We start from the raw sequence: 56,372 nt of genomic DNA on the forward strand, positions 1-56,372 counted from the left end.
CTGGAAGAACGGCACCAACGAACTGTGCTGGCGTGATGCCAACTGGACCCCGGCTACCGCCGTGGCCGGTTGCGATGGCGCTATCGCTCCCAAGGCTGCTCCGGCTCCGGCTCCTGCCGCTGCCCCGGCTGCTGCTCCGGCTGCTCCGGCTGCCGCTGCTCCGAAGCCCGCTGCTCCGGCCGTGGCCGCCAGCAAGGTGACCTACGCTGCTGACGCTTTCTTTGACTTCGACAAGGCTGTCCTGAAGCCCGAAGGCAAGGCCAAGCTGGACGATCTGGTCGGCAAGGTCAAGGACATCAACCTGGAAGTCATCATCGCTGTCGGTCACACCGACTCGGTGGGTTCTGACGCCTACAACCAAAAGCTGTCGGTCAAGCGCGCTGAGTCTGTGAAGGCTTACCTGGTGTCCAAGGGCATCGAAAAGAACCGCGTGTACACCGAAGGCAAGGGCAAGAAGCAACCCGTTGCTGACAACAAGACTGCCGAAGGCCGCGCCAAGAACCGTCGCGTGGAAATCGAAGTCGTTGGCACCCGCGCCAACAAGTAATCCCCTTAGGATTACGTCAAGAAGCCCCGGCAACGGGGCTTTTTTTATGCCTGTTTCGTTCACAATCCAGGGATGACCCAAGCCCTGACCCCTGTTCCCGTGCTCAACGCAGACCCGGCCGAGCTGGCCAAGTTCTCTGACCTGGCCCACCGCTGGTGGGACCCCGAGAGCGAGTTCCGTCCCTTGCACCAAATCAACCCGCTGCGCCTGGCCTGGATCAACGCCCAGGCGCCGTTGGCGGGGCAGCGCGTGTTGGACATCGGCTGCGGCGGGGGCATCTTGTCGGATTCCATGGCCCGGGCGGGCGCCGATGTGCTGGGCATCGACCTGGCCACCAAGGCGCTGAAGGTGGCTCAGTTGCATGCGCTGGAGGCCCAGACGCCCCGTGTGCAGTACCGCGAAGTCAGTGCCGAGGCGCTGGCCCAAGAGCAGCCGGGCCAGTTCGATGTGGTGACCTGCATGGAGATGCTGGAGCACGTGCCCGACCCGGCGTCGGTGGTGCGGGCCTGCGCCACCCTGGTCAAGCCCGGTGGCCATGTCTTCTTTTCGACCATCAACCGCAACGCCAAGGCCTTTTTGTTCGCCATCGTCGGGGCGGAGTACATCCTCAACATGCTGCCGCGCGGCACGCATGAGTTCGCCAAGCTGATCCGACCGGCCGAGCTGGCCTCGTTCTGCCGTGACGCGGGCTTGGACTGGCAGCAGACCCGGGGCCTGGGCTACAACCCGCTGACCCGCCGCTACGCCTTGAACGCCGACACCAGCGTGAACTACATGGTGTCGACCCGCCGCAGCGTGGCCTGAGGGATTGACGATGCAGTTCAACCATGTTCGCGCGGTGCTGTTCGACCTCGACGGCACCCTGGTCGACAGCGCGCCTGATCTGGGCGCCGCCGCCGACAAGATGCGCCTCGACCGCGGCCTGCCCTCGCTGCCCTACGAGCGCTACCGCCCCATGGCGGGTGCCGGGGCCCGCGGCATGCTGGGCGAGGCCTTTGGCATCACCCCCGAGCACCAGGACTTTGCCGCCCTGCGCGAAGAGTTCTTCCAAAACTACGAAGCCCGTTTGACCGCCTTGACCACCGTGTTTGACGGTGTGCCCGAGTTGATTGCCGCCCTGGTGGCCCGGCAACTGCCTTGGGGCGTGGTCACCAACAAGTCGGCTCGCTTCACGCTGCCGCTGACGCAGGCCATGCCTTTGTTCCAAACCGCGGCGGCCGTGGTCTCGGGTGACACGACTCCGTTCGCCAAGCCGCACCCCGAGCCCCTGTTTGAGGCCGCTCGTCGGCTGGGCGTGGCACCAGAGCACTGCCTTTACGTCGGTGATGACGAGCGCGACATCGTCGCTGGCTTGGCCGCCGGCATGGGTACGGTGGCCGCTTGCTACGGCTACCTGGGGCAGAGGACGGACACCCAGGCGTGGGGCGCGCACGCGGAAATTAAATCTCCGCTGCAGCTCTTGCAATGCCTGGCCGAGGCCTAAAATAGAGGGTCTGGGGCTGCATTGGTTTCGACGTGGGTTCGGACGCGCAGCAGGGCATGTCGAGGTTCAGTCACCTCGTTAAACAGCTGAAAAAAAACTAACTGCAAACGACGAACGTTTCGCACTCGCCGCTTAAACACCGGTGAGCCTCACAACAGTTGGCCAATGGGCTGGGCAAGGGTGTCGCAAGACGTCCAGGCTGTGGGGTAATTTTCATTGGCTGGTTCTGTGCCGGGTACCTTGGCATGGGACGAGAAAATAGGGTGCTGGCGTCTTGTTCAGCGTGCGACTGCGCGGTTCAGGGTGTGAGATTCAAAACAGACCGCTAAACATGTAGAACTGTTCGAAGAAGGCTTGCGGACGGGGGTTCAAATCCCCCCAGCTCCACCATAAACGCCAACGCCCGCCAAGGTTTTTCACTCTGGCGGGCGTTTTCTTTTGGCCCTGTTGTTGGCGTATTCTGGCGATGGGTTCGCACGGATTTCGCACCGGATTCGCACGTGGTCAGGCGACGGCCTTTAACTGCGGTTTGGGCTTCTGCTGGTCCTCTCGGATGAACTTGCCGCAGGTGCGGAACACCGTCTCCACGTCCTCATGCCCAAGCCACACGGTAGCGAACCCACCGGTCCCAGCCCCCGTGTCCCATCGACAAAGCCAGGAGCCCACCCCATGAGTGACCTCGTCACCTACCCCTCGCCCACCGAACTGCATTTTTCGCGTTTCATCGCGGCGCCCCTGACCTGGGTATGGCGTGCCCATGTCGAACAAGGCCAGTTGGAGCGGTGGTGGGGGCCGGCTGGCTTCTCCGTCACCACGCTGGAAATGGACGTTCGCCCTGGTGGCCGTTGGCAATTCATCCTGCACGGCCCCCGCGTGGGCGCCGACCCCGAAGCGCCCTTTGGCGGCCCGCCCACCGACTACCCCAACCTCATCCAGTACGAAGACGTGGTGCCCCAGGAAAGGCTGGTGTGGTCACATGGCGACTTTGACGAGGTGATGTTCCATGTCACCACCACCTTCCAGGCCGAAGGTGACGGCACCCGCTTGGAGACCACCCTGCGCCTGCCCAGCGAGGCGGAGCGCGACGCCAAAGCCTCCTACGCGGTGCCCGGCCACGCGTCCTCGATGGAGAAGCTGGAGGCCCACCTGCGCCAACCGCACCACGAGTTGTCGTTCACCCGGGTGCTCCAGGCCCCCGTGGGCCAGGTGTGGTCGGCGTGGACCGTGCGCGAGCAGCTGATGCCGTGGTTTTGTCCCCAACCGTGGCAAGTCACCGAGTGCGAGATCGACCTGCGCCCTGGCGGCGCGTTCCGCACCTTGATGCAAGGCCCCGATGGCGAGCGCCATGACCTCCTGAACTGCTACTTGGTGGTGGAGCCCGAACGCCGCCTGGTCTGGACCAACGCCTTGCAGCCCGGCTATGCCCCAGCCACCCAGCCCTGGTGCACCTGCGTGGTGGAGTTGCAGGCCGTGGGCGCGACCGCAACCCGCTTGACCGCCCGCGTGATGCACGCCGACAGTGCCGCGTGCGAAGACCACGCCAAGATGGGTTTCCCCCACGGTTGGCATGTGGCGTTGGATCAGATGCTGGCCCGGATCGCCGCGTAAAGACGCGCGTTGGCGCAAAGGGGGCGGGCGGCGTCGGTCCCGCCCGTCCGGGGCATGTCGTCAGGGCTTGGGCGCAGCCCCTTTTCGCTGCAGCAGCGACAGCACCCACACGTAAAACACCGGTGCGAAAACTACCCCCAGCAGGGTCGCGCTGAGCATGCCGCCCACCACCCCGGTGCCCAGCGAGCGTTGGCTGGCGGCGCCGGCGCCATGGGCCAGCGCCAAGGGCAGGACGCCCAGGATGAAGGCCAGCGAGGTCATGACGATGGGCCGAAAGCGCAGCCGCGCGGCGATGCGGGCCGCCTCCACCAGGGAGTGCCCCTGCTCGCGCAAGGATTTGGCGAACTCAACGATCAGGATGGCGTTCTTGGCGGCCAGGCCAATGATGGTGATCAGGCCCACCTTGAAGTAAACATCGTTGGCCAAGCCCAGCGCCGACACCGCCAGCACCGACCCCAAGGCCCCCAGCGGCACGATCAGCATCACCGAGGCGGGCAGGGTCCAGCTCTCGTACAGCGCCACCAGCAGCAAGAAGACCACCACGATGGCCATGGCGAACAGGAAGGGGGCCTGTTGGCCCGCAAAGCGCTCTTGGTAGGACAGACCGGTCCATTCATGGCCGATGCCCTGGGGCAGCGTGGCCAGAATGCGCTCGATCTCCGCCATCGCCTCGCCCGTGCTGTGGCCCGGGGCGGCGTCACCCATGATGCGGTAGGCCGGGTAGCCGTTGTAGCGCGAGATCTGCACCGGGCCCATCTCCCAGGTCGCGCGCACGAAGGCACTCAAGGGCACCGGAGTGCCATGGCGGCCCGGCACATGCAGGCTCATCAGGCTCTCGGGCGTCATGCGTTCCTGGGCATCGGCCTGCACCACCACGCGCTGCAAGCGCCCGGCATTGGCAAAGTCGTTCACCAAGGCCGAGCCAAAGGCCGTGGACAAGGCGGTGGCCACGCTCTCAAACCCAACCCCCAGCGACTCGGCCTGGCTGCGGTCCACGTCCAGCCGCAGTTGCGGCGCGTCCTGCAGCCCCTCCATCATGGCGTAGGCCAGCACGGGCGAGGCATTGGCTTGGGCCAGCAGCTGGTCGCGGGCCTGGGTCAGCGCGTCACGGCCCAGTCCACCGCGGTCCTGCAGCCGCAGCGCAAAGCCGCCGGCATTGCCCAGCCCCTCGATGGGCGGAGGCATCACCGCCATGGCGGAGCCATCCGGCAACTGCGCGAAGCGCTCGTTGAAGGCGGCGATCTCGCGCTCGACCGTTTGGCCCGGCGGCCGCAGTGACCAGTCCTTGAGGCTCGGAAACCCCAGCGCTGCGTTCTGCCCCATGCCCGAGAAGCTGAAACCCAGGACGCTGAAGGCGGAGTCCATGCCGTCGCGCGCCATCAGGTACTGATCCACCTCCTTCACCAGGGCCTCTGTTCTGGGGTGGGTGGCCCCGGGGGGCAGCTGCATGTCGACCATCCAGTAGCCCTGGTCCTCCGGGGGCACGAATGATTCCGGCACCCGCACATACAACCAGCCCAGCAACACGACGGCCAGCAGGTACACGCCCATGGCCCGCCCGGTGCGTTGCAGCAGGCGGAGGTTGAGCGCATCGAAGCGACCGGTCAGGCGGCTGAAGGCGCGGTTGAAGCCGCCAAAGAACCCGCTTTGGTGGGCCGGGTGTGCGGCCGTGGCGGGCTTGAGCAAGGTGGCACACAAAGCCGGTGTGAGGGTCAGTGCCAGGAAGCCTGAGAACAGAATCGACACCGCCAGGGACAGCGAGAACTGGCGGTAGATCACCCCCACCGATCCGCTCATGAAGGCCAGGGGCAGGAACACCGCCACCAGCACCAGGGTGATGCCCACGATGGCCCCGCTGACCTGGGTCATGGCCTTGCGGGTGGCGTCGCGTGGCGACAGGCCTTCCTCGGCCATGAGGCGCTCGACGTTTTCCACCACCACGATGGCGTCGTCCACCAGGATGCCGATGGCCAGCACCAGGCCGAACATGGTCATCATGTTCACTGAGAAACCCAGGGCCCACATCACGGCAAACGTCCCCATCAGGCAGACCGGCACCACGATGGTGGGGATCAGGGTGTAGCGCACGTTCTGCAAGAACAGGAACATCACCAAGAACACCAGGACCACGGCTTCGAGCAGGGTGTGGATGACCTTCTCGATGGCCACCTTGACGAACAGCGAGGTGTCGTAGGCGATCGAGTACGTCATGTCCGGCGGCAGGCTGGCGGACAGTTCCTGCAGCCGTGCCTTGACCGCATCGGCGGTCTGAATGGCGTTGGCTCCGGGGGCCAATTGGACGGCCCCGGCCACGGCCTTCTTGCCGTTTTGTCGGCTTTCGGCGCTGTAGTCCTGGCGGCCGATTTCCAGCCGGGCCACGTCGGACAGCCGGACGGTGGACCCGTCCCGGTTGGCTCGCAGCACAATGCGGCCGAACTCCTCGGGGGATTCCAGCATGCCCTTGACCGACAGCGTGGCGCTCAACTCCTGCTCGGCGGTGCCGGGGCGGCTGCCAAAGCTGCCCGCCGGCACCTGCACGTTTTGCGCCACGATGGCGGCGTTCACATCGGCGACGGTCAGGCCGTAACCCAGCAGCTTCTGTGGCGACACCCAGACCCGCATGGCCGCCTCGGAGCCGAACAGCTGCAGCTTGCCCACCCCCGGAACGCGGCGGATCTCGTTGTTCAGGGTGCGGGCGGCGTAGTCGGCCAGCGCGACCACGTCCTTGTCCTGGTCATCGCCCTTGAAGTTCAAGGCGTAGATGATCAGGAAGTTGGCATTCGCCTGTTCGACTGGCAGGCCTTGGCGCATCACCGCAGCGGGCAGGCGGGCTTCGGCTTTCTTCAAGCGGTTTTGCACGTCCACCTGGGCCAGCGCCGGGTCGGTGCCGGGCTTGAAGGTGGCGGTGATCTCGGTCGAGCTGTTTGAGCTGGACGAGTCGAAGTACAGCAGGCCGCGGGCGCCGTTGAGCTCCTCCTCGAGGATGCTGGTCACCGAGTTGACCATGGTGCTGGCCGAGGCGCCGGGGTAGGTGGCCGTCACCATGATTTGGGGCGGCGCCACCACCGGGAACTGCGAGACCGGCAAGGCGGGGATCGCCAGCAGGCCGGCCAGCGTGATGAAAATGGCGACGACCCAAGCCAGGTTGGGTCGGCCAATGAAAAATGAAGACATCGTCGGGTGCTTGGGTGCTTGGGTGCTTGGGTGCGTGGGGGAGGGCGCTGCCGGTCAGCGCTTGTCCGTGGCGGACGCGGAAGGGGGCGGGGCGGTCGGCGCCGTCGGCGCGGCGGCGCCGTTGGATCCAACAGGAGATCCCGCGGGGGATGGGCCCGTGCTGACCCTGTCCCCCGGCTGCACCGGCTTGCCCCCGACGATCACCTGTTCACCGGCGCTCAGGCCGTGGGTGATGTGCCAGTTCGCACCGTGCATGGCGCCGGTCTGCACGACCCGCGCTTCCACTTGCCCCTCGGGGCTGACCACCTGGACCTGCGATTGGCCGTCGGCGGTGGTTTTGACCGCCCGTTGCGGCAGCAGGACCGCCTGCGTGTCCTGGCCCCGGGCCATCCGCACCCGCACATACATGCCGGGCATCAGCAGGCCCTCGGCGTTGGGGACCTCCCCGCGCAGCGCGATCTGGCTGGTGCTGGGGTCGACCGTGATGTCCGAGAACAGCAGGCGCCCTTCATGCAGGCGGCTGGAGCCCTCCAGCCGGATCTGCAGGCGTGGCGAGGCTGGCTGGCCCTTGGGCCGGCTGGCCTGGGCTTCGCGCAGGCGAACCACCTCGACCGCGGGCTGCACAAAATCCACATAGATCGGGTTCCATTGCTGGATGCTGGCCAGCGCGGTTGCTTCGCCCTGGCCCACCAAGGCCCCCTGGGTGACCAGGGCGCGGCCGATTCGCCCGGCGATGGGCGCCTTCACTTCGCAGTGCGCCAGGTTGATCTGGGCCGCCTCGACATCGGCCTTGGCGCTCAAGCGGTTGGCTTGTTGTGTCTTGACCGCCGTGGCCGCCGCATCGAACTCCTGCTGGCTGATGGCGTGGGCCTGGATCAACGGCTGGTAGCGGCGCAGCACCGCCTCGGCCTCAGCCAGGGCGGCCTCGGCCTTGGCCAACTCGGCCTCGGCGCGGTTCAGCGCGACCCGGAACGGGGCGGGGTCGATGCTGAACAGCCGCTGCCCGGCCTGCACGTCCGAGCCCTCCGGAAAATGGCGCGCCAGCACGATCCCGGCCACCCGGGCGCGCACCTCCGCCACCCGGGTGGGGGCCAAGCGGCCGGCCAGCTCCTGGGTGGTCGGCAGGGTCTGCAGTTCGACCGGCACCACCTCCACGCGGGGCCGCGGGGGCGCTGAGGGGGCGCTAGTTTCTTGGGGTTGGCAGGCCACCAGCAGGCTGCTCAAGGCGGTCCAGGTGATGACGGCGGTGCTTCGCATTGGAAAATGACGCATGGCGCTCGCCCGGGGCCGGGCGCTCGATCTTGGGAGGGTTTGGTTTGATGTAGATTCAATTGAATCAATTGTGATTCATTGTAATTGAATCGAATTCAGGGCTCGCCGGGGCCGCCGAATTTAGAATGGGCGCTCCCAGCGTGCATTCCTTTTTCGCCAGGGTGTTGCAACCCGTGCACCCAAGCCGTCCCCACCGATGACCAGCCCCCCTTTGAATGCTGAAGACGAGCGAGTTCTGGCCGCCTTGGCCCTCGCCATGGTCGACAAGCCGCGTGCCACCTTGCAGGAACTCGCCCAGGCCATTGGGGTCAGCAAGGCCACGCTGTACCGGTTCAGCCGAACGCGCGAAGAGCTGGTCGACCGCCTGATGGCCCACGGCGCTCAGCTCATGAACCGGGCCTTGGCGGAGGCGGAGCTCGACAAGGCCCCCGCCGCGGAAGGCTTGCGCCGCTTCATCGAGGGCCAGTTGCGCCACAGCGAGCTGGCGGCGTTCATGATCTATTACTGGAAGCCCGACACCTTGCAGAATGCCCGCGCTGCGGCGACCTGGACCGTGTACTTCGAGGTGCTCGATGCGTTCTTCCTCAGGGGCCAACGCGAGGGTGTTTTCCGCATCGAGATCGCTGCCGCCGTGCTCAGCGAGAGCCTGATCTCCTTGCTGACGGGCCTGATGGATGCCGAGCGCCGGGGCCGCATTGCGCGCGCCAGCCTGCCGGGCATGATCGAGGCCTTGTTCCTGGCCGGGGCCCAGAGCCCATCGGGTCGCTGACAGCCCGGTGGCGGCAGCTGCCACCGCCACCTGCACCTGCACCTGCACCTGCACCTGCACCTGCACCTGCACCTGCACCTGCGCGGGTTGCCAGCACCTCGCGCACCCCACGCGTCCCACCCACCCCTGCCCTTGGGCCAGACCTGCGGCCCAGGGCCCGTCCGTGCCGCCTTCCATCCCTGACCCTTGGGCTGCCAGCACCGGCCAGGGGCCAGCCCTTGGCGGGCCGCCCGAGCCTCGGCCGGCCTTGATGTGTACCCAATTGATCCATCTAGGGATAAATACTAGGTAACTGGTGCAATCGAGTATCGGAGTTGGTTTTCTGAGTACCAATTCGGCATTCAAAGATCGGTATCGTTCAAGCCCTCAGCGCGGTCACCGGGGATTGACACCAGGTGCCTCCGCCCTGCGATGCCGACCTTCGGAATCCATACCAACTACCCAGGAGACCTTTCGATGTCCTCTTTCCTTCGTGCCAAACCTGCCCGCCTGGCTTGGGCTGCCGCCTTGGCGCTGACGGTGTGCGGTGGGGCTGCCCAGGCCCAGACCGAGCTGGTGATCGCCACCGTGAACAACGGTCACATGATCGAGATGCAAAAGCTCAGCAAGCACTTTGAGCAGGCCCACCCCGACATCAAGCTCAAGTGGGTGACGCTGGAAGAGGGCGTGCTGCGCCAGCGCGTGACCACCGACATCGCCACCAAAGGCGGTCAGTTCGACGTGATGACCATTGGCCTGTACGAGGCCCCCATCTGGGGCAAGAAGGGTTGGCTGCAAGAGCTCAAGACCGACGCCGCCTACGACGTGGACGACCTGCTGCCCGCAGTGCGCAGCGGTCTGTCGGTGGACGGCAAGCTGTTTGCCGCGCCGTTCTACGCCGAAAGCTCCATGCTCATGTACCGCAAGGACCTGGCCGACAAGGTGGGCGTGCAGGTGCCCGAGCGCCCGACCTGGCCGCAGATCAAGGACCTGGCCGCCAAGGTGCACGACCCCAAGAATGGCGTCTACGGCATCTGCCTGCGCGGCAAGCCGGGCTGGGGCGACAACATGGCCTTCATCACCACCCTGGTCAACACCTTTGGGGGCCAGTGGTTCGACATGCAATGGAAGCCGCAGCTGGAATCCAAGCCCTGGAAGGACGCCATCCATTTCTACGTCGACCTGCTCAAGAACTATGGCCCGCCCGGCTCGTCCGCCAACAGCTTCAATGAGATCCTGGCGCTGACCAACGCGGGCAAGTGCGGCATGTGGATCGACGCCACCATCGCTGCCTCGTTCGTGAGCGACCCCAAGCAGTCCAAGGTGGCCGAGCACATGGCCTTTGCCCAGGCCCCGACCATGAACACGCCCAAGGGCGCCAACTGGTTGTGGTCGTGGAATCTGGCCATCCCGGCCGGCTCGAAGAAAGTGGATGCCGCGCAGAAGTTCATCACCTGGTCCACCAGCAAGGACTACATCCAGCTCGTGGCCAAGACCAATGGCTGGGCCAATGTGCCGACCGGCACGCGCAAGAGCACCTACGCCGCGCCGGAGTTCCAGAAGGCCGCGCGCTTTGCCGCCGCCGAGAAGACCGCCATCGACTCCGCCAACCCCAACGATTCGACGCTGCCCAAGAGCCCGTATGTGGGCGTTCAGTTTGCCGCCATCCCCGAGTTCCAGGCCATCGGCATCGCGGTGGGCCAGCAGATGAGCGCGGCGCTCGCGGGCAAGACCTCGGTGGACGCGGCCTTGAAGGCCGGTCAGGTGAGCGCCGAGCGTGAGATGAAGAAGGGCGGCTACTACAAGTAAGTAAGCCGCCGCCCCGGGCCGCCGCGCTGGCCCGGGCTGGCGCAGGCCCTGGTGGCCGCGCCGCCACCCCGGGCCTGCTGCGCCCCCCCTGACCGACTGCCGCGCCGTGCTGCTTCAGCCTGTACCGGAAACCCCATGAACCGCCTGCTTCCTCGCCTGCTGCTCACGCCCGCCATGGCCACGCTCTTCCTCTGGATGATCGTGCCCCTGGTGATGACGGTGTATTTCTCGCTCATCCGCTACAACCTCATGCAGCCCGACGAATCGGGCTGGGCGGGCCTGGAGAATTTTGAGTTCTTCATCACCGACCCCTCGTTCGGCACCGCGGTGCTCAACACCGTGTGGCTGCTGGGCAGCGTGATCCCGATCACCGTGGTGTTGGGGGTGGCGATCGCGCTGCTCATCAACGACCCGTTTCCGGGCCGTGGCATCGTGCGGGTGCTGCTGATTTCGCCGTTCTTTGTCATGCCCACCGTGAACGCGCTGATGTGGAAGAACATGATGATGAACCCCATCTACGGCGTGCTGGCCCAGGTGTGGATCGCGTTCGGTGCGCAACCGGTGGACTGGCTCACCGACTACCCCCTGTTCTCGGTCATCGTCATGGTGTCCTGGCAGTGGCTGCCGTTTGCCACGCTGATCTTCATGACCGCGCTGCAGAGCATGAACCACGAACAGCTTGAGGCCGCCCGCATGGATGGCGCCTCCTACTTGCAGCAACTGCGCTACCTGTACCTGCCGCACCTGGGGCGCTCGATGGCGGTGGTGGTGATGATCGAGCTGATCTTCCTGCTCAGCATCTTTGCCGAGATCTACACCACCACCGGTGGTGGACCCGGCGATGCCAGCACCAATGTCACCTTCTTGATCTTCAAGCAGGCGCTGCTCAACTTCGACGCCGGCGTGGCATCGGCCGGGGCGCTGTTCGCGGTGCTGCTGGCCAACATCGCCGCCTGGTTCCTGATCCGCATGGTTGGCAAGAACCTCGACCAGTAAGGCTGCACCCCATGACCACTCGACGCCGTTCCCGACGCCTGCAGGGCCTGCTGATCCTGCGCACCACGCTGGCCTGGGCCGTGGCCCTGTTGCTGGTGTTTCCGCTGGCCTGGTTGTTTCTGACCGCCTTCAAGACCGAGTTGCAGGCGATTGCCGTGCCGCCGCAAATCCTGTTCACCCCGACACTGGAGAACTTCCACGAGGTGCAGGAGCGCAGCGACTACCTGCTCTACGCCAAGAACTCCGTCATCACCAGTGTGCTCTCCACGCTGCTGGGCCTGTTGCTGGCCGCGCCCGCGGCCTATGCGATGGCGTTCTTCAAAGGCCGCTACACCAAGGACATCCTCATGTGGATGCTCTCCACCAAGATGATGCCGGCCGTGGGCGCCCTGGTCCCCATCTATGTGCTGGCGCAAAAGAGCCACCTGCTCGACACCCAGCTGGCGCTGATCATCGTGTTCGCGCTGTCCAACCTGCCCATCATGGTCTGGATGCTGTACTCGCACTTCAAGGACATCCCGCGCGAGATCCTCGAGGCCGCGCGCATGGATGGCGCCACGCTGTGGCAAGAAGTGCGGCTGGTGCTGCTGCCGCTGGGCATGGGGGGGCTCGCTTCCACGGGCCTGCTGTGCCTGGTGCTGTCGTGGAACGAGGCCTTCTGGAGCCTGAACCTCAGCGCCGCCAAGGCGGGCACGCTGGCCACGCTGATCGCCTCCTACTCCAGCCCCGAGGGCCTGTTCTGGGCCAAGCTGTCGGCGGCCTCGCTGCTGGCCATTGCCCCCATCGTGGTGTTTGGCTGGTTCAGTCAAAAGCAACTGGTGCAAGGCCTCACCTTCGGCGCCGTGAAATGAGCCCGCCGCGCCACCCCTTCCTGCGCGGGGGCGGTCGGCAGCCCGGTCCCGCCGGTGCTGCGTCCCCCCTGGCAGCCCCTCACTTTGGCCGCGGCCTGTGCCTGCGGTCCCGACCCGAATCAACCTGTTTTGCGGAGCAATAGCGTGGCCTACCTTCAATTGCGTGGCATTGAAAAATTCTTTGGCGAGCACCGCGCCATCAAAGGCATCGACCTCACCATCCACCAGGGGGAGTTCATTGTGTTTGTCGGCCCCTCGGGCTGTGGCAAGTCCACTTTGCTGCGCCTGATCGCCGGGCTGGAGTCCATCGATGGTGGTGCGCTGAGGCTCGACGGCCGGGACATCACCGACCAGCCTTCGAGCCAGCGCGACCTGGCCATGGTGTTCCAGAGCTACGCGCTGTACCCGCACATGAGCGTCTACGAGAACATGAGCTTTGCGCTCAAGCTCGCCAAGGTCGACAAGCAGGTCATCGACGAGAAAGTGCAGAACGCCGCGCGCATCCTCAACCTCACCCAGTACCTGCAGCGCACCCCCAAAGAGCTGTCGGGTGGTCAGCGTCAACGCGTCGCCATCGGTCGCGCCATCGTGCGCGCGCCCAAGGTGTTCCTGTTTGACGAGCCGCTGTCCAACCTCGACGCCGCGCTGCGCGGCCAGACCCGGGTGGAGATTGCCAAGCTGCACCGTGACCTGGGCGCCACCACCATCTACGTGACGCATGACCAGGTCGAGGCCATGACGCTGGCCGACAAGGTGGTGGTGCTGCGCGACGGCCAGATCGAGCAGGTGGGGTCGCCGCTGGAGCTCTATGACCGGCCCGCCAACCAGTTCGTGGCGCAGTTCATCGGCACGCCGCAGATGAATGTGCTGCCGCTGGACCAGCTGCCGGCCGCCTTGCAGCGCTGCGCCCCCGCGGCGGCGGCGGGGGGCTCGATCGGGCTGCGGCCCGAGGCCGTCAGCGTGCAGGCCCCGGGGCAGGGCTCGGTCAACGGGCAGGTCGAGCTGGTCGAGGCCCTGGGGGCCGAAACCCTGCTGTACGTGCGCACCGTCGAGGGCGCGTCCCTGGTGGCCCGCCTCAACGCACGCACCCCGCTGGTGGCGGGCGACCCCGTCTCGCTCCAGGTGGCCACCGAGCAGGCGCATTGGTTTGACCCCGCCGGGCGCGTGGTCCCGGCCCCGGCCGCCGGGCCCGCCAGCGCCGCTTGATCGCCGAACCCCTTTTGCCTTTTTGACGTCGCCATCCCATGACCAACGCACACGACACGCTCACCATCCTGCACCTGGGGCTGGGCTCCTTCCACCGCGCCCACCAGGCCCTGTACCTGCACCAACTGCACCAGCTCGGCGACACCCGCTGGGTGCTGGCCGGGGGCAACCTGCGGCCCGACATGCCCGACACCATCGCCGCGCTGCAAGCCCAGGGCGGGGCCTACACGCTGGAGACGGTCAGCGCCCAGGGCGAGCGCCGTTACACCTGGGTCGAGTCGATCCGCACCGTGGTGCCCTACACGCCGGACCTGTCGGGCCTGGTGGCCCTGGCCACCCAGCCCGGCACGCGCATCCTGTCGTTCACGGTGACCGAGGCCGGCTACTACCTCGACAGCCAGCACCAGCTCGACTGGGCCGCGGCCCCGGACCTGCAGGCCGATTTGCAGGCGCTGCGCGAGGGCCGCGCCGGCAGCACGCTGTACGGGGCCCTCACCACTTTGCTGCGCGCTCGGCGTGACGCGGGGGCCGGGGCCATCACCCTGCTCAACTGCGACAACCTGCGCCACAACGGCGACCGCTCGCGCAGCGGCCTGCTGCAGTTCGTGCAGGCCCTGGGGGACACGTCGCTGGCCGACTGGATCGTCAGCCACACCAGCAGCCCCAACGCGATGGTGGACCGCATCACCCCGCGCCCGACCGCCGAGGTGGTGGCGCGGGTTCGGGCTGCCACGGGCCGCACCGACCCGGCCGCCCTGATGGGCGAGAGCTTCATCCAGTGGGTCATCGAGGACCGCTTTGTCAACGGCCGCCCCGCATGGGAACGCGTGGGGGTGGAGTTGGTCGAGTCCGTCGCGGCCTACGAAGAAGCCAAGATCCGCCTGCTCAATGCCACGCACAGCTGCATCGCCTGGGCCGGCACCCTGGTGGGCTACCAGTTCATCCATGAAGGCACGCGCGACCCGGCCATCCGCCAGCTGGCCTACGACTACGTGACCCAGGACACCATCCCCGTGCTGCAACCCAGCCCGCTGGACCTGGCCGCCTACCGCGACGTGGTGCTGGAGCGCTTTGGCAACCCCGCCATCGAAGACACCAACCAGCGCGTGGCCATGGACGGCTACAGCAAGATCCCCGGCTTCATTGCCCCCACGCTTCGCGAGCGCCTGGCGCGCGGCGAGGGCATCGCCGCGGTGGCCGTGCTGCCGGCTCTGTTCCTGGCCTACCTGCAGCGCTGGCACGCCGGGCAGATTCCCTACACCTACCAGGACCAGGCCATGGACCCCGCCGCGGCCCACGCCATTTGCGAGTCGCCCGACCCGGTGGCCGCGTTCGCCGCCGACCCGGTGCTGTGGGGCGAGCTGGCGGGCGACGCACGCCTGGTGCAGGCCCTGCGCCTGGCCAGCCGCCAGGTGGCGGAGTGGGTTGCCGATCACCCGCGTCAGCGGGCCGCCGCACAATAAGCCCGCCCGCTGTCCACCCACTGCCCACCCGCCCAACCACGCCATGTCCTCGCTTCACGCCCTGCCGCGACTCACCAAGCCTGAGCTTGAGCATGCCTATTCCCGCTCGCCCGAACTGGGCTACGAGTCGCCCGACACGGCGGGCTTCATCTGCTGCCTGTCTCACGGATTTCCGACCCCGCTGGCGCGCTGGCACTACCACGACGAGTACGAGTTGCACCTGATCACGGCCTCGTCGGGCAAGGTCTTTGTCGGCGACTGGATCGGCCAGTTCGCGCCCGGCCAGCTGGTGCTGACCGGGCCGCGCCTGCCCCACAACTGGATCAGCATGGACGTGCCCGAGGCCGGCTACCCCGAGCGCGATCTGGTGGTGCAGTTCCCGCACCAGCCGCTGGTGGAGGCCAGCCAGGGCATCCCGGAGCTGCGCGAGGTGATGCCCCTGCTGGAGCGGGCGCGCCACGGCATCGAGTTCTTTGGCCTGCAGGCCCAGGCCACGGCGCACTGGCAGCGCATCAAGTCCACCCAGGGGCTGGCGCGCTTTGCGGCGTTTTGCGAGTGGATGGGCGAGCTGGCCCGCTGCACCGACTACCGCCTGTTGTCCAGCGCACAGCTGCAAAGCGAGGACAGCGACACCCAGCTGGCGCAGATCAACGACATCGTCAGCCGCATCACGGACCACCTGGCCGAGCCGCTGTCGGCGGCCGACCTGGCCCAAGAGCTGGGCATGACGGAGAGTCGCTTTTCGCGCTTCTTCCGCCGCGCCACGGGCAACACCTTCACCGACTTTGTGAACCTGGTGCGCGTCAACCGGGCCTGCCAGCTGCTGATGGAGACCGACCGCTACATCACCCACATCGCCTACGACGTGGGCTTCAACAACATGGCCAACTTCAACCGCCGTTTCCTGGACATCAAGGGCATGACCCCCCGCGAATACCGCAAGCAGGGCGTCGGTCGCTTTGGCAAGACCGCGGCGCCCGGCCCCACGGCCTGAGGGCGAGGCCGCGCCCCCTGAGCCCACCGGCCGGCGCCCCCCACCCGCCCAAGCCCCTGGCCCCGTGGCGGCCGGCCTGGCCGCGGTCCGCGCGCCCCGCGGGCATGCCCCGGCCGCCCCCCCATCCCCTTGAACCCCTTCTCTGACAGGTCCCACCCCATGTACCTCGGAATCGACCTCGGCACCTCGGGTGTCAAGCTCCTGTTGCTCGACGAACAACAGCGCGCCGTCGCCACGGCCGACGCCGCCGTCCCCCAGCACCGGCCCCAGGCGGGGTGGAGCGAGCAACACCCGGCCGATTGGCTGGCGGCGCTCGAGACCGCGGTGCAGCAGCTGCGGGCACAGTCACCGGCGGCCTGGGCCCAGGTGCGTGGCATCGGCCTGTCGGGGCACATGCACGGGGCGGTGGTGCTGGACGCCCAGGGCCAGGTGCTGCGACCGGCCATCCTGTGGAACGACGGCCGGGCCAGTGCCGAATGTGCCGCGCTGGAGCGTGCGGTCCCCAGCTCGCGTCAGATCACCGGCAACCTGGCCATGCCGGGTTTCACCGCCCCCAAACTGCTGTGGCTGCGCACCCACGAGCCGGCGCTGTTCGCGCAGATCCGACGCGTGCTGCTCCCCAAAGATTGGCTGCGCTGGCAACTCACCGGGCGGGCCGTGAGCGACCTGTCCGACGCCTCGGGCACGCTGTGGCTCGATGTGCAGGCCCGCGCCTGGAGCCCCACCCTGCTGCAGGCTTGTGGCCTGGACCTCTCCCACATGCCCGCGCTGGCCGAGGGCAGTGCGCCCACCGGCACCCTGCTGGGCGAGGTGGCGCGCCGCTGGGGCCTGACGGGCGAGGTGGTGGTGGCGGCCGGGGCCGGCGACAACGCGGCCAGCGCCGTCGGTGTCGGGGCCCGCACGGCCGGGCAGGGCTTCGTCTCGCTGGGCACCTCGGGCGTGGTGTTTCAGGTCACCGACGCCTTTGCGCCCGCCACGGCGCGCGCCGTGCACGCCTTTGCCCATGCGCTGCCGCAGCGCTGGCACCAGATGTCGGTCATGCTCAGCGCCGCCAGTGCCTTTGGCTGGGTGACGCGCCTGACCGGGCAGGGCGACGAGGCGCACCTGTCGGCCCAGGTTGCAGCCCTGAGCGCCGATCGGCAACGCCAGGCGCCGCTGTTCCTGCCCTACCTCAGTGGCGAGCGCACACCGCACAACAACGCGGCCGCCAGCGGCGTCTTCATGGGCCTGCGGGCCGAGCACGAGGCGGTTGACCTGGCCTACGCGGTGATGGAGGGCGTGGGCTTCGGCCTGCTCGACGGCCTCAACGGCATGCGCCAGGCGCGCGCCGCGGCCGACACCAGCGAAGCCCCTCTGGCCCTGGTGGGCGGCGGGGCGCGCAGCGGGGCCTGGGCCCAGCTGCTGGCCAGCACCTTGGGCCTGCCGCTGCAGCGCCCCGAGGGGGCCCATGCCGCCGCGGCCCTGGGCGCCGCCCGCCTGGCCGCCATGGCCTGTGGCGGCGATGAGGCGCACTGGTGCCAGCCCCTGGCCGCCGAGGCCACCTACCTGCCGCGGCCCGAGCAGCAAGCCTGGCTGGCCGAACGCCAGGCCCGCTTTGTCGCCTTGTACCCCGCCTTGCAAGCCCATTTCTGAGCCCCCAGGCCCCACCCGTCCGCGCTGTCCCCGCCCCTGTTTGGGGTGGATCTCACCCCCTTCGCCCTCACACACTTCGCCATGACCCATGCCGCCACCCCCCAGCCTTCGCCCCTTCAGGTCGCCGTCGCGGGCGAAGCCCTGATCGATCTGATCCGCCGCCCCGATGGCAGCTACCTGCCGTGCCTGGGCGGTGCGCTCTACAACCTGTGCCGGGCGCTGGCCCGCCAGGGGGTGGGCACGCAGTACCTGAACCCGCTGTCGCAGGACCGCTTCGGCCGCGACCTGGCGGCGCAGCTGGTGGCCGACGGCGTGCACCTCGCGCAAGCCGAGCCGGTGCCCGAGGTCACCTCCCTGGCGGTGGTCAACCTCGACGACCAGGGCCACCCCGACTACGCGTTCTACCGCGACGGTGTGGCCGACCGCGCGGTCTCGGCCCAGGGCCTGGACGCCGCCTGCGCGGCCTTGCCCGGGCTACAAATCACCTGCACCGGCGCGCTGGCGCTGGACGCCCGCGACACCGAGCGTTACCTGCCCTGGCTGGCGGCCCAGCGCGCCGCCGGCCACTGCGTGGTGGTGGACGCCAACCTGCGCCCCTCGGTCATGCCCGACCTTGGCGCTTACCGCCGCACCGTGCACGCGGCCTTGGCCCACGCCCACCTCATCAAGGTCAGCGACGAGGACCTGGTGCACCTGGGCGTGCCGGGAGGCGATGCGCTGGCCCAGGCCCGCCAGCTGCTGGCCGCCCACCCGCAGGCCCAGCTGCTGGCGCTGACGCTGGGGGCCGAGGGCGCCTGGCTGTTGCACCGTCAGGGCTTTGCCTGTTTTGCGCGCGAGGCGCAGGCCCTGCCGGTGGTGGACACCGTGGGCGCGGGTGACAGCTTTTTGGCCGGCTTGCTGGCCCACCTGCTGCACCAGACCCCACCCGCGCGGCGCGGTCAGTTTGCGGCCGACCTGGCGCAGCGTGGCGCGGCGGCCTGTGGGCAGGCCTTGCGCCATGCCCTGGCCAGTGCCAGCCTGTGTGTGATGGCCCAGGGCTGCGTCCCGCCCAGCTGGGCGGCCGCCGCGGCCTGGGCCCGGCAACACCCGGCTGAGACGGCTGAGACGGCTGAGACGGCTGAGACGGCTGAGACGGCTGAGACGGCCTGAGCGCCCGGGGCTGGGGCTGGGGCGGCTCGGTCTGCGCGCGCCGCGGGCGGCTGGTGCCTCAGCGGGCGGCCCCGTCCGCGGCGTCCAGCTGGATCAGCACCCGCGCCACCAGGCCCGCGATCGAGCCGTCGTGGCGGAAGCCGGCCGCCTCGGCTGCCGGGGTGTCGATGGCCGGGTAGCGGCCAAAGCGCGCCTCGATCTCGGCGTCCGGGTGGTAGGCCAGGTGCGGCGGTGCCTCGGCCCCCAGGGCCTGTTCGATGGCCTGCACGACCTGGTCCACCGACGCCGTCAACACCGGCACCTGCCAGCAGCGGCTGGCCGGCAGGCCGTCGGCGGGCAGGGTGGCGGCGTGCAGCAGGTTGTCCAGGCAGCAGCCCAGCGACATCCACCAGGCGGTGGCCTGCGGCGAGGTCGGGCAGCGGTACACCTGGCCCTCGCGCAGGGCATGAAAAATCTGGCTCATGAAGGCCGAGCCGTGGCCTGATTCGCGGCTCGGGCGGGCCACGATGCCGGGCAAGCGCAGGCTGCGGCCGTCCAGTTCGCCGCGCCGGCTGTGGTCGGCCAGCAGCAGCTCGGTCATCCATTTGTGGGTGCCATAGCTCAGCGCCGGTTGGGGCCGCGCGTCCTCGTGCAGGCGGCGGCTGGGGTCGGTCGGGCCGTACACCGCCACCGAGCTGGCCAACACCACCCGCGGCACCGGGGCTGTGGCGGACTGGCGGCGCTGTTGCGCCAGCGCGTTCAGCAGGGCCACCGGGGCCAGCAGGTTGGCCGCCAGGCCCAGCTCGGGGTCGCGCTCGGCCTGCGCGCCGGGCAGGCTGGCGAGGTGGAACACCAGGTCCACCGGCGTGGCCAGCACGCGCTGGAGCAGCGCCGGGTCGCTCAGGTCCCCCGCGTGCTGCTCGACCTGGGGCGCCGTCGGGGGCGCCCTGAACTGGCGGTCCAGCAGGCTCAGGTGCAGTGGGCGGGCGGCGAGGGCCGGTGGCGGCTCGGTGAGCAGGCGCTGCACCAGGGCGGCACCGACAAAGCCATCGGCCCCTGTGATCAGGATGTGCATGGGATCAGGCCTTCGGGGGATACGCGACCACGCGCTGATCGATCACGCCAAATGGCCCCGGGCCCCCCTCGGGCCCGCAGGCTTCCATGCGCACCAGGTCGCCAAAGCGCATGAAGCCGGTGCGGATCTCGCCCTGGTCCAGCAGTTCGATCACCCGGCGCTCGGCGATGCAACTGGAGCCGCGCTCGCGCGCCGCATTCGACACCGTGCCCGAGCCGATCACCGTGCCCGCGCTCAGGCGCCGGGTGCGCGCCGCGTGCGCGATCAGCTCATGAAACCCGAAGTTCATTTCCCGCCCATGCGGGTGACCGAACCAGGCGCCGTTCCAGTGCACCTGCAGCGCCAGGTGCACCCGGCCGTCCTGCCAGTGCGGGCCCAGCTCGTCGGGCGTGATGGCCACCGGGGCCCAGCTGCACGACGGCTTGGCCTGCAAGAAGCCGAAGCCGCTTTTCATCTCGCGCGGCCCCAGTGCGCGCAGGCTCCAGTCGTTGATCTGCACCAGCAGGCGCACATGCGCCAGGGCCCGCTCGGCGGGCGTGGCCATGGGCACTTCGTCGAGCACCACCCCGAACTCGCCCTCGAAATCAATGCCATCGGCCTCGCTGGGCAGGGGCACGTCGGCCCGCGGCCCCAGGAAGTCGTCGCTGGCCCCCTGGTACATCACGGGCACGGTGTCGAACGCCGGGATCGGGGGCGTGTTGAAGGCGCGCTCCATCAGGCGGCCGTGGTTCAGGAACGCCGAGCCATCGCACCACTGCGGGCTGCGTGGCAGGGGCGCGGCCAGCCGCTCGGTGTTGAGGGCGAAGGCGCCCGCCACCTGGCCGGCATTCAAGGCGTCGTAACGCTGTTGCAGGGCCGGGGCCACCTGGGCCCAGTGCTGCACCGCGTGCAGCAGGTGGGGCGCCAGGTCGCTGGCGTCGCAGGCCTGTTGCAGGTCGCGCGAGACCAGCAGCAGGCGGCCATCCAGGCCGCCATCGGCCAGGGTTGCAAATTTCATGGTGTCTCCCAAAAAATGAAGTCGGTGACGTGCGCGCGGGCGGCGCGTCGTCAGCTGCCGTCGGACACCGTGGTGCCCCCATCGACGACCAGGTTCTGGCCGGTGATGAAGCCGCCCGCGGCGCTCAGCAGCAATACCGCCAGGCCGGCCACCTCGTGTGGCTCGCCGACGCGGCGCAGCGGGGTCTGGGCCAGGCGGCGTGACATGAAGTCGTGGTTGTTGAGCAGCTCGGTGGCCAGCGGGGTGCGGATCAGGCCCGGCGAGAGGGCGTTCACGCACACGCCCTGCGGGCCCCATTCGATGGCCAGGTTGCGCGCCAGCTGGGCCAGCGCCGCTTTCGACAGGCCGTACAGCCCGATGCGGCCATTGCCGCGCAGGCCCGCGATGCTGGACATCAGCACCACGCGCGCGCCGCCCTGAGCGGCCATGGCCGGCAGCAGGCCGGCGCACAGCCGGTGCACGCTGCGCAGGTTGATGTCCATGACCTGCTCCCAGGCCGCGTCGCTGACCGCGTGCAGGGGGCCGGCCGGGCCTTGCACCCCGGCATTGCAGACCAGGCCATGGGGCAGGCCAAAGGGCTGGGCCGCGTCGCGGATCAGCGCCCGGACCTGGTCGGGGTCGGCCAGGTCACAGGGCAGGGCGTGCGCCGCATGGCCCGCGTGGCGCAGGGCCTGGGTCAGTTGCTCGCAGGCCGCCGGGTCGCGGTCGCACACCAGCAGCTGGGCGCCGTGCGCGGCCAGGGCCTGGCACAGCGCCTGCCCCAGGCCGCCGGTGGCACCCGTGACCAGCACGGTGCGCCCCTGCAGGTCGAACAAGGGGCTGTGGGGGACGGCGGCCATGGGCTCAGTCCAGCGTGACGCCCACGGCCTTGATCACCTGGCCCCAGCGCTCGGTCTCGGCCTGGATGAACTGGCCGAAGTCGCTGCTGCTCTGCGGCGCCGGGGTGACGGCAAAGTCACCAAAGCGTTCCATGACCTCGGGCGACTGCACCGCCTTGACCACCGCGGCGTGCAGTTGCTCGACCACCGCCGCCGGGGTGCCCTGGCGCAGCACCACACCGGTCCAGCCCGGCGCGTTGAGCTTGGCATAGCCCAGTTCGCTCATGGTCGGCACCTGGGGCAGCTGGCTCAGTCGCTTGTCGGTGCCCACCACGGCCAGCGCCCGCAACTTGCCTTCGCGCACATGCGGCAGGCTGTTGGCGGCCACGTCCAGCATGACGTCGATGTGGCCCCCCATCAGGTCCTGCAGCGCGGGCGCCGCCCCCTTGTAGGCCACATGTTGCAGGTTGCCATTGAACTCGCGCTTGAGCATTTCCATCCAGATGTGGGGCTGGCTGCCGACGCCGAAGGAGCCGTAGTTCAGGGCCTTGTCCGACTTGGCGGCCTTTTGCAGGTCGGCCACCGACTTCAGCGGGCTGTTCGGTGGCACCACCAGCACCAGGGCCGAGGTCAGCAGGCGTGTCAGCGGGATGAAGTCCTTTTGCACGTCGTAGTTCAACCGGGGGTAGAGCGAGGTGTTCATGGCCAGGGGGCCAATGTCGCCGTACAGCAGCGTGTGCCCATCGGCGGGCAATTGCTTGACATAGGCCGCAGCGATCTGGCCGCCCGCGCCGGGCTTGTTCTCGACGATCACGGGCTGCTTCAGGCTTTGGGTCAGCTGCTGGGCCAGCACGCGGGACAGGGCGTCGCCAAAGCCCCCGGCCGGGTAGGGCACCACCCAGGTGATGGCGCGGTTGGGAAATTTGCTGGCGCTTTGCGCCCAGCTGCCCGTGGCGCAGGCAGCGCCCAGGGCCGAGATAAAGATGCGGCGTTGGTGGTTCACGTCAGTCCCCTTGTTCTGTTGGCTTTCGATCCCGGCGGGACACGCCCCCTGCTGGGGTGGCCCGCTTGGCTCGAAGCGCAGTGTGCTTGGGTGGACTGCCGGGAACTTGCGCTGACTGTCACTTTCTTGCGCTGTTCAGGGCCCGCGGCGCAGGGCGCTGGGGGTGTCGCCCCAGTGCCGGTGAAAGGTGCGGCTGAAATGCGAGGGGGTGGCAAAGCCCAGCGCCGCAGCGATCTCGGCAATCGACTTGCGGCTGTGGCGCAGTTGCTCGAGCGCCTTGTCCATCTTGCACTTCAGCACGTACTGGTGCGGCGTCAGGCCACAGCTGAACTTGAAGTTGCGGCTGAAGTGGTAGGGGCTCAGGTGGCAGGCGTCGGCCATCTCCTGCAGGCTCACCGCGCGGTGCAACTGGCTGTCGACCAGGTCGAACACGGTGCGCAGCTGGCGCTGTGTCAGGCCCGAGCGCTTGAGGGCCTGCTCGCCGGGGGCGCGGTAATGCTCCAGCAGGTGCACGGCCACGCTGAGCGCCATGCCTTCGGCAAAGCGGGTGTGCAGGGAGGTGTTGTCGCTCAGCGAGGTCACCAGCGTGCGCGTGATGTCGCCCAGCAGCCGGTCCTGCACCCCAAAGCAGCTGCGCAGCGGCAGCGGCCCCAGCGGCTCGCCGTGCACGCGCTCCAGCCACTGCGGCGACAGGTCCAGGTGCAGGTTGTCGCGCGGCAGTTCGGTGCGCCAGAAGCTCGGGGTGTGGGCCGGCAGCACCAGCACCTCGCCGGGGCGCCACAGGGTGTCCGAGTTCAGGCGGCCATGCTGCTGTTGCAGCCGCGTGGCCGGCCCGTTGCGCACGATGATGCAGTGCTTGCCCGCGGGCGGGATGTAGAGGTCGGCCGCGTCGGCGATCTGGTGCCACACCGACAGCCCGTGCCAGGGCCGGCCACGGCTGGACAGGCGGATCTGCTCATCGGGCACGGCCGCCAGCGGCTCGTCCAGGTAGGCTTGCTGGGCTTGTCGCCAGCGTTTTTCGTCGAAAGAAGGGGGCATCACAGGTCTCCACAGCGCGCCCCGTGATCTTGCCAGCACTGGGCCGCTTTGGGCATGGGTGGGGCCCTGCCCCCCCTCGAAGGGCCTCAGACCCCGAGGTGGGTTTTCCAGAGGCTGCGGTCGCTGTCGAGTTCGGCCGAGCTGCCCTGCCACACCACGCGGCCGCGCTCCAGGATGAAATGCCGGTCGGCCAGGCGCACCAGGCGGTCCACGTACTTGTCGACCACCAGGATGGTCTGGCCCGCCTCGCGCAGCTGCGCCAGGCACTGCCAGATCTCCTCGCGGATCACCGGTGCCAGCCCCTCGGTGGCCTCGTCAAGGATCAGCAGGCGCGGGTTGGTCGACAGCGCGCGGCCAATCGCCAGCATCTGCTGCTCGCCGCCCGACAGCTGGTTGCCCAGGTTCTGGGCCCGCTCCTTGAGGCGCGGGAACATGCGGTAGATGCGCTCGACGTTCCAGCTGTCGCGCTGGCCGTTGCGCACGTCCGCAAAGGCCACCAGGTGCTCGTGCACGGTGAGGTTGGGGAAGCACTGGCGCCCTTCGGGCACCACGGCCATGCCCAGGCGCGCGATGGCGTCGGGGCGCAGCCCATCGAGGCGCTGGCCGCCAAACTGGATCGAGCCCTGGCGCAGGGTCAGGTCACCGATCAGGGTCTTGATGGTGGTGCTCTTGCCCATGCCGTTGCGGCCCAGCAGGGTCACCACCTGGCCGCTGGCAATCTCCAGGTCGATGCCAAACAGCACCTGGCTGGCGCCGTAGCCGGCCGTCAGGCCGTGGGCGCTGAGCAGGGGAACGGTCGCGCTCATACAGCGGCCTCCGTGGTTTCAGTGCCGAGGTAAACGGCTTGCACTTGCGGGTGGTTGCGGATGGTCTCCACGTCGCCCGACACCAGCACCTGGCCGTACACCAGCACGGTGATTCGGTCGGCCAGCGCGAACACCGCTTTCATGTCGTGTTCGATCAGCAGGATCGCCATGTCCTGGCGCAGCGTGTGGATCAGCTCGGTCATGCGCTCGCTGTCCTCGGGGCCCATGCCCGCCATCGGCTCGTCCAGCAACAGGAGCTTGGGCCGCGCGGCCAGGGCCAGCGCCACATCGAGCTGGCGCTGGGCGCCGTGGGGCAGGGTGCCGGCGATGCGTTGCAGGGCGTGGGCCAGCCCGACGCGGGCCGCCAGGGCCCGGGCGGCCTCGGCCAGGGCCAGGTCGCGCCGGCGGTCGGCCAGAAAGCGCAGGCTGCTGCCCGACTGCGCCTGCACGGCCAGCAGCAGGTTGTCGAGCACGGTGGCCTTGGGGAAGATGCTGGTGATCTGGAAGCAGCGCGACAAGCCGGCCCGGATGCGGGCGTCCATGGGCAGGGGCGTGAGGTCGGTGCCATCAAGCTCGATGCGCCCCGCATCGGGCGCGTGCAGCCCCGAGATCAGGTTCACCAAGGTCGATTTGCCGGCGCCGTTGGGCCCGATCAGGGCGTGGATCTCGCCGGGGCGCACCTCCAGCGAGACGTGGTTGGTGGCCAGCAGGGCGCCAAAGCGCTTGACCAGTCCTTGAACAACAAACAGGCTCATGGGGTTTCTCCGGCGGCAGGGTCGGCTGCCGCGCGCTCACTGTGGGCGCGGCGCCGCGGCCAGCGCCCGGCCTCGAACAGCCCGGCCAGGCCACGCGGCGCGACAAACACAATCACGATCAGCAGCAGGCCCAGCGGCAGGTGCCAGTACTCGGTGAACTGCTTGACCAGTTCTTCCAGCCCGATCCACACCACGGCGCCCACCGGCCCGCCCCAGCGCAGGCCGACACCGCCAATCACCACCATCACGATCAAGGTGGCGGACTGCGTCCAGTGCATCACCGAGGGGCTGACAAAGGCGTTGTGGGACACCAGCAAGGCGCCCGCCAGCCCGGCCAGCGCGCCCGACAGCGCAAACGCCACCAGCATCAGGCGGAACACCGGGTAGCCCATGGCGCGCATGCGGGTCTCGTTGTCGCGCAGGCCCATCAGGGCGTGGCCAAAGCGCGAGTGGGTGGCGCGGTTCAGGCCCGCCATCACCAAGGCCACCAGGGCCAGCACGACCCAGTAGAAGGTGGCTTCGTCGGCGCTGTCCAGGCCCAGGCCCAAGCTGGGGCGGGCCAGCAGGTTGTAGCCGTCGTCGCCGCCGTACACGCGCAGCGACACGGCCACGTAGTACAGCATCTGGGCAAAGGCCAGCGTGCTCATGATCAGGTAGACACCGCGCGTGCGCAGCGCGATCAGCCCAATCAGGGCCGCCACCGCGCCCGCCACCACCATGGCCGCAGGCCACAGCAGCCAGGCCGACTCAACGCCCGCGTCCGCCAGTGCCACCAGCGCATAGGCCCCCACCCCCAGAAAGCCCGCGTGGCCCAGCGCGGCCATGCCGCCAAAGCCCAGGATGAAGTTGAGGCTGGCGGCGGCCAGCGCCAAGATCAGCGCGCGGCGCACAAAGCTGACATAAAAGTCCAGCCCCAGCGACGGCGCCACCAGCGGGAACAGGGCCAGCAGCGCGCACAGCAACCAAGGCAAGCAACGTTCGAATTTCATCATCACTCCTGCTCAGCCCCGGGCCGGGAACAGGCCCGCGGGTTTGAAGGCCAGCACGCCCGCCATCAAGGCATAGGTCGCGAGGCCCGCGATCGCCGGCGCCAGGTCCGACACCAGGGCGGGCGACAGGAAGCTGCGCAGCAGCAGCGGCAAGAAGGCGCGTCCGATGGTGTCGACCATGCCCACCACCAGGGCGGCCACGAAGGCGCCGCGCACCGAACCGATACCGCCGATCACCAGCACCACCAGCGAGGGGATCAGGATCTCCTCGCCCATGCCGATCTGCACGGCCGTCAGCGGGCCCATCAGCGCCCCGGCCAGGGCCGCCAGGGCGGCCCCCAGCAGGAACACCATCGAGAACACCTGCCCGACGCGCACGCCCATGAACTCGGCCATGCGCCGGTTCGAGGCGCCGGCGCGCACCAGCATGCCCACCCGGGTGTGGTTGACCAGCCCGTACAGGCCCAAGGCCACCAGCACGCCCGTCGCGAGGATCAGCAGCCGGTAGCTCGGGTACATCAGGCCCGGCAGCAACTCGACCGGCCCCGACAGCGCGGCCGGGGCCGAGGCCATGATGGGCGCCGCGCCCCAGATCAGCTTGACCGCATCGTCGGCCACCAGGATGACCCCAAACGTGGCCAGCACCTGGGCCAGGTGGTCGCGCCCGTACAGGCGGCGCACCAGGAACACCTCCAGCAACAGGGCCGCCACCAGCACCACCGCCAGGGCCGCCAGCACGCCCATGACGAAGGAGCCCGTGCGGGAATGCACATGGGCTGCGACGTAGGCGCCGGCCATGAACAGCGAACCATGGGCCAGGTTCATGACGTCCATGATGCCGAACACCAGGGTCAGTCCGGCGGCCAGCAGGAACAGCATGAAGCCGTAGCCCAGCCCGTTGAGCACCTGCTCAATGAAAAGAATCGTGGTCATGTTGCGCGCCTTGTGCCCAGGGGCTTACTTCATCTTGCACTGCTCGTGGTAGGCGTCGCGGTGGCCTTTGAGCGCGGTGGTCAGGGTCTTGTTGGTGATCTGACCTTGGGCGTTCTTGCCGATCACGCGCAGGTAGTAGTCCTGCACCGGGAAGTTGTTGTTGTCGAACTTGAACGGGCCCCGCACCGACGCGAAGTTGGCGGCCTTCAGCGCCTTGAGCACCGCGGGCTTGTCTTCGACCTTGCCCTTCACATCGCGCACGGCGGCGTCGATCGCCAGGACGGCGTCGTAGGCCTGCGCGGCATAGAAGGTGGGGTAGCGGTTGTAGGCCTTGCGGAACTCGCTGACGAACTTCTGGTTCGCGGCCACCGGCAGGTCATGCGACCACTGCGAGGTGCTGAACAGGCCCAGCATCGGCTCGCCCACCGCGGCAATCGTATCCTCGTCGGCCGAGGCCGGGCTGGTCACCAGCACGGTGTCCTTGGACAGGCCGGAGGCGACGAACTGCTTGATGAAGTTGATGCCCATCGCACCCGGCAGGAAGAAGTACACCGCCGCCGGCTTGGCCGCGCGCATCTCGGCCAGTTCGGCCGCGTAGTCGAGCTGGCCCACCTTGCTGTAGACCTCGGCCACCACCTCGCCCTTGTAGCGCCGCTTGAAGCCCGTCAGGTGGTCCCGCCCGGCGGGGTAGTTGGGGGCGATGATGAAAGCGTTCTTGTAGCCCTTGTCGGTGGCGTACTGGCCGGCGGCCTCGTCCCAGGTGTCGTTCTGGTAGCTCAGGCCAAAGAAGTAGGGGTTGCACTGCGCACCGGCGTACTGGCTCGGGCCCGGGTTGCTGGTGATGAAGGGCACCTTGGCCGCGAACAAGGCCGGGCCCACCGCCAGGGCCACGTTGGACGGCGTGGGGCCGGTGAAGAAGTGGATCTTGCTTTGCTGGATCAGTCGGTCCACCACCTGCTTGGCCTGGTCCGGGCTGCCGGCGGTGTCCATTTGGATGAACTCTGCGGGCACGCCGCCGAGCTGGTTGCCCAGCAGCTTGGCCGCCAGGTTGATCGCATCGCGCGCTTCGGCGCCACCGGTGGCAAACGGCCCCGAGATGTCGAGCGCCACGCCGACCTTGATCGTGTCCGCGGCCTGGGCGGCCAGCCAGGGGCTGCAGGCCAGGGCGGTGGCAAGGGCCAGGCGGCTCAGGGGCTGGCGGCTCAGGGTTTGGCTGGGGGAAGCAAGTCGAGAAGGCATGGGAACTCTCCTGGGGGGCGAAGGGACATCGGATGGAACAGAAACTGGCGGGGCCGGGCTCAGGCCGCGGTCGTAGGCGTGGGCGTGGCGGCTGGCGCCACCGCCACTTCAACCCGGCCGGCCACGACGCGCACCGGGAAGGCGCGCACCGCTTCGGTCACCGGTGCCTTGCAGGGGGCGCCGGTGCGCAGGTCAAACGTGCCCTGGTGCAGCGGGCATTCGACGCAGCCGTCTTCGACCCAGCCGTCGGACAGCTTGGCCGCGCCGTGGGTGCACAGGTCGTACAGCGCGAACAGCTCTTCGCCCTGGCGGAACACCGCGATCGGCAGGCCGTCGGCCACCACGGGCCAGGCGGCGCCGTCGGGAAAATCATCGGGCTCGCCAATGTCGTGCCAGGTGGTTGATGGGGTGGGTTGGGTGCTCATGGGGGCTCCTCAGATCGGCGTGGCCAGCAGGGTTTGCACGCGCAGGGTGTCGTACACCACGCGTTTGTGGCGGTAACGCCATTCGCCCTCGACGCGCACCACCTCGTCGAGGTAGGTGCCCGCCTGGTAGACGTTCGATTCACCGGCCTGCCCGGTGATGACCACGACATAGCTCGAGGTGGTGGTGACCACGTCACCGCCCTGGCCGGTGATGACCAGGCCCGAAGTCATGTGGCGGTAGGTGTGGCCCTCGTAAATGTTGGCGTGGCGCAGCGACAGCACGCGGTCGCGCAGCATCTTGCGGTTGCGGCAATAGACCACGGGGGCGGGCAGGCCCGCGTCCACGTTCTCCTTCGGGATGATTTCGTAGCGGCAGTCTTCGGTGAAGAACTCGGTCCAGGCCTCGAGCTGGAGGCTGTCCAGGGTGCTGACGTAGCGCGCTTGCAGCTCGCTCAGTTCCAGCCAGAGTTGCAGTTTGGTGTTCATGTGCTCAGTACCCCATCAGTTTCTGGTAGCCCATCCAGAAGCGGCGGATGAGGTTTTCGGTGATCAGTGTTTCTTGTTGCTCCGGGGCGTCGCGCGCCATGTCCAGCACCGACAGCGCATCGGCGTCGCGCACCGTGCCGCGCTGCACCAGTTCGGTGGCTTCGGTGTCCTCCATCGAGATGTAGCCCGCAGGCCCCACCAGGTTGGCCTGCAACAGGCGCAGTTCGCGCAGCTCGGGGCTGTCGTCGGCGTAGCCAAAGAAATGGAACACCAGCTCGAAGTTGTTCGGTCCCTTGGGCAGCAACTGGCGTGCCACCAGGGTGTTGTGGATCTGTTGCACCACCAGCTGCGGAAAAATCGGCTGGATGTGGTTGGTGGTGAGCTCGTCGAACTCCTTGATCTGGCCCAGCAGTTCGGGGTCTTCGAGCGCGAAGCCGTCGTTCATCGAGCGGATGTTCTGCGCGTTGTAGGCCGCGGCGGTGTCGCCGGCTTCCTCCAGCTTGGTGGCGGTGATGATGCTGTGCAGGCCGTGCGTGGCGTCCGGGATCGAGCGCGCCTTCATGCCCACGCGGAAGATGTTGAAGGTGGTGTGGAACAGGTGCAGCAGGCTCGCGTGGTACGGGTCCTTGACGTTCTCGAGGTACAGCTTCCAGTTGCTCTTGGCGTACTGGCGCGTGCAGCCCAGGTACTCGATCGGCTTGTGGAACAGGCGGTCGATCCAGGGCCGCATTTCGGCGCCCAGGTAGTCGGGCAGCGGCGGGGTGTCGTCACTGAAGGTGGCGAACATCAGGCCCTTGTAGCTGTCCACACGCAGCTTGTGCAGGCCGTGGCCCTCGGGGCTGAAGTCCTTGGGCATGCCGGCCTGGCCTTTTTGCCCGCGGCGGAAAGGCACGCCCTGCAGGTTGCCTTCGCAGGAGTAGCTCCACTGGTGGTAGACGCAGGTGTGCGAGGCGGCGTTGCCGCGCTTTTCGCGGCACACCACGGCGCCCCGGTGGGCGCAGCGGTTGACCCAGCAGGCCAGGCCGGTGGCTGTGCGCGTGACCACCACCGGGGTGTCGCCCACAAAGGTGCTCTTGAAGTCATTGACCTTCGGGATCTCGGCTTCCAGGCCCAGAAAGCTCCAGACCGGGCCACGGTAGATGCGCTCCTGCTCACGCTCGTAGACCTCTTGCGAACTGAACACGCGGTAGGGCACACGCGAGCCGTCGGGCTGGGGAAAATGCACGGCGCGACCCAGCGGCGGTGGGGCACTGATGACTTGTTCTGACATGGGGGGCTCCTGTAGAAATCGCTGGAACCCAGTCTAGAAATTCAAGGCTTGGGCAGCTATCCACTACCGGCAAAGTGGGCGGCGGGCTTGTCCGGTTCAGGCAAGCCTGGCCGGAACTGGACAACGCGCCGGCGGCCGGGCTCCGCTCTGGCCAGAACTGGATAAGCGCAGTGGCCGCGCGCGCCGCAGCGCAGCCGCCCGCCCGGGCGAGCCGGGGGGCATGAGGGCGCATGAGGGGCATGAGGGGGCTGTGGCGCGCGCGTTGGCTGGGGCGGTTCTGCACGGCGGAGGTGGCTCTGCGCGGCTGTGGCGGTGGTGGCGCCGGGCGCGATGCGGGCGCAGGTGTGGGCGTGGGCGTGGGCGTAATCGTGGGCGCAGTCGTGGGCGCGCGGGCCGCCCCTCAATGCCGGTGCGGACGGGTCTCGCTGGGCAGCTCGCCAAACCGTTCGCGGTAATAGGCCGAGAAGCGCCCCAGGTGGCCAAAGCCGTACTCGAGCGCACAGGTGGTCACGCTGGCCTGGGGATCGCTTTGCAGGTGGGCACGCACCGCATCGAGGCGCATCGCGCGCAGCAGGTCCATCGGGGTGCTGCCTCGGTGCCGCTGGCACAGCAGCGTGAGGGTGCGCACGCTCACGCCCGCGGCCTGGGCCAGGTCGACCAGCGCGATCGGGGCCGCCAGGCGACGCCGCATGTAGGCCTCCATGGCCTCGAGCCGCGCGCCGGCCGAGGCCCCGCTGAGCGTGATCGCCTGGCGAGCCGCAGGGGGGGCCGGCGGCGCCAGGGGGGCGCTGTCCGGCCCCGAATGGGTGCGCAGAAACAGCGCCACGGTGCGCTCGAAATGGTCGACCCAGGCACCGTGCGCCGGGCTGCCGTGGGGCAGGGCGGTGGTGTGCACCAGCGACTGCACCAGCGAACGCCACGGGCCCTCGTGCGGCGTGGACAGCAGCGCTGCCGAGGGCAGGTCCAGCGCCTCGGGCGAGGCGGGGTCGCCCGCGTGCAGCAGGCTGTGCGGCACCTTGAGGATGAACTGCTCCGAGCCGCGCTCCCACCACATGCGGATGCTCCGGCGCGGCGCGATCAGCGCGGTGCGGCCCTGCGGGACCGAGATGCGCACACCGTCGGCCTCGATTTCGGTGCCACCGCGCAGCGACAGGTGCACCAGCGCAAAGTCCTGAAACGGCCGTGGCCGCACCTCGACTTCGGCGCCGTAGCGCAGCGCGAACATCGCCATGCGCCGCGTGCCGGCTTTGTACATCGCGGTGTCCACGGCCCCCTGGCGCCAGTGCAGGTCGTGGTCCGACAGCTCGCGCGCCACCTGGTCGTGCGACTCCACCTGTGCGTCCGAACGGAAGAGGCAGTGCTGGTAGAGGGGGCTGAGATCGAGGGATCCAGCCGGGGGCAGGGGGGCAGGCATGGTTCGCATCGTGGGCAAAGGTCGCGGCAGGCGGGCTGCAGCGACGGGGGTTGATGTGCATCAAACCGCAAGATGCATGCCACTGCTAAGGCGTGGCGCGGAGCGCGGTGGGCCCCGTGGGCCCGTTTGCTGGGCCCCGCCCCGCAAGGCGGCGGGGGCGGGGCCTGGCGGACGCTGCCGTCGGGGGCCCCCTGCCCGCCGTGCCCCCGGCCTGGGTGCACACCTTCAGGGCCCTGCCATGGGGCCTGGGCGCTGGGATGGTGCATCGGTGGCCTGTGGAGCGCCGCGCGGCCCGCGCAAGCCGGCGACCGGCTGCGCCTGCCAGCCGTGGCGGGCCACCCGTTGTCGGTGCCCCTGGGCGTGTCGCTGACCTTCAACGCCTTCCTGCTGGCCTGAGCGGCCCCAGCAGGCACTTGGCGACCCGGCGCGGCCCGGCGTTACCGCGCCGCGCGGTGCTCATTCGCTCAGCACCCGGGCGCGGCTCACGAGTTCTTCCAACAGGGCGTCGAGCGCGCGTGGCCGCATGGCGTAGGGGTCGAACTGGGCGGACGGTGAATACGCCATCAGCAGCGCTAAGTTGTCCGCCGTGGCGGGCACCAGGCCCATGTGCCAGCCACCAAACAGGCGCCGGTCGATCTCGGCAAAGTTGAGCAGCGCGGGTTGCTGGTGGCGTGGGTCGAGCAGGATGCGGTGGTACAGGGTGTTGACTGGCAACAGGCCCCCTTCCAGGCACTGGAGGAAGATGCCGTCCACCAGCAACAGCGTGCCGGTGATGCCCAGGCGCGCGTTGTTGCGCTTGGAGGCGCGGACGATGTCCTTCACATCGGCCGGGCCCAGGGAGTCTTTGACGCGGCTGGCATAGGTCAGGCGAATGAGCATGGGGTGCCTTCTTTCAGTGCGGGGGGGCCCAGTCTAAGGAAGGGCCCTCAACCCGTGCTCGCGCGGGGCCATGCGGCCCGGGCGGTGCGCGGCCCGCACTGCCGCCTCAGCCCTGCGGCGCTTGGGCCCAGCCGGCCGAGTGGGCCAGCAGGTGGGCCTGAAAAACGCGCGCAATCGGCGTCCACTGCTTGCCCTTTTGCCGCACCAGGTGCCAGCTGGAGGCCAGCGGAAACCCCTCGACATCGAGCACCGCCACCCCGTGCGCCGCCGGCCCGCCCGCCAGGGCATGGCGCGACAGCACCGACAGGCCCAGGTCACCCGCCACCGCCTCTTTGACCGCCTCGTTGCTGCCCAGCTCCAGGCGCAGCTGCGGTTGGAAGCGGTGCCGCTTGAAATGCGCGTCCACCGCCATGCGGGTGCCCGAGCCGCGCTCGCGCAGGATGAAGCGCTGGGCGCTCAGGTCGGACAGCGCCAGTGCGCTGCGCCGGGCCAGCGGGTGGTGCTGGGCCGCGATCACCACCAGCGGGTTGGGCAGGAAGACCTGGTCTTCCAGGTCCATGTCGGCGGGGGGCATGGACATGATGTAGAGGTCGTCGCGGTTGTCGCGCAGGCGCTGCACCACGCCATCGCGGTTCAGCACCTCGAGGGCGATGTCGATCTCGGGGTACTGGGCGCAGAAGCCACCCAGCAGGCGCGGCACAAAGTACTTGGCCGTGCTGACCACGGCCACCCGCAGCTGGCCCCGGGTGAGGCCCTGGGTGGCGTCGATGCGCTGCTCGAACGCGGCCCACTCGTCCCGGATGGCGCGCGCGGTACGGGCCAGGTCGTGCCCGGCGTCGGTCAGGTGCACGCGCTTGGCGATCACCTCGTACAAGGGCACCCCGACCGCATCGGACACCTCCTTGAGCTGCATCGACGCCGTGGGCTGGGTCACATGGCAGGCCTGGGCGGCCCGGCTGACGCTGCCGGTGTCGGCCAGCGCGAGGAAGAGCTTCAACTGCCGAAAGGTGATGTTCATAGATTTATCTCTATGGATCAATGTCTGAGAATCGATTTTACCTAATGACCCCGACGGCCTAGCATCGCGCCCCAAGAAGGAGGTTTGTATGCAGAACCTGTTGGATCCTGCGATCTTGTTTTTTGTCCTGGGCTTGTCGGCGGGCGCTTTGCGCTCCAACCTCGAGATCCCGCCCGCCATCGCCAAGTTCTTGTCGCTGTACCTGCTGATGGCCCTGGGCCTCAAGGGGGGGCTGGCGCTGGCGCACTCAGACGTCAGCGGCACCGTGGTGCTGGGCCTGGTGGCCGCGTTGACCATGGCTTTCCTGGTGCCGGTGCTGGGCTACCAGTTGCTCAAGCGCCGCGTGTCGCCGTTTGACGCGGCCGCCATCGCGGCCTCGTACGGGTCGGTCAGTGCCGTCACTTTTGTCACGGCCTCGCAGTACCTGGACAGCCATGGCATGAGCCCCGGCGGCCACATGGCGGTGGCGCTGGTCATCATGGAGTCGCCCGCGGTGCTGATGGCGGTGTTGCTGGCCAACCGCCTGCGCCAGACCGCCCCGTCGGCGGTGAGTGTGTCGTCGGCTGGCGGGGGCGCCGCGGTGGCGACGCTCGGGGGCGGCGGCGGCCATGCGGGCCCGTCGCTGGGGCACTTGCTGCGCGAGTCGTTCACGGACGGGGCTCAGCTGATGCTGCTGGGCGCGATGGCGATCGGTTACCTCAGTGGTGACCGGGGGCACGAGGTGATGGCCCCGTTTGCGAGCGACCTGTTCAAGGGCATGCTGGCGTTCTTCCTGCTCGACATGGGATTGATGGTGGGCAAGAACCTGGGCACGGTGCGCGGGCAGTCGCCGGTGTTGCTGGCCTATGGCTGCCTGGCCCCCGTGCTGCACGCGTCACTGGCGCTGGCCCTGTCGGCCCTGCTGGGGCTGCCGGCGGGGGATGCGGCCCTGTTGATGGTGCTGTCGGCGAGTGCGTCCTACATCGTCGTGCCCGCGGTGTTGCGCTACGCCATCCCCGAGGCCAACCCCTCGCTGTACTTTGGCTTGTCCTTGGGCGTGACCTTCCCGCTCAACCTGATTGTGGGCATCCCGGTGTACGCCTGGGTCGCGCAGGCGGCGCTGGGCTGAGGCCTGCCTGGCGGGCGCCGGGCGCCCGCTGCGGCCGGCCGGGCCCGTCGCCCGGTGCCCCGCGGGAGCCGTGGCCCGCTGCCCGGGCGCTCAGGCCACGGGTGCCACCACCACCTCAGCCACCACCTCAGTAACGCGCGCGGTTGGGCATTTGCCGAAATTCGTCCCAAACCGCTTTGGCTTCGGCTTGCAATATCTGTTGCGGCGCCAATTGGCGTTCGGGATAAGGTTTGGTGAGGTCGATGCCGATATTCAGGTCGTCAAACAGATCGGCGTAATCTTTCCAGCCCGCGGCGTAGAAAATCTTATCGAGCCGCGCCCAATAAGCGGTGGCATAGCACATGGGGCAGCATTCGCAACTGGTGTACATCACGGCGCCACTGAGGTCGACCGAATTGATGGTGCGGCAAGCCTGTCGAATGGCGTTCACTTCAGCGTGAGCCGATGGGTCTTTGTCTTTGAGCACGCTGTTGCCGGTGGCCGCGATGATTTTGCCGTTCAGCACAATCACGGCCCCAAAAGGGCCGCCGGTCTTGTCCAGCACGCCGGCCTGGCGCATCAAGCGGATGGCGTTGCGCATGTACTCGGCGTCCTGGGGGCTGACCTCCGAGCGCGGCCCTCGGTGCCCGCCGGGCTGCGTCCCGGGGGTGGCCCCGGGCTGGGCAGCGTGGGCGGCCATGGGGCTCAACCAGGTGCCGCTGGCCCACGCCAAACCCGCGGCGGAGAGAAAGTGGCGACGTGGGATGACCGAGAAAACGGCGGTTTCGCCAGCGGTGTCGGTCGGTTCAGGGGCAGAGTCCATCTTCCAATCCTCCTTCAGCGGGGTTCGATGCCGGGGTGAATCACGAACCGTTTTGGATACTATCAGTTACAACCTGTTTTGAGTGCTTTTCTGTCGCGGCGAGTGGCCAGCGATTTTTTCGATCTGATTCAGACCGATGGCTGGGGGATTTTGTGGCGTTCGGACTTGAGGCCATCCCCCCGGCTGAAAAGGGCTCCCACGCATTTGAAACGTTGACCCCAGGGCTGGCCCCGCGGTGATTTTCTGCTGACGCGACAAGCAGGCTGGCAGCGACCCTCACTCTGACCGTAAACTGTTCGCATGACGCCCAGATTCACCCAAGCCATCACCCTGGCCTCGCGGGCCCATGAGGGGCAGCTGCGCAAAGGCACGTCGATTCCGTACATCACGCACCCGGTGGTGGTGGCGGGCTTGGTCGCGCAATACGGCGGCGACGAAGACCAGCAGATCGCCGCGCTGCTGCACGACGTGCTGGAGGACGGCGGCCCCCAGTACGCCGAGCCCATCGAGGCGCAGTTTGGCCCGCGCGTGCTGGCCCTGGTGCAGGCTTGCACCGACGGCGTGCCCGACGCCCAGGGCCAGAAGTTGCCCTGGACCGAACGCAAGCGCGCTTACCTGGCCCACCTGAAGACCGCCTCCGATGACGCCCTGTTGGTCTCGGGCTGCGACAAGCTCAGCAACGCGCGCGCCATCCTGGACGACTTGGTCACCATCGGCCCCGCGGTGTTTGACCGTTTCACGGCCAAGCTCGAAGGCGCGGTCTGGTACTACGAGGCGTTGTCGCGCCTGTTCACCGAGCGCAAGGCCCCGATGGCCAACGCCCTGGCGGACACGCTGCAGAAAATTCGCCGCCTGGTGCCGCCGACCTGAGCTGGCGGGGCGCCGTGCCCCGGTGCGGTGGCCCCCCAGCGGGCGGACGGCGCCGCCTTGGGCGCCGCCAGAGCCCCTGCGGCCACCCCGGGCGTTGTCCCGTGACACGAGGCTGTCACGGCGGGGCGAGATGCTGGAAGTTTGTCATTACAACTTCCGGTGTCCATGGTGTTCTCTCTGTCGCGGCCGCGTGCCGCCGTCTTGTTTTTGGCTTGTTGGGCGGGCTTGGCCCAAGCGGATTTGCTGATCACCGAGGTGATGTCCAGCAGTGCGGCCACCGCCACGGCCGATTGGTTTGAACTGACCAACACGGGCAGCACCCCGGTCAGCCTCAGTGGCCTGAAGATGGACGACAGCAGCGCCAGCTTCGCCAACGCGGTGGCCATGACCGGTCTGGACACCATCGGCCCGGGCGAGTCGGTGGTGTTTGTGGAAGGGTCCGCTGCGGCCATCACGGCCTTTCGCAGCAAGTGGGGCGGTGCTTTTCCGCGGCTGCGGGTGGGCAGTTACACGGGCAGCGGGGTGGGCCTGGGCGCGGGCGGCGACAGCGTGCTGGTGTTTGACGGCGGTGGGGTCGAGCTGTCGCGGCAGAATTTCTCGACCGCCACCACCGGCGTCTCGTTCCAGTGGTCGAGCAACAACTCGGCGCCGACCTTGTCCGCGGCCTCCGACAGCTTTGGCAGCGTCGCGTCGAATGGCGATGTCGGCTCGCCGGGGCGCCGCTCGACCGCGGCCGCACCGGCTGCACCCGTGAGCCAAGCCGCCAGCGGCGTCACCGGCACCGGGTTCACGGCGTCGTGGCAAGCGGTCGGCGGGGCCACCACCTATGTGCTCGAGGTGTCCAGCGACAGCTTCAGCAACTTGCTGCGCGCCGACGGCAGCGCTGGCGGTGGCGGCATTGTGGTGGCTGCCCCCACCGTGAGCCAGGCCGTCAGCGGCCTGACGGGCGACCTGTGTGTGCGCTACCGCGTGCTGGCCATCCACGATGGGGGCGCCAGTGCCTATTCGGACGTGCAGGAGGTGGCGCTCAATGCCGGCACCTGCGCCACACCGCCGGTGTTCAGCGGCCTGAGTGACAACACGCCCCTGTCGGGCGTGGTGGGCGACAGCCGCGACCACTACGCCAACACGGGCTTGACCTTTTCGGTGTCGGACAACGTCACCGCGGCGGGGGCCTTGACCCTCAGCGCGACCAGCAGCAACAGCGCGGTGGTGGCCAACGGGGGGCTGACGCTGAGCAACAACCAAGGCACGGTGACCTTGAAGATCAGCCCGGTCGGGGTGGGCTATGCGGACATCACGGTCACGGTGCGCAACGCGGGCAACGCCAGCAGCAGCCGGGTGTTGAAGTACGCGGCCAGCAGCGCGGCCACGGCCCAGTCGGCCACGGTGTGGCCGGTGGGGCGCTCGGACCTGTCCACCGCGGTTCGACTGGACGACCACCATGTGCTCACCGCCGATGATGAGCCGGCCAATCAGATCCTGCTGTTTGACCGCCGCCGCTCCGGCCCGGCCGTGACGGTCTTTCCGCTGACCTCGATTGGCGGCACGATGGGCGTTGGCGCGGGCGCCAACTGCGAGGGGGTGACGGGGGCCTCGTGCGACGGCGAATCCGACCTCGAGGCGGCCTTTGCCCTGGGCACCCGGGTCTACTGGACCGGCTCGCACAGCAACAACAAGAACGGGCTGATCCGCCCCGACCGCTGGCGCTTCTTTGCCACCGACCTGAGTGGCAGTGGGGCCAGCACCAGCCTGAGCTTCGTGGGCTACTACAAGCACCTGCGCACCGACCTGCTGGCTTGGGACCAGGCCAATGGCCACCAGCTGGGGGCGGCGTACCTGGGTCTTGGCAACAGCGCCGCCGCCGGGTTGGCGCCCGAGTCGGCGCAGCTCGACGGCTTCAGCATCGAGGGCATGACCGTGTCGCCCGACAGTTCGGCCGCGTGGCTCGGCTTTCGGGCCCCGCTGGTCGCCGGGCCAGGGCAGGCCGCGGTGGCCGCGGGCAGCAGTGCCGGTCGCACCCACGCCTTGCTGATCCCGGTGACCAACTTTGCCAGCCTGTTGCAGTCCAACGGCGGCACGGCGGGCAGCGCCACCTTTGGGACGCCGATTCGCCTCAACCTCGGCGGGCGCGGCATCCGTGAGATCCGCCGCACCGTGGACAACCAGTACCTGATCCTCGCCGGTCCCTCCGACGGTGCCACCGGCGTGGCGCCCAAGGATTTCCGCCTCTACACCTGGGACGGCCGGGTGGGGGCGAATGGCGAGGCCATCAACCTGGCCTTGCGCAGCGCCGCCCTCACCACGCTGCTGGGCGGCATGGCGGCGTCCCCCGAAGGGTTGATCGAGCCCGCCACGGCGCTCAGCGACAACGTGTCGATCGGCATCCTCAGCGATGCGGGCGATGTGGTGTTCTACGGCGATGGCACGGCCGCCAAGGACCTGACCGAGGCCCACCGCAAGGCCCGTCTGGACACGGTCACCCTGGGCAGCACCGCGAGCTACGTGGACACCGACGGCGTGAGCGACAGCGTCGAAAGCCAGGTGCCCAATGCCAACGGCGCGGGCAGCAATGACGGCAATGGCGACGGCACGGCAGACAGCCTGCAGGCCCACGTCACGTCGCTGCCCACCGCCATCGGCGGTGGCTATGCCACGGTGGTCAGCGTGGCGGGGCGCCCGCTGAGCGCGGTGAGCGCCCAGGCCCTGCCGGGCGACGCCCCGGTGACCGCGGTCACCGCGCCGTACGGGGCGTTCTCGTTCTCGGCGTCGGGGATTCCGGTGGTGGCCGGGGGCAGCACCGAGACCTTTGAGTTGTTTGTGCCCTACCACGCCTCGATCAATGGCGCGCTCAAGAAGAACCGGCTGACCAACCAATGGGTCAATGTGGCGACCTCGGTGCAGCAGGTGGGCAACAAGACCCGCATCACCTTCGCCCTGACCGACGGTGGGCCTTTTGATGCCGATGGCCTGGTCAACGGTCAGATTCAAGATCCGGTGATCCCGGCGGTGCTGCCGCCCACGGTCTCGGTGCCCACTTTGTCGGAGTGGGGGCTGCTCCTGCTGTCGCTGTTGATGGGGGCCCTGACCTGGGGGGTCGCCCGGCGCTCGCCGGGTGGGGCGCGCCTGGCCTGAGGCCCCGGCGCCCGGCTCGGCTGGCGGGCGCGCGCCCGGGCGGGGCCCGGGGCGCGGCCGCCTCAGGCCGACGGGGTCGCCGGCAGCGCCAGTTCGGCCAGCCGGGTGATGCCCTCGAGGCTGCGGGCCCCGGCAATGAACAGGTTCAGGTGGCAGAACACGCTGTCGGCCACGCCGGTGACCGCCGCCAGCTCCTGCTCGCGCAGGCCCGACCAGGCGGCGGGCAGGTCCAGCCGGGACTGGAACGAGCCCACCTCGACCGGCACGGTCTTGAGCTGGTACTGGTTGCCGTCCGAGTCGGGGTAAATCACCAGCAGCACGTCGGGCATCTCGTCCAGCACCACGCGGGTCCAGGGCATGCCGCCCTGGTTCAGGTGCAAGACCCGGCCGCCCAGCAGGCGCGGCGATTGGCGCACGATGTCGGCCGAGCGGATCTGCGACACCTTCTTGCCAATCGCATGGTCCAGGAAGCGGCGCACGATGGCGATGGCCTCGCGGAAGCGGGTTTCCTGCAACTGGGCCTTGCTGGCCACGTCCAGCCCCTGTTCCTCCATCCAGTGCGTGTTGAGTTGGGCCACCAGCGCCGACAGGCCGAAGATGCCCGGCGCCACATCACCTTGGCCGGTGTCCACGATGTCGAGGTACTGCACCAGCGAATGGTCGATGCTGCTGACGATGTCGGCCACGGCCGCGTCGTCCAGCGCCTGGCCGTGTTGCTGTGCCCAGGCCGTGACGTAATCCGCGCCGTGGGCCGACCAGACCAGACCGGCGCTGGCGTAGCCGACACCGGCCTGCAGCGTGCCATCGGCCAGGGCGCGGGCCGGGCGGGCACCGTCAAAGCCGCGTTGGTGGTGGTCGAAACGGCCGCGCGCGGCGTCCCAGACACCGCCGACATCGACCGCGAAATCGGCGGCCTCGATCTTCTCGGGGTGGCGGGTGCGCAGCAGGCTGTGTTGGGGGTACACGCCCATCAGGACGCCGACGCCAAAAACGTCGTCGGCATGGAAACTGCCACTGTGGGTGGCGATGGTCTTGTTCTGAGTCATGCGCCAATGGTAGCGAAGCAGGCGATGACCCATTGGGGCGACGGGCTGTCCGCCCGGGCTCAGGCCAGGGGCCGCGGCGCTGCGTGCTGCTGTTCGTAGGCCGCGCGCCAGGCCGGAAAATCAGCCGCCGGCATGGGCCGGGCCATGAGGTAGCCCTGGGCCTGGTCGCAGCCCATCTGGCGCAGCCGGTCCCACTGGGCTTGGGTTTCCACCCCTTCGGCCACCACCTTGCGGCCCAGGTCGTGCACCAGGTCGATGGTCGAGCGCACGATGGCGGCCGACTCCTTGCGTTGGATCATGTCGCCGACAAAGGACTGGTCGATCTTGATGCAGTCGACCGGCATCTTCTGCAAATAAGCCAGTGACGAATACCCGGTGCCAAAGTCGTCGATGTAGAGCGCGATGCCGTCGTCGCGCAGGCTGTGCAGCACCCGCAAGGCCAGCTCGGCGTCCTCCATCAGGGTGCTTTCGGTCAGCTCCAGTTCCAGCAGGCCCGGGCCCACGCCACTGGCCTGGCGCAGGCTGCGCAGCGTGTCGAGCAGGCCCTCGTCGCGCAGGTTGCGGGCCGACAGGTTGACGGCGATGGGCAGCGCCTGGCCCTGGGCTTCCCAGGCGTGGTTGACGCTCAGCGTGTGCTGGATCATCCACTCCGTCAGGGGCTTGATCAGGCCGGTGTGCTCGGCCAGGTCGATGAATTGGCCTGGCCCGATCAGCCCGCGCTCGGCGTGTTGCCAGCGCACCAGCCCCTCGGCGCCGCAGACCCGGCCTGTCAGCATGTCGATCTTGGGTTGCAGGAACAGGCGCAGGTCGCCCCCCTCGATGGCGCGGCGCAATTCGCCGGCCTGGTTCAGCCGTTGGGCGCCTTCGGGGTTGCGCGCCGGGTCATAGACCTGGTGCTGCAGCCCCTTGGTCTTGGCGTGGTGGAGGGCCATGTCGACATGGCGCAGCAGGTCGTGCACCGTGTGGCCGTGGTCCGGGTGCAGGGCCACGCCGGTGCGGGCCGACACGTCCAGCTCGATGCCGCCAAGGGCAAAGGGCTGGCGCCAGGCCTGCTCCAGGTGCTGCACCATTTGCAGCGCGTCACGGGCCTGGCTGCCTGGCAGCAACAGCGCGAACTCGTCGCCGCGCAGGCGAGCCACCAGCGCGCTGGCGGGGGCCAGTTGGCGCAGGCGTTGCCCGAACTCCTGCAGCATCTGGTCGCCGCGGCCAAAGCCCAGGGCGTCGTTGATCTCACTGAGGCGCTCGATGTTGATCTGCAAGATCGCCAGGGGCGCGGCCTCCTCCTCCGGGCGCGACAGCAGCTGGGTCAGGCGCTCGGTGAACTGGGTCAGGTTGGGCAGACCCGTCAGGGCATCGTGCCGGGTCAGGTGCTGCATCGCCTCCTGGGTCTGCTGTTGCTGGCGCCGGGTGCGCAGGGTGGCGATGCCAAAGGCGAGGTCGTCGGCCGACTCGCCCAGCAGCAGAATCTCGCCGCGGTCAAAGGCATGGGTCTCGCTGGCAAAGATGGCCAGTGCGCCAATCACCTCGCCATCCACCCGCAGCGGGCAGGCCAGGCCCGAGGCGAAGCCGTGCAGGTGGGCACGCCAACGCTGGTAGCTGGGGTCGTTTGGCATGTCGGTCACCACATGGGCCTCGCCAGTGCGCACCGCCTTGGCGACCACGCCTTGTCCGTAGGGTCCGTCGGCCCAGGTCAGCCAGGGGCTCACGGCCTCGGCCAGCCCGGCGGGAAAGCCGCACTCGGCGCGCAGTTGCAGCGATTGCTGGGCGTCGTCCTGGCGGTACCAGACCGACGCCACCGGGTAGCCACCGGCCTCCACAATGGCCTGGCACATGCGCTGCAGCAACTGGGCTTCGTCGCGCGCCCGCAGCATGGTGCGGTTGCCGGCGCTCAGGGTGCGCAGCGCGCGGCTGACGTGCTCGAGTTCGCGCACCCGCTGCGCCAGTTCCTGGTTCAGCCGCTGGATGTGCTCTTCGGTCTTTTTGCGCTCGGTGATGTCCGAACCCAGCACGTAGTAGCCATCGACCCGCCCCGACGCATCGGTTTTGGGCACATAGCGCACCGCCTGCCAGACGCCGGGGAATGGCTGCCAGTCATAGCTTTGGGGCTGCCCTTGCAAGGCTTGCTCAATCATGGCGGCCACGCGGGGATAGCGCTCGGGCCCCAGGATCTCACTCACCGTGCGGCCGGTGATCTGGCGTTGCCCCGGGGCGAAGCGGTCGATGTAGGGCTGGTTGGTGTAGACAAAGCGCTGCTGGGCGTCGACGTAGGCAATCACGGCGGGCACCGCCCCGATGACGTTGCGCAGGTGCTCCTCGCTGAGGCTGAGCTGGGCCGTGCGCTCCTGCACATGCTGCTCGAGCAGGCGCTTCTGGGCCAGCGTCTGGCGCTGGGCCTGGCGGTCGGCGCTGACGTCGCGGAACACCAGCACCACGCCGCGCACCCTGCCTTGCTTGTCCCGGATCGGCGCGGCGCTGTCGGCGATCGGGCGGCCTTCGCCCTGGCGCGGGATCAGCACGATGGGGCCGGTCAGCTCCTGGGCCTGGCCGGTGGCCAGCACCAGGGCCAACGGGGTTTCGGCGGGGGCGCCGGTGTCCTCGTGGACGATCCGAAAGACGTCTTCCAACCGGCGGCCCAGCGCCTCGGCAGCGCTCCAGCCGGTCAGCTGCTCGGCCACCGGGTTGAGGCGCGTGATGCGGCCCTGGGGGTCGGTGGCCAGCACTGCGTCCCCGATCGAGCGCAGGGTGGTGGCCAGGTCTTCTTCGCTGTCGGCCAGGGCCCGCTGGCTGGCCTGGGTTTCGCGCAGCTGGCGGCGGATCAACCCAAAGCTGGTGTAGAGCAGCCCCAGCAGCAGGCCGGCCATCAGCAGTCCGGCGGCCAGCAAGCGCTGACGCGCCTGGTGCTGCACCTCGATGCGGGCCTGCAGCAGGCGCTGCTCCTCTTGCTCCATGGCCTGCAGGATGGCGAGGGCCTGGGCGCGCGTGGTGGCCAGCGGCGCTTGCGCGATGTAGGCGTTGGCCGCGGCGGGGCCCTGGGTCTTGCGCAGCTGCTCGGATTCGAGGGAGATGGCCAGGCGCTGCTCGACCACGGCGTTCAGGGCCTGCCAGCGCGACAGTTGGGCCGGGTTGTCGCTGAGCAGCCCGTGCAGGGCCTGCAGTTGCGCGGCGCGCCGGGCGATGGCGTCGTTGCGCTCGATGAGGTGCTGCGGTTCGCCCTGCAGCCGGAAGTTCTGGGTGCTGATTTCCACCTGCAGCGACTCGGCGCGCACGCCCCCCAGCCGCAGCAACACGTTCTGGGTTTGCTCCACCCAGCGGGTGGCTTCGGAGGCTTGCTCACCCAGCACCCAGGTGGCGCCCAACAGCAGCAGCACCACCGCCATGGCAGCCGCGAAGGCCGCGAGGACCTGCGTCTCAAAACCCGAGCGGTGGCGCATGAGGTGTCTCCAGAGGGTGGGCCATCGGTGACTGACGGCGTTGGTTTTGTCCACCGCGCAGCTTCTTTATACCGCTGATCTGGACGTGGGCCCCTTCGCCGCGTCAACCCGTGCCCACGATCCACCCCCCAACGTGGGGGGCCGTGCTCGGCATTAGTGCCGCTATTTGTGATGAAATGCAAGCGCTGTCACAGTCGCCTCGGTTAAATTGCGGGCAGATGGGCCCGCTGCGTTCAGCGCCGGGTGCTTGGCTGAGGACCGGCTTCCAAGGCGGAAGCCCAGGAGGGGGATTCATGAGATTTTTGATTTACGCGATGCTGCTCTTGGCCTCGGTCGCCCACGCGCGCGGCGAGGCGGGGCGCGTGCGCCTGTGCCGCGAAGGGGTCACCCCGGTCGGGGTCGATGTGGGCAAGACCGTGCTGGTGCTGGACGGACTGATTCGTTTCCAAACCCCCAGGACGGGCAACCGGCCGGAGTCTGTGCGTGACAAGGACCTGCCCGAGATGCAGGTGGTCACCGAGATCATCGAACCCCTGCGGCCCGGCCCCGAATGCCGCTTGCTGCTGGCTTGGGTGGCCGACAACCCCAACAACGAACCGCTGCCCCGGGCCGGTGCCACCTGGCGCGGCTTTGCGTTCGCCGACTATGGCCGCTTGGTGGATGTGCCGCCGCGCGTCATCGGGACCAGCAGCCGCGTGACGCGCGTGACCTTCGAGCCCTACAAGCCGTGGGAGGGGGGGCGGGTGCTTTTCACCGCCACCGCGCTGGACGACTTCAAGCCTATGCCCTTTGTGGACAGCCCGCCGCCGGTCTTGCCCAAGACGGTGGACCGCGTCGCCCGCCAGCCTTGAGCTGGCCAGGGGCGCCTGCCGGGGCGGCCTGTGGCCCGCACGCCTGACCCGGCCAGTTGAACCGGGCCGCTGGCTTCGGTGGGCAGGGCAGGTCCGATCGAAACCTGACGCATGGTTGTCCCGCTCTGGGCGGGCGCGCGCGCGGCCGGCGCTGCCGACGGCGGCGCCAGGCGTTCAGGCGGCAGGGATCTTCAGCAGGTCTTCGTCCGATTCATCCCCGCTCTTGAGCCAGTACAGCACGCAACGGTGCTGCACCTCGCCCACCATCCAGGACGGCAGCGGCGTCCAGTCGCCCTGGGGGTCGTGCTTGGTCGGGTCCCAAGGGGCATCCTGGTAGGACTTCTTGAGCGCGAACTCGATCAGCTTGGCGCTGGCGTTCTCGGAGATCAGCTTGTGCAGACCGTCGTAGGCCGCCCCTTTTTTGCTGACCGGGTCGTACAGCACGGTGTTGGGCAGGCTGAGCAGGTCTTCGGTGGAAAGGGGCAGCGGCATGGTCGTCTTTCTGAAGTGGAGAAGGTCAATTCATGCGGATCGTCGGCATAGATTCATTATTTTTAACCGAGTTCGTCTAGATCTGACCATTTTTTTGCCCAGGCTTGCACGCGGCGGGCGACCGGGCTGTCGCCGTCCGGGCCATCGTGCTCAAGGCGGCAGTGCTCGATGAGTTGCAGCGCCAGGTAGGCGTCGCCCATCACCGCTTCGGTCAGCCCATGGGGCAGGCGCAGCTGCAGCAGGCCATGGCCCTCGTGGGCGGGGTCGGGCAGGGCGGTCACCACCACCCCACTGAGCACATGGATGGCCATTTCCCGCTCTTGCGCGGGCTGGAACTGGCGCAGTTGCTTGAGCCGGTCTATCAGGCGCTGGCTGCGGGTTTCGGGCGGGTGGATGTGGGACTTGCTGGGCATGGGGCGGGGGCGCGGAGGGCGCAGTGGGGTGGATGAACCTGAGCAACCCTAACAGCCGGGCGGGCTCCGTGCCCCGCGTCAGATCAAGCTTTGCTGCGGGGCTGTCCGGTGGGGGACTCCCGTTGCGCGTGGCATGGGGCGGCCCGGCCCGGGCTGTCATGCGATTGACACAGGTCCTCGCTAGGCTGCAGGCGCCGGGCGCATGGTGTGGCCCGGATCACTTTTTGCCCCAAAGGTTGGCCCCCGATGTCCGACGACGAACTCATCCGCCGCATCCACCAGGAAGCCCATGACAGTTATGACGAAGAGCTGGAGCTCGAGCTGGAGGACCGCCACCTGGACGAGCTCGCTGGCGGGGCCGACGGCCTGCGTGACGCCGCCTACCGCGAAAACCGCCGCCGCTATTTCCGGGAGCTGTTCCGCCTGCAAGGCGAACTCGTGAAGCTGCAGGACTGGGTGGTGGCGAGCGGCCACAAGGTGGTGATCCTGTTTGAGGGCCGCGACGCCGCGGGCAAGGGCGGGGTCATCAAGCGCATCACCCAGCGCCTGAACCCGCGGGTCTGCCGCGTGGCAGCCCTGCCCGCACCGAACGACCGCGAGCGCACGCAGTGGTACTTCCAGCGCTACGCCGCGCACCTGCCGGCGGCGGGCGAAATGGTGCTGTTTGACCGCAGCTGGTACAACCGGGCCGGCGTCGAACGGGTGATGGGCTTTTGCAACGACGACCAGTACGAGGAGTTCTTCCGCTCGGCGCCGGAGTTCGAGCGCATGCTGGTGCGCTCGGGCATCCAGCTCATCAAGTACTGGTTCTCGATCTCGGACGAAGAGCAGCGCCTGCGCTTTTTGGGCCGCATCCACGACCCGCTCAAGCAATGGAAGCTCAGCCCCATGGACCTGGAGTCGCGCCGCCGCTGGGAGGACTACACCAAGGCCAAGGAAATCATGCTGGAGCGCACCCACATCCCCGAAGCCCCGTGGTGGGTGGTGGCCGCCGACGACAAAAAGAAGGCGCGCTTGAACTGCATCCAGCACCTGCTGTCGCAAATGCCCTATGAAGAAGTGCCGCACCCGCGCATCGAGTTGCCGCAGCGTGAGCGCCACGAGGACTACTTGCGCAACCCGGTCCCGGCTGAGATGTTCGTGCCGCAGGTGTATTGATCGATGCCCGAGGGACGGTGGCGGCCATGACGCCGACCTACGGCGCCACGCGCCACGGCCTGATCTGTGGTTACAGCTTTGAAGGGGGCGCGCCGGGGCAGGCGCTCGACCTCGCGCAGGCCCTGCTTTGGCTGCAAGGGCCGCGTGCGCCGGGCGACTTTGTCTGGCTGCATTTCAACCTCAGCGACGCCGCGGCCGAGGCCTGGATCCGCAAACACCTGCCGGTGGCGCCCGAGTTTTTCGAGGCCCTGCACGAGGGCTCGCGCTCGACCCGCATCGAGGACGCCGACGGCACCCTGGTGGCGGTGGTCAACGACGTGGCCTATGAGTTCTCCTTTGACCCCGCCGAGATCGAGACGCTGTGGGTCCACGTCAGCCCCCACCTGGCCTTGACGGCGCGCCTGCACCCCTTGCGCACCATCGATGTGCTGCGCCAGGCGGTGCGCGACGGCTTGCGCTTCGCGTCTTCGCTGGCCTTTCTGAACCGGCTGCTGCATGACCAGGGCGATGTGCTGGTGCGCATCGTGCGCCAGGCCACGGTGCAGGTCGACAGCGTGGAAGACCGCCTGTTGCAAGGCCGACTGCAGCGCCAACGCGCCGAGTTGGGCACCTTGCGGCGTGTGCTGGTGCGCTTGCAGCGCCTGCTGGCGCCCGAGCCTGGCGCGCTGTTTCGCTTGTTGCGCCGGCCGCCGGCCTGGGTCAACCAGGACGATCTGGACGACCTGCGCCAGGCCACCGAGGAGTTTTCGCTGGTGATCCGCGACGCCGCCGAACTGCAGGAGCGCATCCGGCTCCTGCAGGAGGAGATCGCGGCCCAGGTCGGCGAGCAGACCAACAAGAGCGTCTACACGCTGACGGTGGTGACCGTGCTGGCCTTGCCCATCAACATCGTGGCCGGCCTCCTGGGCATGAACGTGGGCGGCGTGCCGCTGGCCGAGGACCCCTGGGGCTTTTGGGTCATCGCGGCGGTGGTGGTCACCTTCACGGTGCTGGCCGGTTGGTGGACGCGGCGGCGCCGCGACGACTGAGCCGGTTGGCGCCCCGCCAGACGGGCGCAGGGGGCAAGCCTTGGCATGGCCCGGGTGGCCGGGCGGACAAACCCCGCGGCGCAAGGGGGGCGGTGGCAGCCGCTGCCGCGGCCGGCGCGACAAGCGGTAGGTGCTGCGTCAGAATGCGGCTTTTCCTGCCGTGCCTGGCAGGTGCCTGCGCCACGAGGAGCCCCATGAGTCAGGAACCCCATTCGCCCCGCAAACCGTCACAGACCGCGTCCACGGCCCCTGTGTCACCTGTTTCGGGCGCGCCGTCCGTCGCGCCGGTTGCGGCCGAGCGCCAGGCGCCGTCAAGCCCATCACGCCGCCGCTGGTTGCAGGCTGGGGCCACTGCGGCCGCGGCCACAGGGCTGGGCGCGGCCGCGGGGGCCTCGGCGGCGCCCCCTGGGGACCGCCCGGCTGGCCGAGCGCCCGCCCGTTCGCTGCAGGCGCAGCTGGAGCGCCACATCCAGCAGGTGGTGGTGATCTACCTGGAGAACCGCAGCTTCGTCAACCTGTACGCCAACTTCCCCGGCACGCTGGATCCGCTGAGCAGCCTGCCGCCCGAGCGTGCCGTGCAGCGCGACCGCAACGGCCAGCCGCTGGCCACCCTGCCCAAGGTCTGGGGCGGCCTGGTGCCGCGCAGCCAGAGCGTGGACGGCAAGACCTACCGGATCGCCGAGCACCAGATCACCGGCCTGCCCAACGCCCCGTTCGTGCTCAAGGATGCCGAAGGCCAGGTGCTGCCTGAATCGGTGATCACGCGCGACCTGTGGCACCTGTTCTATCAGAACCAGATGCAGATCCACGGCGGCCGCAATGACCAGTTTGCCGCCTGGGCCGACGCCGGGGGCCTGGTCATGGGCCATTACGGGGACTCGGCCCAGCAACTGGGGCTGTGGAAGCTGGCCCAGCAGTACACCCTGTGCGACCGCTTTTTCATGGCGGCGTTTGGGGGCTCGTACCTGAACCACCAGTTCCTGATTTCGGGCCGCACGCCGGAATACTTCAACGCCAGCCAAACGGCCGCCCGCACCCGCATCGCCGTGACCGAGGACGGCCCCCAGGGCCGCCGCCTCGCGCTGGCCCCCGACAGCCCCGCCTCGGCGCTGGACGGGCCGCCCAAATTTGTGCGTGACGGGGCCATCACCCCCGACGGTTACGCCGTCAACACCATGGCCCCGCCGTACCAGCCGAGCTACGTGCGGCCCGCCGCCGGGGGCGATCCGCTGCGGGCCGACCCGGCCCATGCGTCGGTGCTGCCACCTCAGACCTACGACACCATTGGCGACCTGCTGTCGCGCCAAGGGGTGTCCTGGGCCTGGTACGGCGGGGCTTGGCAAGCCGCGCTGGAGCGCCGCTCCGATGGCGACCGGCCCAACTTCCAGTACCACCACCAGCCCTTCAACTACTTCCAGCAGTTCGCGCCCGGCACCGCCGAGCGCGCGGTGCACCTGCGGGATGGCGGCACGGGCGACAGCCCCCTGTCGAACCATTTCCTGGCCGACATCGTGGCCGGGCGGCTGCCCGCGGTGACCTTCTACAAGCCGCAGGGCAACCTCAACCTGCACGCCGGGTATTCGGATGTGGCCTCCGGCGACCAACATGTGGCCAATGTGATCGAGTACCTGAAGCGCAGCCCCCAATGGCCCCACATGCTGGTGGTGGTGACCTTTGACGAAAACGGGGGCTGGTGGGACCCGGTGGCCCCACCCGAGGGCGACCGCTGGGGCCCGGGTTCGCGCGTGCCGGCGTTGTTGATTTCGCCGCACGTCAAGAAGGGGCATGTGGACCACACCTTCTACGACACCACCTCGATCCTGCGCTTCATCACCCGCCTGCACGGCCTGCCGGTGCTCGAAGGGCTGGCGGCGCGCGACGCGGCGTTCCGGGCGCGCGGCGAGCGCCCACCCGGGGACTTGAGCGCCGCGTTCAGCTTCGCCTGAGCCGACAACAAAAAGCCGCCTGAACCCGGGGGCTCAGGCGGCTGGCTCGACTCAGAGGGGGCCAGGGTTGGGTCACGGCGGGGCGCCGTGGCCACCGGGGCGGGTCATTCCGGTTCGATCTTGGCGTCGCGCACGACCTTGCCCCAGCGCGGGGCTTCGGCCTTGATCAGGGCCGCAAACGCCTCGGGCGTGCCGCCACCCACGTCGTTGCCCTGGCCGGTGATCTTTTGGCGCAGGTCGGCGTCCTGCAGGGCCTTGTTGCCCACGGTGTTGAGCAGCTTGACCAGGTCCGCCGGCATGTTTTTCGGGCCCACCAGGCCTTGCCAGTTCAGCACTTCGACGGCCGGGAAGCCTTGCTCCGCCATGGTCGCCAGGTCGGGCAGCAGCGGCGAGCGGGCCTTGCTGGTGATGCCCAAGGCGCGCAGGCGACCGGCCTTGATCGACGGCATGGCCGCATACATCTGCTCGAACATGAAGTCCACTTGACCGCCCATCAAGTCGTTGGCGGCGGCCGAGCCGCTCTTGTAGGGGGCGTGGATCATGTCGACCCCCACAGCGTGTTCAAACAGCGAGCCACTCAGGTGGTGCGAGCCGCCAATGCCGCCCGAGGCGTAGATGATCTTGCCGGGGGCGGCCTTGGCCGCAGCCACCAGGTCCTTCAGCGTCTTGTAGGGCGACTCATTGCGCACCATCAGGACCAGCGGGCCTTTTTCGATCAGCATGATCGGGGTCAGGTCGTTGAAGGGGTCGAAGTTCAGTTTCTTGAACAGCGCGTGGTTGACCGACAAGGGGGCCAGGTTGCCCATGCCCAGGGTGTAGCCGTCGGGCTTGCCGCGGGCAATGGCCTCGGTGCCGATGTTGCCGCCGGCCCCGGCCTTGTTGTCGATGATGATGGGCTGGCCCAGCAGGCTGCTCATGACCTTGGCGACCTGACGCGAACGGATGTCGGCATTGCCTCCGGCGGCGTAGGGGCAGATCCAGGTGATGGCTTTGCTGGGGTACTTGTCGTCGGCGAGGGCGAAGCCCGGGATCAGGGCGGCGCTGCCGGCAGCTTGCAGCAGGGTGCGGCGTTTCATGGCTTGTCTTCCTTGTTGTGGAGGGGCCGCCTCGGGCGGCTCGGGGACTGTCCTCGGTGGACAGCGGCTCAGGGGCTGGACTCTAAGAGCGCGGGCCTTTCAGCTGGCTTTCAGCCGGTGCCGTGGCACATGGCCGACAATCGCGCGTGGACGGGGGCCAGCGCAGCCCCTGCCAACCCGCGGCGGGGCACCTGGGCCTTCACCTGGTGCGGTGCACTGTCCGCGGACCCCCAAGGAGACCCACTTGAAACCCCTCTTGCGGCACGCGCTGGGCGCGGCACTTTTCTTGTTGACCTTGACCGGGCTGGGCTTGCTCGGGGCCCCGGCGCGCGCACAAACTGCCGAGCGCGTGGTGTTGATGGTGGCGGGCCTGGACAAGCAGATCTACCTGCCGGTGCGTCTGGCCGCCCACCTGGGCTACTTTCGGGACGCGGGGCTGGAGGTCGAGTTGCAGTCCGAGGGCTCGGGCGTCAACGCCGAGGATGTGCTGCTGGTCGGCGGCGCCCAGGGCGTGGTGGGGGCTTATGACCACACGCTGGACCTGCAGGCCCGTGGCAAGGCGGTGCAGGCGGTGGTTTTGTTCACCCTGTCGCCCGGTGAGGTGGAGCTGGTGGCCAGTCCGCTGGCCGACGCCATCACCAGCCCGGCCGATTTCAAGGGTCGGCGCCTGGGGGTCACGGGCCTGGGCTCGTCCACCAACCTGCTGACCCGCACCCTGGCGCTGCGCCATGGCTTGCGACCCACGGACTACAAAGTGGTGCCGGTGGGCAGCGGCGCGTCGTTCGCGGCGGCGCTGGCGCAGGGGCGCATCGACGCCGGCATGACAACCGAGCCCCTGGCCACGCGCCTGATCCACAGTGGCCAGGCGCGCCTGCTGGTGGACCTGCGCACCCCGGACGCGGCCCAGCGGGCCCTGGGCGGCCCGTTTCCCTTTGCCTCGCTGTACATGCAGACGGCTTGGGTCAACAGCCACCGCGACCAGGTGCAGAAACTGGTCACGGCCCTGGTGCGGGCCTTGCGGTTCATCCAGCAGCGCAGCCCGCTCGAGGTGGCCCAGGCGCTGGGCCTCGAAGAAGGGCTGGAGCGCACGCTGTATGTGCAGGCCCTGACCGAAAGCCGCGCCATGTTCTCGCCCGATGGCTTCATGCCGGCCGCGGGGCCGCCGCATGTGCTCAAGGTGGTGTCGGCGGTCAACCGCATGGTGCGCGAGCGCCCGGTGGACTTGCAACGCACCTACACCCATGAGTTTGTGCGCGCCGCCAACGCCCGCCTGGGGCCGCTTCAGGCCCCCTGAGCCGGGGGCAGGGTCGGAAAGTCCACGCTCACCAACAGCCCGCCGCCGGGCGCCTCTGCGAGGGCGATGGTGGCCTGGCTGGCGTTGGCGATCTCGCGCACGATGGCCAGGCCCAGGCCGCAGCCGTCGGACTGGCGGTTGTTGAGCCGGTAGAAGCGTTCGAACACCCGCTCGCGTTCGGCCTCCGGGATGCCTGGGCCGTTGTCTTCGACCTGCAGCAGCACCCGGCCCGCCAAGGCGGTGGGCTGCCGCACCCGCAGCGTGACGCGGCCCCCGACCGGGGTGTAGCGCAGGGCGTTGTCCAGCAGGTTGGCGCACAGCTCATGCAGCAGCCGAGGTGAGGCCCGCACCCGGCAAGGTGGGCCGTCGGCCTCAAAGCCCAGGTCGATCTCGCGCTGGTCGGCCAGGGTGGCCAGGGCCTCCAGCGCCTCCTGGGCGCAACGGGCCAGGTCCACCGCCTCCTGCTGGGCCGTGCGGCCCTGGCTGGCTTCGGCGAGCGAAAACGACAACAGCTGGTTGACCAGGCGCATGCCGTGCTGGACCGTGCCCAGGGTGGCTTGCAGGGCCTCCTGGCGGGCCTGGGGCTCGGTCGTGCGCAGGGCGTAGACCACCTGGGTGTTGAGCACGGTGAGCGGGGTGCGCAGTTGGTGGGCCGCATCGGCGATGAAGCGGCTGTGGGCGGACATGTGGTGGTCCAGCCGGGTGGCGTAGTCGTTCACCGCGTCGACCAGCGGGGCGAGTTCGGTCGGTGTGCGCCCCGGGGCCAGCGGCTCCAGGCTGCCCGGGCGGCGCCGCAGCATCTGGTCGCGCAAGGCCAGCACGGGCTGCAGGCCACGCCGCAGCCCCAGCCCCAGCAGCAGGGCCATCAGGGCCAGCAGGCTGGCCTGGCGCCAGACCACGCTGCGCCAGACTTCACTGGCCAGGGCGCGCCGGCTGTTCAGTGTCTGGGCCACCAGGATCTGCAGGGGCGCCTGTTCCGGCGCGCCCAGCAGCGGCTGCGCAAAGGCCACGGCGTGCACCGCAGCACCGCTCTGCCGGGTGTCGAAGTAGACCGCTTCGTCGGGCGCGGGCAGGTGGGGCGGGTCGGGCAGATCGGGGTAGCCCAGCAGCAGTTCACCGGGGCCGCGCGTGATGCGGTAGTACACCCGGTCGGGCTCGGGGCCGGCAAACAGCTCCAGCGCCGCTGGGGGCACCACCACCTGCACCCCGTCCTCCTGGTAGCTGGCCTGCTGGCCAATCATGCGTGCCGCCCCCAGCAGCAGGCGTTGCTGCACCAGGGTGGCGGTGCGCTCGGCTTCGCGGTAGCTGGCCCAGGTGTCGAGCAGGGCCATGCCGGCCAGCGGGATCAGCAGCCACAGCAGCAACTGGCTGCGCAGGCTGGCCCCCCAGCGGCGCACCATGGGGGCTGGTTCCAGTGCCGGCGGTGGTGGGGTGTCAGGGGCCATTGGCCTTGAGCAGGTAGCCCAGCCCGCGCAGGGTGATGATGGCCACGCCGCTGCCTTGGAGTTTCTTGCGCACGCGGTGCACATAGATCTCGATCGCGTCGGGCGAGACGTTGTCGTCCAGCGTGAACAAGGCTTCGGCCAGGGACTGCTTGCTGACGGTCTGGCCCAACTTCATCAGCAGGGTTTCCAGCAGCGCGTGTTCGCGTGGGGTCAGGGCCAGCGCGGGGGTGTCTTCGTCGCCAAGGTGGAACTGGCGGGTGTTGCTGTCATAGCGCAGCGGCCCGCAGCGCAGGATGGGGTTCTTGTGGTTGGCGTGGCGGCGCAGCAGCACGCGGATGCGGGCCTCGAGTTCAGTGACCTCAAAGGGCTTGGACATGTAGTCGTCGGCACCACTGTCCAGGCCCGCGATGCGCCCGGCCAGCGAGTCGCTGGCGGTGAGGATCAGCACCGGCACGTTGTTGTCGCGCGCGCGCAGGCGGCGCAGCACCTCCTGGCCGCTCATGCCGGGCAGGCCCAGGTCCAGGATCACCAGGTCATAGGCCTCGCTGCGCAGGCGCAGGTAGGCGTCGTCGCCATCGTAGGCGCACTCCACCACGTAGCGGTCCTTTTGCAGGGTGCGCGCCAGCCACTCGGACAGCGTGCGGTTGTCTTCGACCAGCAGGATGCGCATGGGCTTGGGGTGGGGCAGGTTCTGGGGCGGAAGCAGGGCAGGCAGGGGCGGTCGCGAGGCGAAATACTAACCGCTGGCGCCCAGGGGCCCTGACCGATCTGGAACAATCGGGGCCATGCAATTGCAGGACATTCTTTATTCGCAAGGCTTTGGCACCCGCCGGGTCTGCGCTGGGCTCATTCAGCAGGGGCTGGTTGAGGTGTATGAATCCGCCGACGCGGCCACCCCGCTGACGGTCACCGAATCGGCACGCGACTTCGAGGCCACCGGCCTGCGCTTTCGCGTCCAGGGGGTGGACTGGGCCTACCACGAGAAGGCCTACCTGATGCTGCACAAGCCCGCGGGCACCGAGTGCTCGCAAAAGCCATCGGCCTGGCCCAGCATCTACACCCTGCTGCCCGCCCCGCTGCGCCAGCGGCCCAGCAAGAGCGCGGTGCAAGGCGTGCAGGCGGTGGGCCGGCTCGACCAGGACACCACCGGCCTGCTGCTGCTGAGTGACGACGGTCAGTTCATCCACCGCATGAGTTCGCCCAAGAAGCATGTGCCCAAGGTCTACGAAGTGGTGACCAAGCACCCGCTGGACGACGGCCAGATCCGCCGCCTGCTGGACGGGGTGGTGCTCGACGACGATCCCAAGCCGGTGCGGGCCGCTGCCTGCGAGGCCGCCGCGCCCCACCTGCTGCGGCTGACCCTGCTCGAGGGCAAGTACCACCAGGTCAAGCGCATGGTCGCCGCGGTCAGCAACCGGGTCGAGGGACTGCACCGGGCCCAGATTGGGGGGCTGACCATCCCGCCCGACCTGGCCCCGGGCCAGTGGCGCTGGCTCAGTGAGGCCGACCTGACCTTGCTCAAACCCTGAGACCTTGTGGGCATTTGGCCCGCTGGCGCGCGGCTACACTGGCGGCTTGACCCTGAAAGTGGATTGTTGTGAAGTCGTTTGCCCGTCGCCGTTTTTCGTCCGCCCTGCGTGCCAGCGCCCCCATCGCGGCTGCTGCGTCCTTGTTGATGGCTGTCAGCGCACCGCTGCAGGCCCAGACGGCGGCTTCGCCCGCCAAGCCTGCCGCAGCACCCGCGGCGGCCGCTGCGCCGGCCGCGCCCGCGGCCAGCGCCAGCCTGCCCAACAACGGTCTGGTGCACCCCATCTTCGTGCTGAATTCGCTGGACGCCAGCGTCAGCGTCATCGATCCGGCCACCTGGAAGGAAACCAAGCGCATTCCGACCGGCAAGGAGCCGCACCACCTCTACCTGACCCCCGACGAGAAGTCGCTCATCGTGGCCAATGCGCTCGGTGACTCGCTGACCTTCCTCGACCCGCGGACGGCCGAGGTGCAGCGCACCGTGCGCGGCATCCTGGACCCGTATCAGCTGCGGTTTTCGCCCGACATGAAGTGGCTGATCACCGCCGCCAACCGCCTCAACCACGTGGACATCTACCGCTGGGATGGCAAGGACGTGACCCTGTCCAAGCGCATTGCCACCGGCAAGACGCCCAGCCACCTGTGGGTGGACAGCAACAGCACCACGGTCTACGCCACCATGCAGGACAGCGAC

The 56,372-nt window shown here is 68.7% G+C and carries 49 protein-coding genes and 1 other RNA gene (2 of these 50 only partly in view); 24 read left to right on the top strand and 26 right to left on the bottom strand.

Features of this window, described 5'->3' with window-relative positions; translation table 11 throughout:
* From ompA to PSQ40_RS08875, 5 genes are all read left to right on the top strand, one after another.
* Window positions 1–547: the 3' portion of an outer membrane protein OmpA gene (gene ompA, locus PSQ40_RS08855; RefSeq protein WP_273950713.1), read on the top strand. 107 nt of this gene lie to the left of the window's left edge; the window shows 547 of its 654 coding nt (coding positions 108–654); its start codon lies beyond the left edge, outside the window; its stop codon occupies window positions 545–547.
* A gap of 72 nt (window positions 548–619) precedes the next feature.
* A complete protein-coding gene (gene ubiG / locus PSQ40_RS08860; protein ID WP_273950715.1) occupies window positions 620–1,351 on the top strand; it encodes a bifunctional 2-polyprenyl-6-hydroxyphenol methylase/3-demethylubiquinol 3-O-methyltransferase UbiG in 732 nt (243 codons plus the stop codon).
* A gap of 10 nt (window positions 1,352–1,361) precedes the next feature.
* Window positions 1,362–2,030: an HAD family hydrolase gene (locus tag PSQ40_RS08865; protein WP_273950718.1), complete on the top strand. Its 669-nt coding sequence runs from the start codon at window positions 1,362–1,364 to the stop codon at window positions 2,028–2,030.
* Window positions 2,031–2,042: 12 nt separating this feature from the next.
* Window positions 2,043–2,420, top strand: a transfer-messenger RNA (tmRNA) gene (ssrA, locus tag PSQ40_RS08870).
* Between the two features lie 279 nt (window positions 2,421–2,699).
* A complete protein-coding gene (locus PSQ40_RS08875) occupies window positions 2,700–3,638 on the top strand; it encodes an SRPBCC domain-containing protein (protein WP_273950719.1) in 939 nt (312 codons plus the stop codon).
* A 60-nt stretch (window positions 3,639–3,698) separates the two neighbouring features.
* Here the strand turns inward: PSQ40_RS08875 and PSQ40_RS08880 are convergent, their stop codons facing one another.
* Window positions 3,699–6,812, bottom strand: a complete 3,114-nt coding sequence (locus PSQ40_RS08880; RefSeq protein WP_273950722.1) for a multidrug efflux RND transporter permease subunit — start codon at window positions 6,810–6,812, stop codon at window positions 3,699–3,701.
* 54 nt (window positions 6,813–6,866) lie between these two features.
* Complete coding sequence (locus tag PSQ40_RS08885; RefSeq protein ID WP_273950724.1) at window positions 6,867–8,084, bottom strand: efflux RND transporter periplasmic adaptor subunit; 1,218 nt, start codon at window positions 8,082–8,084, stop codon at window positions 6,867–6,869.
* A 196-nt stretch (window positions 8,085–8,280) separates the two neighbouring features.
* Between PSQ40_RS08885 and PSQ40_RS08890 the strand changes: the two genes are divergently transcribed.
* From PSQ40_RS08890 to PSQ40_RS08930, 9 genes are all read left to right on the top strand, one after another.
* Entirely contained in the window at window positions 8,281–8,853 is a 573-nt protein-coding gene (locus PSQ40_RS08890) for a TetR/AcrR family transcriptional regulator (protein ID WP_273950726.1), read from the top strand.
* A gap of 456 nt (window positions 8,854–9,309) precedes the next feature.
* Window positions 9,310–10,641 (top strand): ABC transporter substrate-binding protein, encoded by a 1,332-nt coding sequence (locus PSQ40_RS08895; RefSeq protein ID WP_409338565.1) that lies wholly within the window; start codon window positions 9,310–9,312, stop codon window positions 10,639–10,641.
* A gap of 135 nt (window positions 10,642–10,776) precedes the next feature.
* Window positions 10,777–11,637, top strand: a complete 861-nt coding sequence (locus PSQ40_RS08900; RefSeq protein WP_273950729.1) for a carbohydrate ABC transporter permease — start codon at window positions 10,777–10,779, stop codon at window positions 11,635–11,637.
* An 11-nt stretch (window positions 11,638–11,648) separates the two neighbouring features.
* Window positions 11,649–12,488 carry a carbohydrate ABC transporter permease gene (locus tag PSQ40_RS08905; protein ID WP_273950734.1) on the top strand — a complete coding sequence of 280 codons (840 nt, stop codon included), beginning with the start codon at window positions 11,649–11,651 and terminating at the stop codon, window positions 12,486–12,488.
* 144 nt (window positions 12,489–12,632) lie between these two features.
* Complete coding sequence (locus PSQ40_RS08910) at window positions 12,633–13,694, top strand: ABC transporter ATP-binding protein (RefSeq protein ID WP_273950738.1); 1,062 nt, start codon at window positions 12,633–12,635, stop codon at window positions 13,692–13,694.
* Between the two features lie 38 nt (window positions 13,695–13,732).
* Entirely contained in the window at window positions 13,733–15,157 is a 1,425-nt protein-coding gene (gene dalD, locus PSQ40_RS08915) for a D-arabinitol 4-dehydrogenase (protein WP_273950745.1), read from the top strand.
* A 43-nt stretch (window positions 15,158–15,200) separates the two neighbouring features.
* Window positions 15,201–16,151 (top strand): AraC family transcriptional regulator, encoded by a 951-nt coding sequence (locus tag PSQ40_RS08920; RefSeq protein ID WP_273950752.1) that lies wholly within the window; start codon window positions 15,201–15,203, stop codon window positions 16,149–16,151.
* A gap of 159 nt (window positions 16,152–16,310) precedes the next feature.
* Window positions 16,311–17,783, top strand: coding sequence for a xylulokinase (gene xylB / locus PSQ40_RS08925; protein ID WP_273950760.1), 1,473 nt, complete (start codon window positions 16,311–16,313; stop codon window positions 17,781–17,783).
* Between the two features lie 81 nt (window positions 17,784–17,864).
* On the top strand, window positions 17,865–18,932 hold the full coding sequence (locus tag PSQ40_RS08930; protein WP_273950767.1) for a PfkB family carbohydrate kinase: 1,068 nt from the start codon (window positions 17,865–17,867) through the stop codon (window positions 18,930–18,932).
* A 58-nt stretch (window positions 18,933–18,990) separates the two neighbouring features.
* Here the strand turns inward: PSQ40_RS08930 and PSQ40_RS08935 are convergent, their stop codons facing one another.
* From PSQ40_RS08935 to PSQ40_RS09010, 16 genes are all read right to left on the bottom strand, one after another.
* Window positions 18,991–19,986, bottom strand: a complete 996-nt coding sequence (locus tag PSQ40_RS08935) for an NAD-dependent epimerase/dehydratase family protein (protein ID WP_273950774.1) — start codon at window positions 19,984–19,986, stop codon at window positions 18,991–18,993.
* 4 nt (window positions 19,987–19,990) lie between these two features.
* Window positions 19,991–20,983, bottom strand: a complete 993-nt coding sequence (locus PSQ40_RS08940) for a fumarylacetoacetate hydrolase family protein (protein WP_273950780.1) — start codon at window positions 20,981–20,983, stop codon at window positions 19,991–19,993.
* A 50-nt stretch (window positions 20,984–21,033) separates the two neighbouring features.
* Window positions 21,034–21,822 carry an SDR family NAD(P)-dependent oxidoreductase gene (locus PSQ40_RS08945; RefSeq protein WP_273950787.1) on the bottom strand — a complete coding sequence of 263 codons (789 nt, stop codon included), beginning with the start codon at window positions 21,820–21,822 and terminating at the stop codon, window positions 21,034–21,036.
* 4 nt (window positions 21,823–21,826) lie between these two features.
* Window positions 21,827–22,804: a Bug family tripartite tricarboxylate transporter substrate binding protein gene (locus tag PSQ40_RS08950; protein ID WP_273950794.1), complete on the bottom strand. Its 978-nt coding sequence runs from the start codon at window positions 22,802–22,804 to the stop codon at window positions 21,827–21,829.
* 135 nt (window positions 22,805–22,939) lie between these two features.
* A complete protein-coding gene (locus tag PSQ40_RS08955; protein WP_273950800.1) occupies window positions 22,940–23,842 on the bottom strand; it encodes a helix-turn-helix transcriptional regulator in 903 nt (300 codons plus the stop codon).
* Between the two features lie 86 nt (window positions 23,843–23,928).
* Complete coding sequence (locus PSQ40_RS08960; protein ID WP_273950806.1) at window positions 23,929–24,648, bottom strand: ABC transporter ATP-binding protein; 720 nt, start codon at window positions 24,646–24,648, stop codon at window positions 23,929–23,931.
* Window positions 24,645–25,403, bottom strand: a complete 759-nt coding sequence (locus PSQ40_RS08965; protein WP_273950809.1) for an ABC transporter ATP-binding protein — start codon at window positions 25,401–25,403, stop codon at window positions 24,645–24,647. Before PSQ40_RS08965 ends, PSQ40_RS08960 begins: the two co-directional genes overlap by 4 nt.
* Entirely contained in the window at window positions 25,400–26,392 is a 993-nt protein-coding gene (locus tag PSQ40_RS08970) for a branched-chain amino acid ABC transporter permease (RefSeq protein WP_273950815.1), read from the bottom strand. The genes PSQ40_RS08965 and PSQ40_RS08970 overlap by 4 nt, the downstream gene beginning before the upstream one ends.
* A gap of 12 nt (window positions 26,393–26,404) precedes the next feature.
* A complete protein-coding gene (locus PSQ40_RS08975) occupies window positions 26,405–27,325 on the bottom strand; it encodes a branched-chain amino acid ABC transporter permease (RefSeq protein WP_273950822.1) in 921 nt (306 codons plus the stop codon).
* Window positions 27,326–27,349: 24 nt separating this feature from the next.
* The gene (locus tag PSQ40_RS08980) at window positions 27,350–28,564 is read right to left on the bottom strand and encodes an ABC transporter substrate-binding protein (protein ID WP_273950829.1); all 1,215 of its coding nucleotides are present in this window, start codon (window positions 28,562–28,564) and stop codon (window positions 27,350–27,352) included.
* Window positions 28,565–28,623: 59 nt separating this feature from the next.
* Window positions 28,624–28,989 carry an anthranilate 1,2-dioxygenase ferredoxin subunit AndAb gene (gene andAb, locus PSQ40_RS08985; RefSeq protein WP_273950835.1) on the bottom strand — a complete coding sequence of 122 codons (366 nt, stop codon included), beginning with the start codon at window positions 28,987–28,989 and terminating at the stop codon, window positions 28,624–28,626.
* Window positions 28,990–28,998: 9 nt separating this feature from the next.
* A complete protein-coding gene (gene andAd / locus PSQ40_RS08990; protein WP_273950841.1) occupies window positions 28,999–29,475 on the bottom strand; it encodes an anthranilate 1,2-dioxygenase small subunit AndAd in 477 nt (158 codons plus the stop codon).
* Window positions 29,476–29,479: 4 nt separating this feature from the next.
* Entirely contained in the window at window positions 29,480–30,745 is a 1,266-nt protein-coding gene (gene andAc, locus PSQ40_RS08995; RefSeq protein ID WP_273950850.1) for an anthranilate 1,2-dioxygenase large subunit AndAc, read from the bottom strand.
* A 400-nt stretch (window positions 30,746–31,145) separates the two neighbouring features.
* The gene (locus tag PSQ40_RS09000; protein WP_273950855.1) at window positions 31,146–32,159 is read right to left on the bottom strand and encodes an AraC family transcriptional regulator; all 1,014 of its coding nucleotides are present in this window, start codon (window positions 32,157–32,159) and stop codon (window positions 31,146–31,148) included.
* 456 nt (window positions 32,160–32,615) lie between these two features.
* Window positions 32,616–33,038, bottom strand: a complete 423-nt coding sequence (locus PSQ40_RS09005; protein ID WP_273950863.1) for a BLUF domain-containing protein — start codon at window positions 33,036–33,038, stop codon at window positions 32,616–32,618.
* Window positions 33,039–33,144: 106 nt separating this feature from the next.
* The gene (locus PSQ40_RS09010) at window positions 33,145–34,056 is read right to left on the bottom strand and encodes a LysR family transcriptional regulator (protein WP_273950869.1); all 912 of its coding nucleotides are present in this window, start codon (window positions 34,054–34,056) and stop codon (window positions 33,145–33,147) included.
* A gap of 88 nt (window positions 34,057–34,144) precedes the next feature.
* Between PSQ40_RS09010 and PSQ40_RS09015 the strand changes: the two genes are divergently transcribed.
* Window positions 34,145–35,164: a sodium-dependent bicarbonate transport family permease gene (locus tag PSQ40_RS09015; RefSeq protein ID WP_273950875.1), complete on the top strand. Its 1,020-nt coding sequence runs from the start codon at window positions 34,145–34,147 to the stop codon at window positions 35,162–35,164.
* Between the two features lie 127 nt (window positions 35,165–35,291).
* Here PSQ40_RS09015 and PSQ40_RS09020 read toward each other — a convergent pair whose 3' ends face one another.
* On the bottom strand, window positions 35,292–35,966 hold the full coding sequence (locus tag PSQ40_RS09020; protein WP_337961823.1) for a nucleoside deaminase: 675 nt from the start codon (window positions 35,964–35,966) through the stop codon (window positions 35,292–35,294).
* 300 nt (window positions 35,967–36,266) lie between these two features.
* Between PSQ40_RS09020 and PSQ40_RS09025 the strand changes: the two genes are divergently transcribed.
* Window positions 36,267–36,836 (top strand): HD domain-containing protein, encoded by a 570-nt coding sequence (locus tag PSQ40_RS09025; RefSeq protein ID WP_273950882.1) that lies wholly within the window; start codon window positions 36,267–36,269, stop codon window positions 36,834–36,836.
* 165 nt (window positions 36,837–37,001) lie between these two features.
* Window positions 37,002–39,971, top strand: a complete 2,970-nt coding sequence (locus PSQ40_RS09030) for a lamin tail domain-containing protein (RefSeq protein WP_273950890.1) — start codon at window positions 37,002–37,004, stop codon at window positions 39,969–39,971.
* A 62-nt stretch (window positions 39,972–40,033) separates the two neighbouring features.
* On the opposite strand, the gene PSQ40_RS09035 is transcribed toward PSQ40_RS09030, so the two are convergent.
* Window positions 40,034–41,017: an MYG1 family protein gene (locus PSQ40_RS09035; RefSeq protein WP_273950898.1), complete on the bottom strand. Its 984-nt coding sequence runs from the start codon at window positions 41,015–41,017 to the stop codon at window positions 40,034–40,036.
* A 59-nt stretch (window positions 41,018–41,076) separates the two neighbouring features.
* Window positions 41,077–44,448, bottom strand: a complete 3,372-nt coding sequence (locus PSQ40_RS09040) for an EAL domain-containing protein (RefSeq protein ID WP_273950903.1) — start codon at window positions 44,446–44,448, stop codon at window positions 41,077–41,079.
* A gap of 293 nt (window positions 44,449–44,741) precedes the next feature.
* Between PSQ40_RS09040 and PSQ40_RS09045 the strand changes: the two genes are divergently transcribed.
* The gene (locus PSQ40_RS09045; RefSeq protein WP_273950910.1) at window positions 44,742–45,299 is read left to right on the top strand and encodes a hypothetical protein; all 558 of its coding nucleotides are present in this window, start codon (window positions 44,742–44,744) and stop codon (window positions 45,297–45,299) included.
* Window positions 45,300–45,473: 174 nt separating this feature from the next.
* Here the strand turns inward: PSQ40_RS09045 and PSQ40_RS09050 are convergent, their stop codons facing one another.
* Both PSQ40_RS09050 and PSQ40_RS09055 read right to left on the bottom strand, forming a co-directional pair.
* Window positions 45,474–45,791, bottom strand: coding sequence for a hypothetical protein (locus PSQ40_RS09050; RefSeq protein ID WP_273950917.1), 318 nt, complete (start codon window positions 45,789–45,791; stop codon window positions 45,474–45,476).
* 62 nt (window positions 45,792–45,853) lie between these two features.
* Window positions 45,854–46,204 carry a hypothetical protein gene (locus PSQ40_RS09055; RefSeq protein WP_273950924.1) on the bottom strand — a complete coding sequence of 117 codons (351 nt, stop codon included), beginning with the start codon at window positions 46,202–46,204 and terminating at the stop codon, window positions 45,854–45,856.
* A 246-nt stretch (window positions 46,205–46,450) separates the two neighbouring features.
* Here PSQ40_RS09055 and ppk2 point away from each other — a divergent pair, with 246 nt between their 5' ends.
* From ppk2 to PSQ40_RS09070, 3 genes are all read left to right on the top strand, one after another.
* Window positions 46,451–47,362: a polyphosphate kinase 2 gene (ppk2, locus tag PSQ40_RS09060; protein WP_273950926.1), complete on the top strand. Its 912-nt coding sequence runs from the start codon at window positions 46,451–46,453 to the stop codon at window positions 47,360–47,362.
* Window positions 47,363–47,388: 26 nt separating this feature from the next.
* On the top strand, window positions 47,389–48,390 hold the full coding sequence (locus tag PSQ40_RS09065) for a transporter (RefSeq protein ID WP_273950932.1): 1,002 nt from the start codon (window positions 47,389–47,391) through the stop codon (window positions 48,388–48,390).
* Between the two features lie 194 nt (window positions 48,391–48,584).
* Window positions 48,585–50,336 carry an acid phosphatase gene (locus tag PSQ40_RS09070; protein ID WP_273950937.1) on the top strand — a complete coding sequence of 584 codons (1,752 nt, stop codon included), beginning with the start codon at window positions 48,585–48,587 and terminating at the stop codon, window positions 50,334–50,336.
* Window positions 50,337–50,440: 104 nt separating this feature from the next.
* Here the strand turns inward: PSQ40_RS09070 and PSQ40_RS09075 are convergent, their stop codons facing one another.
* Window positions 50,441–51,412, bottom strand: a complete 972-nt coding sequence (locus tag PSQ40_RS09075) for a Bug family tripartite tricarboxylate transporter substrate binding protein (protein ID WP_273950945.1) — start codon at window positions 51,410–51,412, stop codon at window positions 50,441–50,443.
* A gap of 256 nt (window positions 51,413–51,668) precedes the next feature.
* On the opposite strand from PSQ40_RS09075, the gene PSQ40_RS09080 reads away from it, so the two are divergent.
* A complete protein-coding gene (locus tag PSQ40_RS09080; protein ID WP_409338573.1) occupies window positions 51,669–52,706 on the top strand; it encodes an ABC transporter substrate-binding protein in 1,038 nt (345 codons plus the stop codon).
* On the opposite strand, the gene PSQ40_RS09085 is transcribed toward PSQ40_RS09080, so the two are convergent.
* Window positions 52,694–54,106: a sensor histidine kinase gene (locus tag PSQ40_RS09085; protein WP_273950960.1), complete on the bottom strand. Its 1,413-nt coding sequence runs from the start codon at window positions 54,104–54,106 to the stop codon at window positions 52,694–52,696. The genes PSQ40_RS09080 and PSQ40_RS09085 overlap by 13 nt on opposite strands.
* Window positions 54,107–54,140: 34 nt before the next feature.
* Window positions 54,141–54,821 (bottom strand): response regulator, encoded by a 681-nt coding sequence (locus tag PSQ40_RS09090; RefSeq protein ID WP_273950968.1) that lies wholly within the window; start codon window positions 54,819–54,821, stop codon window positions 54,141–54,143.
* Between the two features lie 115 nt (window positions 54,822–54,936).
* Between PSQ40_RS09090 and PSQ40_RS09095 the strand changes: the two genes are divergently transcribed.
* Together PSQ40_RS09095 and PSQ40_RS09100 are read left to right on the top strand one after the other, a co-directional pair.
* Window positions 54,937–55,680: a 16S rRNA pseudouridine(516) synthase gene (locus PSQ40_RS09095; protein ID WP_273950975.1), complete on the top strand. Its 744-nt coding sequence runs from the start codon at window positions 54,937–54,939 to the stop codon at window positions 55,678–55,680.
* 146 nt (window positions 55,681–55,826) lie between these two features.
* Window positions 55,827–56,372, top strand: the 5' portion of a protein-coding gene (locus tag PSQ40_RS09100; RefSeq protein WP_273951159.1) for a YncE family protein. Its footprint extends 489 nt past the window's final position; only the first 546 of its 1,035 coding nucleotides appear in the window; it begins with the start codon at window positions 55,827–55,829; its stop codon lies beyond the right edge, outside the window.

The sequence above is a fragment of the Curvibacter cyanobacteriorum genome, assembly GCF_028649475.1.
Lineage (GTDB): Bacteria > Pseudomonadota > Gammaproteobacteria > Burkholderiales > Burkholderiaceae_C > Curvibacter > Curvibacter cyanobacteriorum.

Coding starts and splice junctions, on each gene's coding strand:
- ubiG (WP_273950715.1), top strand. CDS start 620: ATGACCCAAGCCCTGACCCCTGTTCCCGTGCTCAACGCAGACCCGGCC.
- PSQ40_RS08865 (WP_273950718.1), top strand. CDS start 1,362: ATGCAGTTCAACCATGTTCGCGCGGTGCTGTTCGACCTCGACGGCACC.
- PSQ40_RS08875 (WP_273950719.1), top strand. CDS start 2,700: ATGAGTGACCTCGTCACCTACCCCTCGCCCACCGAACTGCATTTTTCG.
- PSQ40_RS08880 (WP_273950722.1), bottom strand. CDS start 6,812: ATGTCTTCATTTTTCATTGGCCGACCCAACCTGGCTTGGGTCGTCGCC.
- PSQ40_RS08885 (WP_273950724.1), bottom strand. CDS start 8,084: ATGCGTCATTTTCCAATGCGAAGCACCGCCGTCATCACCTGGACCGCC.
- PSQ40_RS08890 (WP_273950726.1), top strand. CDS start 8,281: ATGACCAGCCCCCCTTTGAATGCTGAAGACGAGCGAGTTCTGGCCGCC.
- PSQ40_RS08895 (WP_409338565.1), top strand. CDS start 9,310: ATGTCCTCTTTCCTTCGTGCCAAACCTGCCCGCCTGGCTTGGGCTGCC.
- PSQ40_RS08900 (WP_273950729.1), top strand. CDS start 10,777: ATGAACCGCCTGCTTCCTCGCCTGCTGCTCACGCCCGCCATGGCCACG.
- PSQ40_RS08905 (WP_273950734.1), top strand. CDS start 11,649: ATGACCACTCGACGCCGTTCCCGACGCCTGCAGGGCCTGCTGATCCTG.
- dalD (WP_273950745.1), top strand. CDS start 13,733: ATGACCAACGCACACGACACGCTCACCATCCTGCACCTGGGGCTGGGC.
- PSQ40_RS08920 (WP_273950752.1), top strand. CDS start 15,201: ATGTCCTCGCTTCACGCCCTGCCGCGACTCACCAAGCCTGAGCTTGAG.
- xylB (WP_273950760.1), top strand. CDS start 16,311: ATGTACCTCGGAATCGACCTCGGCACCTCGGGTGTCAAGCTCCTGTTG.
- PSQ40_RS08930 (WP_273950767.1), top strand. CDS start 17,865: ATGACCCATGCCGCCACCCCCCAGCCTTCGCCCCTTCAGGTCGCCGTC.
- PSQ40_RS08935 (WP_273950774.1), bottom strand. CDS start 19,986: ATGCACATCCTGATCACAGGGGCCGATGGCTTTGTCGGTGCCGCCCTG.
- PSQ40_RS08940 (WP_273950780.1), bottom strand. CDS start 20,983: ATGAAATTTGCAACCCTGGCCGATGGCGGCCTGGATGGCCGCCTGCTG.
- PSQ40_RS08945 (WP_273950787.1), bottom strand. CDS start 21,822: ATGGCCGCCGTCCCCCACAGCCCCTTGTTCGACCTGCAGGGGCGCACC.
- PSQ40_RS08955 (WP_273950800.1), bottom strand. CDS start 23,842: ATGCCCCCTTCTTTCGACGAAAAACGCTGGCGACAAGCCCAGCAAGCC.
- PSQ40_RS08960 (WP_273950806.1), bottom strand. CDS start 24,648: ATGAGCGCGACCGTTCCCCTGCTCAGCGCCCACGGCCTGACGGCCGGC.
- PSQ40_RS08965 (WP_273950809.1), bottom strand. CDS start 25,403: ATGAGCCTGTTTGTTGTTCAAGGACTGGTCAAGCGCTTTGGCGCCCTG.
- PSQ40_RS08970 (WP_273950815.1), bottom strand. CDS start 26,392: ATGAAATTCGAACGTTGCTTGCCTTGGTTGCTGTGCGCGCTGCTGGCC.
- PSQ40_RS08975 (WP_273950822.1), bottom strand. CDS start 27,325: ATGACCACGATTCTTTTCATTGAGCAGGTGCTCAACGGGCTGGGCTAC.
- PSQ40_RS08980 (WP_273950829.1), bottom strand. CDS start 28,564: ATGCCTTCTCGACTTGCTTCCCCCAGCCAAACCCTGAGCCGCCAGCCC.
- andAb (WP_273950835.1), bottom strand. CDS start 28,989: ATGAGCACCCAACCCACCCCATCAACCACCTGGCACGACATTGGCGAG.
- andAd (WP_273950841.1), bottom strand. CDS start 29,475: ATGAACACCAAACTGCAACTCTGGCTGGAACTGAGCGAGCTGCAAGCG.
- andAc (WP_273950850.1), bottom strand. CDS start 30,745: ATGTCAGAACAAGTCATCAGTGCCCCACCGCCGCTGGGTCGCGCCGTG.
- PSQ40_RS09000 (WP_273950855.1), bottom strand. CDS start 32,159: ATGCCTGCCCCCCTGCCCCCGGCTGGATCCCTCGATCTCAGCCCCCTC.
- PSQ40_RS09005 (WP_273950863.1), bottom strand. CDS start 33,038: ATGCTCATTCGCCTGACCTATGCCAGCCGCGTCAAAGACTCCCTGGGC.
- PSQ40_RS09010 (WP_273950869.1), bottom strand. CDS start 34,056: ATGAACATCACCTTTCGGCAGTTGAAGCTCTTCCTCGCGCTGGCCGAC.
- PSQ40_RS09015 (WP_273950875.1), top strand. CDS start 34,145: ATGCAGAACCTGTTGGATCCTGCGATCTTGTTTTTTGTCCTGGGCTTG.
- PSQ40_RS09020 (WP_337961823.1), bottom strand. CDS start 35,966: ATGGACTCTGCCCCTGAACCGACCGACACCGCTGGCGAAACCGCCGTT.
- PSQ40_RS09025 (WP_273950882.1), top strand. CDS start 36,267: ATGACGCCCAGATTCACCCAAGCCATCACCCTGGCCTCGCGGGCCCAT.
- PSQ40_RS09030 (WP_273950890.1), top strand. CDS start 37,002: ATGGTGTTCTCTCTGTCGCGGCCGCGTGCCGCCGTCTTGTTTTTGGCT.
- PSQ40_RS09035 (WP_273950898.1), bottom strand. CDS start 41,017: ATGACTCAGAACAAGACCATCGCCACCCACAGTGGCAGTTTCCATGCC.
- PSQ40_RS09040 (WP_273950903.1), bottom strand. CDS start 44,448: ATGCGCCACCGCTCGGGTTTTGAGACGCAGGTCCTCGCGGCCTTCGCG.
- PSQ40_RS09045 (WP_273950910.1), top strand. CDS start 44,742: ATGAGATTTTTGATTTACGCGATGCTGCTCTTGGCCTCGGTCGCCCAC.
- PSQ40_RS09050 (WP_273950917.1), bottom strand. CDS start 45,791: ATGCCGCTGCCCCTTTCCACCGAAGACCTGCTCAGCCTGCCCAACACC.
- PSQ40_RS09055 (WP_273950924.1), bottom strand. CDS start 46,204: ATGCCCAGCAAGTCCCACATCCACCCGCCCGAAACCCGCAGCCAGCGC.
- ppk2 (WP_273950926.1), top strand. CDS start 46,451: ATGTCCGACGACGAACTCATCCGCCGCATCCACCAGGAAGCCCATGAC.
- PSQ40_RS09065 (WP_273950932.1), top strand. CDS start 47,389: ATGACGCCGACCTACGGCGCCACGCGCCACGGCCTGATCTGTGGTTAC.
- PSQ40_RS09070 (WP_273950937.1), top strand. CDS start 48,585: ATGAGTCAGGAACCCCATTCGCCCCGCAAACCGTCACAGACCGCGTCC.
- PSQ40_RS09075 (WP_273950945.1), bottom strand. CDS start 51,412: ATGAAACGCCGCACCCTGCTGCAAGCTGCCGGCAGCGCCGCCCTGATC.
- PSQ40_RS09085 (WP_273950960.1), bottom strand. CDS start 54,106: ATGGTGCGCCGCTGGGGGGCCAGCCTGCGCAGCCAGTTGCTGCTGTGG.
- PSQ40_RS09090 (WP_273950968.1), bottom strand. CDS start 54,821: ATGCGCATCCTGCTGGTCGAAGACAACCGCACGCTGTCCGAGTGGCTG.
- PSQ40_RS09095 (WP_273950975.1), top strand. CDS start 54,937: ATGCAATTGCAGGACATTCTTTATTCGCAAGGCTTTGGCACCCGCCGG.